This window comes from Agrococcus sp. BE272 (assembly GCF_031457935.1).
In the GTDB taxonomy this organism is placed as follows: domain Bacteria; phylum Actinomycetota; class Actinomycetes; order Actinomycetales; family Microbacteriaceae; genus Agrococcus; species Agrococcus sediminis.
The window spans coordinates 498,575-555,341 of sequence record NZ_JAVDXL010000002.1 but is presented as its reverse complement, the minus strand read 5'-3'; the positions used below and the strand labels follow the sequence as shown (position 1 = coordinate 555,341).

The window sequence follows — 56,767 nt, the reverse complement described above, 5'->3', positions numbered from 1 at the left end:
GTAGGGCACGCCGGTCGCGCCCTCGACGACGAGCCCGAGCAGCCCGAAGCCGACGTTGGAGTACTTGAACTCGACGGATGCGGGGATCCGCTCGACGCCGGACCTCGCGATCGCGAGCAGGCCGTCGTGGTCGGGGAACGGGCCCGCGAGGTGCCAGAAGCCCACGTCGTCGCCGTCGCGCACCGCTCCGCCGCCGTGCGAGAGCAGCTCCCGCACGAGCAGCCTGCCGGCGTCGGTGCCGCGGAGCGCCGGCGCGTGCTGCTGCGCCTCGTCGTCGAGGCGCAGGCGGCCCTCGTCGACGAGCCGCATCGCGACGATCGCGGCGAGCGCCTTCGAGTGGGAGGCGATGCGGAAGCGGTGCGCGCTCGTGAGCGCCTCGCCCGTCGCCTCGTCGGCGACGCCGTGCGCCGTGTCGAGCACGAGCTCGCCCCCGATGCGCACCGCCGCCTGCACGCCGGGGATGCGCAGCCGCCAGCGGCGGTAGGCGAGCCAGCGGTCGGCGTACTCGAGGGCGTGCGGGATCGCGTCGTCGGCGGGCATGCCTCCGATCCTGGCATGCCCCGCAACGCGGAGCGGGCCGCATCCCGGAGGATGCGGCCCGCTCGTGGTGCGATCGACTACTCGCTCGAGCCCGTGAGCTTCTCGCGGAGCGCGGCGAGGGCCTCGTCGTCGGCGAGCGTGCCGGCGCTGGACGACTCCTCGGAGCTGCCGCCGAACGACTGGGCGCCCGAGGGCACGTCGTTCGAGAGCACGGAGGCGTCGCGAGCAGCGGCGACCTGCGCCTTGTGCGCCTCCCAGCGCGTCTGCGCTGCGGCGTACTCGGCCTCCCAGGCCTCGCGCTGCGACTCGAAGCCTTCCTTCCACTCGTTCGTCTCGGGGTCGAAGCCCTCCGGGAACTTGTAGTTGCCCTGCTCGTCGTACTCGGCGAGCATGCCGTAGAGCGCCGGGTCGAAGTCGGTGCCCTCGGGGTCGACGCCCTCGTTCGCCTGCTTCAGCGAGAGCGAGATGCGGCGGCGCTCGAGGTCGATGTCGATGATCTTCACGAAGACCTCGTCGCCGACCGCGACGACCTGGTCAGCCGTCTCGACGTGGCGGGCAGACAGCTCGGAGATGTGCACGAGGCCCTCGATGCCGTCCGCGACGCGCACGAACGCGCCGAACGTGACGAGCTTCGTGACCTTGCCCGGTGCGACCTGGCCGATGGCGTGGGTGCGCGCGAAGATCTGCCACGGGTCCTCCTGCGTCGCCTTGAGCGACAGCGAGACGCGCTCGCGGTCGAGCTCGACGGTGAGGATCTCGACGGTGACCTCCTGGCCCACCTCGACGACCTCCGACGCGTGCTCGATGTGCTTCCACGAGAGCTCGGAGACGTGCACGAGGCCGTCGACGCCGCCGAGGTCGACGAAGGCGCCGAAGTTGACGATCGACGAGACGACGCCCTTGCGGACCTGGCCCTTCTGCAGCGACTGGAGGAACTGGCCGCGCGATGCGGACTGCGTCTCCTCGAGCAGCGCCCGGCGCGACAGGACCACGTTGTTGCGGTTCTTGTCGAGCTCGAGGATCTTGGCCTCGATCTCCTGGCCCAGGTACGGGGTGAGGTCGCGCACGCGGCGGAGCTCGATGAGCGAGGCCGGCAGGAAGCCGCGCAGGCCGATGTCGACGATGAGACCGCCCTTGACCACCTCGATGACGGTGCCGGTGACGACGCCGTCCTCGTCCTTGATGCGCTCGACGTCGCCCCAGGCGCGCTCGTACTGCGCGCGCTTCTTCGAGAGGATCAGGCGACCCTCCTTGTCCTCCTTCTGGAGGACGAGCGCCTCGACGGTGTCGCCGACCTCGACGACCTCCGTCGGGTCGACGTCGTGCTTGATGGAGAGCTCGCGCGAGGGGATGACACCCTCGGTCTTGTAGCCGACGTCGAGCAGGACCTCGTCGCGGTCGATCTTGACGACGGTGCCCTCGATGAGGTCGCCGTCGTTGAAGAACTTCAGGGTCTTCTCAACGGCGGCCATGAAGTCATCGGTCGAGCCGATGTCGTTCACAGCGACCTGCTTGGGAGCCTTGGTCGTTGCAGTGGTCATAGAGTTCAAGGTGCCTTATTGGGGGATCTCGGGCCGACGGGCATGCGGATGCTCGGCGGCGGTTCGGATGGGTGATGCGTCACACGCGTGACCCAGCGATCCTACACGGGCGCCGCCACCCCCGACAACCCGCTCCGCGGAGCCGGGATGGCTATCCTCGGCGGGTGCTCATCGCAGACGGCTCCTCGCTCCGCATCGTCGTCGACCCCGAGCGGCGCCGCCCGGTCGCGCGCGTCTACCGCGTGCTCGCGATCGGCGCCGGCGTCACGGCGGCCTGGGCCGCGCTCTGGTTCGGCGGCGCGCTCGTGGGCGGCCTGACGGGCGTCGATCCGCTGGGCCTCGGCCGCTTCGCGCTGCTCGCGCTCGGCGGTGTCGGCATGGTCTGCGCAGCGCTGATCGCTGCGCTCGCCGTCTGGTCGGCGGGCGTCGTGCGCCACGTCGAGCGCCGCTTCCCGCTCGGCGCCACGCTCCTCGCCGTCGGACCCGCAGGCGTCGAGGGGCCGGCCGGCCTCGTGCCCTACGAGGCGCTGCAGCGCGTCGCGGTGCGCTGGCACGGCGTGCGGCTGCGACCCACGCTCACCCTCGGCGACGTCGCCGGCCGGGAGGTGGGCCGCGCCATCGGCCGCCGGACCGGGCTCGACGCGCACCGGTCGGTGCTGCTGCTGCCCCACGGCGCTCCCGAGGTCGCGCTGCACGCGGGCCCCTTCGCCGACGACCGGGAGTTCGCCCGCGTGGTCGACGCGCTCCGCTTCGAGCTCGGGCGGCGCGGCATGCGCCTCGACGCCGACAAGGGCTGAGCCCGGCTCAGTCGTGCGCGAGCGCCGACCGCACCATCATGGTGCCGATCGGCTCGGCGGCCGTGCCCGCCGCGAGCTCGGCGTCGAACAGCCCGCGGTCGGCGAGCGAGCGGAACGCGGCGTCGCGGTCGGCGGTCGCCGCGGCCAGCAGCGCCGGGTCGGCGCTCGCGCGCCAGCGCGCCATCGCCGCCTCGGTCTCTGCCTCGAGGGCGTCGAGCGCCTCGTCCCAGGCGTCCATGCGCCGCTCGTGCTCGCGCTCGGCGCGGCCGCCGCCGAGCAGGCGGGCGAGCATGCCGCGCTCCGGGGCCGCAGGCTCCTCCGCCTGCAGCCGCAGCGAGGCGGCGCGGGCCGTCTCGCACACGCGCATCGGCTCACCCGCGTGCGGCCCGAGCGCGGCGCGCTCGAGCTGCGCGAGCTGGTCGAAGTGGTCGACCGGCTCGCGCAGCCCGGCTGCCGCGTCGCGTGCGCTCATGCGCCGCGCAGCACGGCCTCGCGCAGCGTGTCGAGCCCGACGCCGCCGATGTTCAGCACGCGCATGTGGAAGCGCTTCAGGTCGAACGCGTCGCCCTCGGCGTCCTTCGCGGCATCGCGGATCTGCTCGAAGATGCGCTGGCCGATCTTGTACGACGGCGCCTGCCCGGGCCAGCCGAAGTAGCGGTTCACCTCGAACCGCACGAAGGGCTCGTTCATGTTCACGTTCGAGCGCATGAACTCGAAGGCGTAGTCGAAGTCCCACTCGCCCGTGCCGTCGAGGCGCGGCTTGCCGAGGTGCACGCCGATGTCGAGCACGACGCGGGCCGCGCGCATCCGCTGCCCGTCGAGCATGCCGAGGCGATCGGCCGGGTCGTCGAGGTAGCCGAGCGACTCCATCAGCCGCTCGGCGTACAGCGCCCAGCCCTCGGCGTGGCCGGAGGTGCCGGCGAACGCGCGCCGCCAGAGGTTCAGCTGCTTGCGGTTGTAGGTCGCCTGCGCGATCTGCAGGTGGTGGCCCGGGACGCCCTCGTGGTAGACGGTCGTCAGCTCGCGCCAGGTGTCGAACTCCGTGACGCCCTCGGGCACCGACCACCACATGCGGCCGGGGCGCGAGAAGTCGTCGGAGGGGCCCGTGTAGTAGATGCCGCCGGTCTGGGTCGGCGCGATCATGCACTCGAGCGCCGTGATGGGCTCGGCGATGTCGAAGTGGCTGCGCCCGAGCTCCTCGATCGCGCGGTCGCTCGTCGCCTGCATCCACGCCTTGAGCGCGTCGGTGCCGTGCAGCTTGCGGCTCGCATCCTGGTCGAGGAACGCGATCGCCTCCTGCACGGAGGCGCCCGGCTTGATCTCGTGCGCGATCGCCTCCTGCTCGGTGCGCATGCGCTCGAGCTCCTCGATGCCCCACGCGTAGGTCTCGTCGAGGTCGACCTCGGCGCCGAGGAAGCGGCGCGACATGAGCGAGTAGAACTCGCGGCCCACGGCGTCGACGGGGTTGGCGGATGCGGCGAGCTCGGAGCGCAGGAACTCGGCGAGCCGCGCGTGCGCCTCGGTCGCCTCCCCTGCCGCGGCCGCGAGGTCGCTGCGGAGCGACTCGGGCAGCTCCGACTCCCCCGCCTTCGCGGAGCCGGCGAACTCGTGGAAGAAGCCCTTCCCGGGCGCGTAGTCGGTGAACTGCTCGAGCACGTTGTCGATCTGGCGCGCGGCGGGCGTGTTGCCCGTCGCGATGCCGTTGCGCAGCGACGCGATGTAGCCGTCGATCGCGGCCGGCACGTTGCGCATGCGCTCGGCGATCGTCGACCAGTCGTCCTCGGTCGCGGTCGACATGAGGTCGAAGATGTCGCGGATGCCCGAGGCCGGGCTCGCGAGGTTGTTCAGGTCGCGGTCGCCCCAGCCGGAGGCCTCGACGTCGAGCTCCAGCTGCAGCTCGCGGGACAGGTCGGTCTTGGTCACCCAGTCGACGTCGTCGGCGGGCTCGGCGGCCTGGAGCGCGGCGAGCGTCTCGCGCGCGAGCTCGGCGTCGGCCCTGCGGCCCTCGGGCGAGTAGTCGCCGTAGCCGGCCTTGTCGCCCTCGAGGCCGACGTACACGTTGATCTCGGGGTTCAGCGCCGCCGCCCTGTGCACGTAGGCCTCGGCGATGCGGTCGATCTCGGTCTGCGGGCGCGACGGAGCGCCGGCGGTCTCGTCAGTCATGGCGACAGCCTAGTCAGACGAGGCGCCCCATCACCTCGCGCTCGAACAGCTCGATGCCGTCCTGCTCGAACGCGATCTCCGGCATGTAGGCGATGAGCGTGCCGAGGCCCGCCTCGCGCAGCGCGCCCACGTGGTCGAGCACCTGCTGCGGCGTGCCGACGACCGCGCCCTTCGTCGAGAAGCCGGTGCCGGCGTGCTCGGCGGGCATCGCCGAGTCGGCGCGCGCGTTCACCTCGTCGACGACGCGTCGCGCCTCCGCCTCGGTCTCGCGCACGACGATGTTGAGGTTGGACGTCAGGCGCACCTCGGCGGGGTCGCGCCCCTCGCGCTCGAGGTGCCCCAGCAGCACGTCGCGCTTGCGGGCGAACTGCTCGGGGCTGCCGCCGAAGTTCGTCGCGTCGGCCCACTTCGCCGCGTAGCGCAGCGTGCGCTGCTCGCCGCCGCCGGCGATCCACGTGGGGATGCGCGGCCGCCCGTCGCGGCCGGTCTGCAGCGGCTGGGGGCGGCAGATCGCGCCGTCGACCGCGTACGTCTGCGACTCGATCGTCGCCTCGCCGTCGGCCCACAGGCGCTGGATGATCTGCACGCCGTCGCGGAGCGCCGAGATGCGGTCGCCGACGCCCGGGAAGCCGTAGCCGTACGCGCGCCACTCGTGCTCGTACCAGCCGGCGCCGATGCCGAACTCGAGCCGGCCGCCGGAGATGACGTCGACGGTCGCGGCGACCTTCGCGAGGTAGGCGGGGTTGCGGTAGCCCATGCTCGTGCACATCTGGCCGAGCCGCACGCGGCTCGTGGTGGCGGCGAGCGCGGCCATGAGCGTCCAGGCCTCGTGCGTGGCCTCGTCGGTCGGCTGCGGCGTCGTGTGGAAGTGGTCGTAGACCCAGATCGAGTCCCACGCGCCGGCGTCGGCGCGCTTCGCGACGTCGAGCATCCGCCCCCACTGGTCGGCGGGGTCGATGCCGACGAGGTCGAGCCGCCAGCCCTGCGGGACGAAGAGGCCGTACTGGAGTGCGTCGTGAGTCATGGCGCCAGCCTAGGCGCGTCGGCTGGGGCCTGCAGGAAGGCGGGACCGGCGGGATTGACAGCGCTCGTCCGGCGGAGGATCGTGCGAGCCGCAGGAGCACGCTCCGCGGAGCGCCGCGCAGCCGTTGGGAGCCGCCCATGCAGACGACCGATGGCGTCGACGCCGCGGCATCGACCGGGCGCAGGGGCTCGCACGGCGTCGCGCGCCCGCTCGGCGCGACGGCGGTCGGCGCGCTCGTCGGGCTCACCTGGGCAGCCTCGCTCCGGGCCTACATGGTCGAGCTCGTCGGCACGACCTCCGTCTTCACGTGGTGGACGGTCGGCGCGATCCTGCTGCCGGGGGCGATCGCCGGCGCGTGCATCGGGCTCGCGCATGCGCTCCACACCCGCCGTGCGGAGCGCGCGTGGCTGCTCGGGCTCGGGCCCCTCGCGTTCGCGGTGCTGCCCTTGCTCCAGCCCGGGGCGCTCGAGAGCCTGCTCACGCAGGGCCTGGGCGGCGGGGCGATCGGCGTCGCCGCCGCGCTCGTGCTCGGCGGCTTCGGGCTGGGCTCCATCGGCCCGCGCGCGGTGCGCGTCGCGTGCCTCGTGACCGCGCTGCTGCTCGTCGTCGGCATCGCGGCCACCGTGCCCCTCATCGGCGGCGGCAGCCACGCGCTCACGACGCCGCGCGGCGTGTGGACGACAGTGCTCGTCGCCGGCCTGCTGCTGTGCGGCATCATCGGCACCGCGACCGCCCTCCGGCCGCGCGGCCGACCTCCGCGCTAGTGCGCGGCCGCGTCCCAGTTCGGCCCGACCCCGACCTGCACCTCGAGCGGCACCGACAGCTCGGCGGCACCGCCCATCTCGGCCCGCACGATGGCCTCGAGCGCCTCGCGCTCCCCCGTCGCCACCTCGAACACGAGCTCGTCGTGCACCTGCAGCAGCATGCGCGAGCCGAGCCCCTCGTCGATGATGCGCCGGTCGATCGCGATCATGGCCCGCTTGATGATGTCGGCGGCGGAGCCCTGGATCGGCGAGTTGAGCGCCTGCCGCTCGGCGTTCTCGCGCAGCACGCGGTTGGAGGAGGTGAGGTCGGGGAACGGTCGGCGGCGGCCGAAGATCGTCGTCGTGTAGCCGTCGTCCTTCGCCTGCATGACCACGCCGCGCAGGTAGTCGCGGATGCCGCCGAAGCGCTGGAAGTAGTCGAGCATCAGCTGCTTCGCCTCGGCCTGCGAGATGCGCAGCTGCTTCGACAGCCCGAAGGCGCTCAGCCCGTAGGCGAGGCCGTAGCTCATCGCCTTGACCTTCACGCGCTGCAGCGCGGTCACCTCGCTGGGGTCGACGCCGAAGATGCGGCTGCCGACGAAGCGGTGCAGGTCCTCGCCCGACAGGAACGCCTCGATGAGCCCCTCGTCGCCGGAGAGATGCGCCATGATGCGCATCTCGATCTGCGAGTAGTCGGCGGTGAGCATCGTCTCGAACTCCGGCCCGTGCACGAAGGCCGAGCGGATCTCGCGGCTCACCTCGGTGCGCACCGGGATGTTCTGCAGGTTCGGGTCGTTCGAGGACAGGCGGCCGGATGCGGAGCCGGTCTGGTCGTACCGGGTGCGGATGCGCCCATCGTCCTGGATCGCCCGCAGCAGCGTCTCAATGATCTGCGCGAGCTTCGTCGTCTCGCGGTGCTGCAGGAGGAGCCCCAGGAACGGGTGCGGGTTGGTCTCCTGCAGGTCGGCGAGCGCCTGCGCGTCGGTCGAGTAGCCCGTCTTCGTCGCGCGCGTCTTGGGCATGTCGAGCTCCTCGAAGAGCACGGCCTGCAGCTGCTTCGGGCTGCCGAGGTTGACCTCGTGGCCGATCTCGGCGTAGGCGGCCTCGGCGTGGCCGGCCGCCTGCTCGCGCATGCTGTCGAGGATGCGCTGCAGCACCGCGCGGTCCATCTGCACGCCCTGCTGCTCCATGCGCACGAGGGCGGGCATGAGCGGCAGCTCGATGTCGTCGAGCACGCCGAGCGTGCCCGGGTCGAGCCGCGGCCGCTGCGCGCGCGCCACCTCGCCCGTGAGCCACGCGACGGTGCCGAGCTCCTCCGGCTCGATCTCGGGCACGAGCTGGTTCGGGTCGGGCGCCGGGAGCGTCGCCCCGAGCAGCGCCTCGGTCTGCCAGTCGAGCTCGAAGGTCTTCGGCGGGGCGTTCGGCGTCGCGAGCCAGGCGGCCACGCGCGTGTCGTGCGCGGCGCCGCCGAGCGACAGCCCGGCGCGCTCGAGGAGCTTGATCGAGGCCTTCACGTCGTGGAGCGCCTTCGGGGCGTCCGACGCGAGCCAGGCCGCGAATCCGTCGTAGTCGGCGGTGCCGGCCTTGTACGGGACGTATGCGCTCGCGCCCTCGCTCGCCACCCCGAAGCCGGCGATGCCGCCCGCGCCGTCGCCGGCGATCGACACGGCGACGGTGCCTGCCGCCCGCGAGAGCCACAGGTCGAGCTCCTCGTCGACGAGCTTCTGCACCGCGGGGGCCTGCACCTGCGGCTCGAGCGCCGCGGCCGACTCGCCGCTGCCCTCCTGCTTGAGCACGCGGTCGAGGAGCGTGCGGAACTGCAGGCGCTGGAAGACGTCGCGGAGCTTCGCCTCGTCGACCTGGCCGCGCGTGAGCTCGTCGAGGCTGACGCCCAGCTCGACGTCGGTGAGCAGCTGGTTGAGGCGGCGGTTGCGCTCGGCGCGCTCGCGCTGCTCGCGCAGGTTGTTGCCGACGACGCCCTTGATCTCGTCGGCGTGCGCGAGCAGGTTCTCGACCGTGCCGTACTGCGTGATCCACTTGACGGCCGTCTTCTCGCCGACCTTGTCGATCCCGATGAGGTTGTCGCTCGTCTCGCCCACGAGCGCCGCGATCTCGGGGTACTGCGCGGGCTCGATGCCGTAGCGCTCGCGCACCGACTCGGGCGTGTAGTGCTTCAGCTCGGAGACGCCGCGCACCGACGGGTAGAGCAGCGTCACGTCGTCGTTGACCAGCTGGATCGTGTCGCGGTCGCCCGAGACGACGAACACGCGCATGCCCGCCTGCGCGCCCTGCACCGAGAGCGTCGCGAGGATGTCGTCGGCCTCGTAGTCCTCCTTCGAGAGGGTGCGCACGCCCATCGCGTGCAGCGCCTCCTCGAGCAGCGGGACCTGGCCCTTGAACTCCTTCGGCGTCTCGTCGCGCGTGCCCTTGTACTCGGCGTACTCGCGGGTGCGGAACGAGAAGCGGGAGATGTCGAACGCGACCGCGAGGTGCGTCGGCCTGTGGTCCTGCAGCAGCTTGAGGAGCATCGACAGGAACCCGTGGATGGCGTTGGTGTGCTGCCCCTCCGAGTTGACGAAGTTCTCGAGCGGCAGGGCGAAGAACGCCCGGAACGCGAGCGAGTGGCCGTCGATGACCATGAGGGTAGGCTTCGTGTCCGACACGGCAGTCAGCCTAGCCCGCGTCACCGACACGGCCGCCGAGCACGGGAGACCCGCGTGACCCAGCCCATCCAGCCCGACGAGGCCGCGCAGCGACTGCTGCAGGAGCGCGAGGGCAGGCCGGGCGGCGAGCTCGCGGAGCGCATGGGCATCGAGTTCCTCGAGCTGTCGGCCGAGCGCTCGGTCGCGCGGATGCCGGCCGAGGGCAACCGCCAGCCGGTCGGCTTCGTGCACGGCGGCGCCTACTGCGTGATCGCCGAGACGCTCGGCTCCGTGAGCGCCAACATCCACGCCGGCCCCGGCCGGTACGCCGTCGGCGTCGACCTCAACGCGACGCACACCCGCTCGATCACGAGCGGCTGGGTGACGGCGGAGTGCACCGCGCTGCACCTCGGCCGGTCGATGACCGTGCACGAGATCGTCTGCCGCGACGAGGAGGGCAGGCGCGCCTCGACGATCCGCATCACGAACTTCGTGAAGGACCGCTGACCCTCCCCGCCCCTTGAGTGGCGCCGCCCGCGATCGAGTGGCGCCGCCCGCTAACGAGTGGCGCCTCCGGCGATCGAGTGGCGCCTCCCGCGCTCGAGTGGCAGGTCCGGCGATCGAGTGGCGCCTCCGGCGATCGAGTGGCGGCCCGCCGCGATCAGGCCGCCTCCCAGGAGGAGTACCGCCGGTGCGCAGCAACGATCGTGCGCAGCAGCGCCTCACCGCCGTCGGCGAGGTCGTCGCGAGTGACCGTGATGATGTGCCAGCCTTCCGCGCGCAGCTTGGCGAGCCGGACGGCATCGCGGGCTCGCTGCTCCGGATCCTCGTGGTGCTCCCCGTCGTACTCGACGCCGAGCCGCAGGTGCGGCCAGCTGAGGTCGAGGCGCGCCACGAAGCAGCCTGCAGCATCGAGGACCTCGTGCTGGAGCACCGGCTCCGGCAGCGCTCTGAGGATCAGCAGCCGCACCAGCGACTCCCGCGGCGACTCCGCGCCGACGCGCACGAGCGCGAGCGCGCGTCTTGCGCGGTTCAGGCCGCGCGCGCCGGCGTAGCGGCGCACCGCCTCCGTGAGCTCCTCGAGCGCTATCGGCTCGCGCCGCTTCGGCGACACCAGCCAGTCGCCGACGGCGACGAGCTCCTCGACGCTCAGGAGCGTCGCCAGGTGGACGAAGGCATCGGCCCGAGCCTCCACGCGCATCCCGTCGACCTCCGTCGTCGCCGACTTCAGCCGATGGCCGACCACGCCGGGCCGGTGCATCCGCGCGCGACCCGTCGGCGAGGCGAGGTGCACCCGCGCCTCCTGCTCGAAGCGAGCTGGCAGCGGCATCCCGTGGATGCGTGCGGCGGTGGTGTGCGAGAAGAACTGGTCGTCCTGTGCGAGCGCACGCACCGCCTCGAGCAGCGCGCGGCCCTCGTCCCCGATCGCCGCGGTGATGCGGACGCCGCGCGCGGGTGCGGTGAACGCCATCGAGCGGAGCTCTGCGGCCGAGTAGCCGCGCTCGAGTCCGGCACGGACGGTGAAGCCGTGAGGGGTGTCCATGGCACGCATGGTGACGCCGTCGAGCATCCGTTGCGGCCCCGGACGCTCCGGCTGTGGAGAACGGATGCGGTGGCCGGCGCCGGTCGGGGCACCGCGCGATCGCAGGCGGCGCCAGTCGATCGCGCAAGGCGCCAGTCGATCGCGCGGGGCGCCAGTCGATCGCGCAAGGCGCCAGTCGATCGCGCGGGGCGCCACTCAGTCGCGCGGGGCGCCACTCGATCGCGGGAGGCGCCACACAGGCGGAGGGCGGTCCCGGTGCGTGGGACCCGCAGGCGCCCCGCGGCTACTTCTTGGGGGTGCCGAGCTGCTCGATGACGGCCTGGGCGACCTCGGCCATCGTCAGGCGGCGGTCCATCGACGCCTTCTGGATCCAGCGGAAGGCCTCCGGCTCGGCCAGGCCCATGCGCTGGTTGAGCAGGCCCTTCGCGCGGTCGACGAGCTTGCGCGTCTCGAACCGGTCCGAGAGGTCGGTGACCTCGGCCTCGAGCGCGCGGATCTGGTCCCAGCGGGCGAGCGCGATCTCGATCGCCGGCAGCAGGTCGTTCTGCGTGAAGGGCTTCACGACGTAGGCGAGCGCCCCGGCCTCGCCGGCGCGCTCGACGAGCTCCTTCTGGCTGAAGGCGGTGAGCAGCACGACGGGCGCGATCTTCGCGGCGCCGATGCGCTCGGCGGCGGTGATGCCGTCCATCTTCGGCATCTTGACGTCCATGACGACGAGGTCGGGCTCGAGCTCGGTGGCGAGCTCGACGGCGCGCTCGCCGTCGCCGGCCTCGCCGACGACCTCGAAGCCGGCGGCCTGCAGCGTCTCGACGATGTCGAGGCGGATGAGCGACTCGTCCTCGGCGACGAGCACCCGGCGTGCGGAGGATGCGGTCGGTGCGGCAGCCGCGTCGATCTGGGGCTCGGCGAAGAGGTCGTCGGTCATGAGCACTAGCCTAGTGTTCGGCCGACCGGGCGGATGCCCCGGCTCTCGCCGGTGTGGCGGAACAGGCAGACGCGGCGCACTCAAACTGCGCTTCCGCGAGGAGTGTGGGTTCGAGTCCCACCACCGGCACGAAGCCCGGCAGGTCCACTGGACCGGCCGGGCTTCGCGAGGTGCTGGCGGCTACGCCTCCGCGGGGTGCGGCACCGACTGGTGCACGACCTCGATGCGGCGCTTGCCGTGGTACGCCGGCACGGCGTCGGCGTGCACGTCGCCGACCCGGTGGATGCGCAGGTCGTTCGTCGAGCCGGAGGTGCCGGGCGGCATGCCCGAGATCACCACGACCTTGTCGCCGACCTGCGCGAGGCGCTTGCCGATGAGCACGTCGTCGACCTGCGCGATCATCTCGTCGGTGTGCGTCACGCGGTCGACCAGGTGCGTCTGCATGCCCCAGATCATCTGCATGCGCGACTCGATCTCGGGGTCGGGCGTGAAGCCGAACATCGGGATCGAGGTGCGCAGGCGCGACATGCGGCGCGCCGAGTCGCCCGACTCGGTGAAGACGACGATCGCCTTCGCCTCGACGAACTCCGCGACCTCGAGCGCGGCGAGCGTGATCGCGCCGCCCTGCGTGCGCGGCTTCGTGCCGAGCGGGGGGATGCGGCCGAGGCCGTCCTCCTCGGTCGCCTCGATGATGCGCGCCATCGTCTTGATCGTGACGATCGGGTGCTTGCCGACGCTCGTCTCGCCCGACAGCATCACCGCATCCGCGCCGTCGAGGATCGCGTTGGCGCAGTCGCTCGCCTCGGCGCGCGTCGGGCGGGGGCTCTCGATCATCGACTCGAGCACCTGGGTCGCGACGATGACGGGCTTCGCCCAGCGGCGGGCCAGCTCGACCGCGCGCTTCTGCACGAGCGGCACCTGCTCGAGCGGCAGCTCGACGCCGAGGTCGCCGCGGGCGACCATGATCGCGTCGAACGCGTCGATGATGTCGGCGAGGTTCTCGACCGCCTGCGGCTTCTCGATCTTCGCGACGACGGGCAGCTTCCTGCCCTCCTCCGCCATGATCTCGTGCACGCGCTCGATGTCCTTCGCGTCGCGCACGAACGAGAGGGCGATGATGTCGGCGCCCAGCTGCAGCGCCCAGCGCAGGTCGTCCTCGTCCTTCTCGCTCAGCGCGGGCACGTTGACCGCGACGCCGGGCAGGTTGATGCCCTTGTTCGAGCTCACCGGGCCGCCGACGACGACCTCGGTGACGACGTCGGTGTCGGTGACCTCGACCGCGCGCAGCACGATGCGGCCGTCGTCGATCAGCAGCGGGTCGCCGGGCTGCACGTCGGCCGGGAGGCCCTTGAACGTGGTGCCGGCGCGCTGGCCGTCGCCCTCGACCTCGTCGGTGGTGATCGTGAACCGGTCGCCCTCGGCGAGGTCGTACGGGCCGCCGGGGATCTTGCCGAGGCGGATCTTCGGCCCCTGCAGGTCGACGAGGATGCCGACCGGGATGCCCAGCTCGTCGCTCGCCCTGCGGATGTCGGCGTACACCCCCTCGTGGACGGTGTGGTCTCCGTGGCTCAGGTTCATGCGCGCGACGTTGACGCCGGCCGCGATCGCGGCCTTCGTCTGCTCATAGCCGGCCAGTGCCGGGCCGAACGTCGCGACGATCTTGGCTCTTCTCATCGTCAGCTCGCTTTCATCGGCGCGCCGCCTGGGTGGGATCGGCGCGGACGTCTCCATACTCCCAGGTCGCCGCGCCGAGCGCGCCACACGGGCCGCTCGGCACGGCGCGGGTCACACTGCCGCGAAGGGGCGGTCGGTCGCGCGCACGGGCGACGGCAGCGCCGTCTCGCCCTCGAGGTAGGCGTCGACCGAGGCGGCCGCGGCGCGGCCCTCGGCGATCGCCCACACGATGAGCGAGGCGCCGCGGCCGGCGTCGCCGGCGACGAAGACGCCCGGCGTGCCGGTCGCGAAGTCGGCGCCGCGCTGCGGCACACCGCGCTCGAACGGGACCTCGAGCGCCTCGCCGATCGACGCATCCGCCCCCGTGAAGCCGAGCGCGAGCAGCACGAGGTCGGCGGGGATCTCGCGCTCGGTGCCGGGCTTCGGGCGGCGCACGCCGTCGACGATCTCGGTGTCGGCGACCTTGAGCGCGCGCACCTCGCCCGCGGCGTTCGCGAGGAACTCGACGGTCGAGACGAGGTAGCTGCGCTCGCCGCCCTCCTCGTGGCTCGACTGCTCCTCGAAGAGCGTCGGATGCACGGGCCACGGCTGGTGCTCGGGCCGCTCGCTCGGCGGCTGCACGCCGATCGCGAGGTTCGTCACCGACAGCGCGCCCTGCCGGTGCGCGGTGCCGATGCAGTCGGCCCCGGTGTCGCCGCCGCCGAGGACGACGACGTGCTTGCCGGATGCGGTGATCTGGTTGGCGGGGACGGTGCCGGCGACCGCGCGGTTCTGCTGCACCAGGTAGTCCATCGCGAGGTGCACGCCGTCGAGCTCGCGCCCGGGGATGGGCAGCTCGCGGGCGACGGGGGCACCCGTGGCGACGACGATCGCGTCGAAGCGGTCGCGCAGCTGCTCCCACGTGATGTCGCGGCCGATCTCGACGCCCGCGCGGAAGCGCGTGCCCTCGGCCTGCATCTGGGCGAGCCGCGCCTCGAGCGTGCGCTTCTCGAGCTTGAAGTCGGGGATGCCGTAGCGCAGCAGGCCGCCGATGCGGTCGTCGCGCTCGTACACGGCGACCGTGTGGCCGGCGCGCGTGAGCTGCTGCGCCGCCGCGAGGCCCGCGGGGCCGGAGCCGACCACCGCGACCGTCTTGCCCGTGAGGCGCGCGGGCGGGTGCGGCTCGGTCCAGCCGTTCGCGAACGCCTCGTCGGCGATCGTCTGCTCGATCGACTTGATCGTCACCGCGGGCTGGTTGATGCCGAGCACGCACGACGACTCGCACGGCGCCGGGCACAGGCGCCCGGTGAGCTCGGGGAAGTTGTTCGTCGCGTGGAGCCGGTCGCTCGCGGCGCGCCCCTCGCCTCGCCACGTGAGGTCGTTCCACTCTGGGATGAGGTTGCCGAGCGGGCAGCCCTGGTGGCAGAACGGCACGCCGCAGTCCATGCAGCGGCTCGCCTGGCGCCGCAGCACCGCCTTGTCGCCCGGCTCGCCGATCTCGCGCCAGTCGAGGATGCGCACGGGCACCGGCCGCTTCTTCGGGAGCTCGCGCTCCGTCACCTTCAGGAAGCCACGAGGGTCAGCCACCGGTCACCTCCAGGATCCGCCGCCAGATGTTGTCCGAGTCGGGGTCGACCCCCTGCGCCTGCGCGTCGAGGCGGATGGACTGCACCATCGCCCAGTCGCGCGGCACGATCTTCGAGATGCCCGCGAGGCCGGAGTCGAGCACCGCCTGCGCCACGGTCGAGCCGGTCAGCTCGACGTGCCGGGCCAGGATGGCGCGCAGCTCGATCTCGTCCTCCTCGCTCGGCTGCTCGACGCGCAGCTCGCCCTGGTGGAACGAGTCCTGGTTGAGCAGCCGCTCGTCGAGGTCGAGCACGTAGGCGACGCCGCCCGACATGCCGGCGCCGACGTTGCGGCCGGTGGAGCCCAGGATGACCGCGGTGCCGCCGGTCATGTACTCGAGGGCGTGGTCGCCCGCGCCCTCGCAGACCGCGGTGGCGCCGGAGTTGCGCACGAGGAACCGCTCGCCGACGATGCCGCGCAGGTACAGCTCGCCGCTCGTGGCGCCGTAGCCGATGACGTTGCCGGCGATCACGTTCTCCTCGGCGACGAGCGCCGCGTCCTCGGGCGGGCGCACGGTGATGAGGCCGCCGGAGAGGCCCTTCCCGACGTAGTCGTTGGCGTCGCCGATGAGGCGCAGCGCGATGCCGCGCGGCACGAAGGCGCCGAGCGACTGGCCGGCGGAGCCGCGGAGCGTCAGGTCGACGGTGCCGGGCTCGAGGCCCCGCGCGCCGGCCCGCAGCGTGACGGCGTTGCCGAGCATGGTGCCGACCGCGCGGTCGGTGTTGGCGATCTCGAGGTCGAGCTCGAGCCGCTCCCCCGCGTCGATCGCGCGCTCGAGCTGCGCGAGCAGCCGGCTGTCGAGCTGCTCGTCGAGCTCGTGGTCCTGCGCGGTCGTGCGCCGGGGCGCGCCGTGCGCGCCGTCGGGCTGCGCGAGCACGGGCGCGAGGTCGAGCCCGTCGGCCTTCCAGTGCGCCACCGCCCGGTCGACCTGCAGCAGGTCGCCGCGGCCGACCGCCTCGTCGAGGGTGCGCAGGCCCAGCGACGCGAGGATCTCGCGCACCTCCTGCGCGATGAACTCGAAGAACTGCACCACGAACTCCGGCTTGCCCGTGAAGCGCTGCCGCAGCACCGGGTTCTGCGTCGCGACGCCCACCGGGCACGTGTCGAGGTGGCAGACGCGCATCATGATGCAGCCCGAGACCACGAGCGGCGCGGTCGCGAAGCCGAACTCCTCGGCGCCGAGCAGCGCGCCGACGATGACGTCGCGGCCGGTCTTCAGCTGGCCGTCGACCTGCACGCTGACGCGCTCCCGCAGGCCGTTCACCATGAGCGTGTGCTGCGTCTCGGCGAGGCCGATCTCCCACGGGGTGCCCGCGTGCTTCAGCGAGTTGAGCGGGCTCGCGCCCGTGCCGCCGTCGTGGCCGGAGACGAGCACGACATCCGCCTTCGCCTTCGCCACGCCCGCCGCGACCGCGCCGATGCCCGACTGCGACACGAGCTTGACGTGCACGCGCGAGCGCGGGTTGGAGCGCTTCAGGTCGAAGATGAGCTGCTTGAGGTCCTCGATCGAGTAGATGTCGTGGTGCGGCGGCGGCGAGATGAGGCCCACGCCCGGCGTCGCGTGCCGCGTCGAGGCGACCCACGGGTACACCTTGCCCGGCGGCAGCTGGCCGCCCTCGCCGGGCTTCGCGCCCTGCGCCATCTTGATCTGGATGTCGTCGGCGTGCGTGAGGTACATGCTCGTCACGCCGAAGCGGCCGGAGGCGACCTGCTTGATGGCGCTCCGCCGCTCGGGGTCGAGCAGCCGCTCCTCGGTCTCGCCGCCCTCGCCGGTGTTCGACTTCGCGCCGAGCCGGTTCATCGCGATCGCGAGCGTCTCGTGCGCCTCCTGCGAGATGGAGCCGTAGCTCATCGCGCCGGTCGAGAAGCGCTTCACGATCTCGGAGACCGGCTCGACCTCGTCGATCGGGATGGGCTGGGCCGCGTCGGTGCGGAGGCCGATGAGGCCACGCAGCGTCTTGAGCTCGGCCGCCTGGTCGTCGACCATCCGCGTGTACTCGCGGAACACGTCGTAGCGCCCCGTGCGCGTCGAGTGCTGCAGCTTGAAGACCGTCTCGGGGTTGAACAGGTGCGGCGCGCCGTCGCGGCGCCACTGGTACTCGCCGCCGGTCGCGAGGCGCTCGTGGGCGAGCGGCGCGCGCTCGTCCGGGTAGGCGGAGCGGTGCCGCAGCCGGTTCTCCTCGGCGATGACGTCGAGGTCGACGCCGCCGAGCGGCGAGTGGGTGCCGGTGAAGTAGCGGTCGACGAGCTGCTGCGAGAGGCCGATCGCCTCGAACGCCTGCGCGCCGCCGTAGGAGCCGACGGTCGAGATGCCCATCTTCGACATGATCTTCGTGACGCCCTTGCCGAGCGCCTTGATGAGGTTGCGCACCGCGGTGTCGACGTCGGCGCCGAGCTGGCCGGTGAGGGCGAGCTGCTCGGCGGTCTCCATCGCGAGGTACGGGTTGACGGCGCTCGCGCCGTAGCCGATGAGCAGCGCCACGTGGTGCACCTCGCGCACGTCGCCGGCCTCGACGACGATGCCCGCGCGCATGCGGGTGGATGCGCGGATGAGGTGGTGGTGCACGGCGCTCGTCATGAGGAGCGTCGGGATGGGCGCGAGCTGGTCGGTCGAGTCGCGGTCGGAGAGCACGATGAACTGCGCGCCCTCGGCGATCGCCTCGTCGACCTCTCGGCACATCGCCTCGAGCCGCCGCTCCATCGCCTCGGGCCCGTCGTCGACGCGGTAGAGCCCCTTCACGACGACCGTGCGGCGGGAGCCCGGCGTGCGGTCGATCGAGCGGATCTTCGCCAGCTGGTCGTTGTCGATCACGGGGAAGTCGAGGATGATCTGGCTCGCGTGGGAGGGCGTGGCCGTGAGCAGGTTGCGCACGGGGCCGAGCCCCATCGACATGCTCGTCACGATCGACTCGCGCAGCGAGTCGAGCGGCGGGTTCGTCACCTGCGCGAACGCCTGCTTGAAGTAGTCGAACAGCAGCCGCGGCCGCTCGGCGAGCACCGCGATCGGGGTGTCGGAGCCCATCGCGCCGAGCGGCTCGGCGCCGGTCTTCGCCATCGGCGCGATGAGGATCCGCACCTCCTCCTCGGTGTAGCCGAAGGTGCGCTGGCGGCGGGTGACGGATGCGGCGGTGTGCGCGACGTGCTCGCGGTCGGGCAGGTCGGCGAGGTGGATGCGGCTCGACTCGAGCCACTCGCCCCACGGCTCCATCGCGGCGAGCTGCTGCTTGACCTCCTCGTCGGGCACGAAGCGGCCCGCCTCGGTGTCGATGAGGAACAGCCGGCCCGGCTGCAGGCGCCCGCGGCGCACGACGCGGCTCGGCTCGATCGGCAGCACGCCGGTCTCCGAGGCGAGCACGAACAGCCCGTCGGAGGTCTCGAGCCAGCGCCCGGGGCGCAGGCCGTTGCGGTCGAGGGTCGCACCGACGAGGCTGCCGTCGGTGAAGCTGATCGCCGCCGGCCCGTCCCACGGCTCCATGAGCAGCGAGTGGTACTCGGCGAAGTCGCGCAGCTCCTGCGGCATGTCGGGCTGGTTCTCCCACGCCTGCGGGACCATCATCATGATCGCGTGCGGGAGCGAGCGGCCGGCGAGCGTGAGCAGCTCGAGCACCTCGTCGAACGAGGCGGAGTCGCTCATGCCGGGCGTGACGATCGGCTTCAGCGGCCGCAGGTCGCCGAGCAGCTCGCTCGCGAGCTGCGACTCGCGCGCGCGCATCCAGTTGCGGTTGCCCTCGACCGTGTTGATCTCGCCGTTGTGCGCGATCATCCGCAGCGGCTGCGCGAGCGGCCACGACGGGAACGTGTTCGTGGAGTAGCGGGAGTGGACGATCGCGAGCTTCGTCTCGAAGCGCTCGTCGGAGAGGTCGGGGTAGAACGGCTCCAGCTGGAGCGTCGTCACCATGCCCTTGTACGTGATGGTGCGGCTCGAGAGCGACGGCAGGTACTCCCCCACCTCGCGCTCGACGCGCTTGCGCAGCCGCCACGCGAGCCGGTCGAGCTCGATGCCGGCCACGGGCGAGCCGGCCGACGCGACGAAGACCTGCTCGATCGCGGGCATCGCGCTGCGGGCGAGCTTGCCGAGCGCGTCGGGCACGGTCGGCACCTCGCGCCAGCCGAGCACCCGCAGGCGCTCCTGGCCTGCGATCTCCTGCAGCTGCTCCTTCACGCGCGCGCGGTGCGCGTCGTCGAGCGGCAGGAAGGCGAGCCCGGCGGCGTACGCCCCCGCCTCGGGCAGCGGGAACGGCACCGAGGCCCGCAGGAACGCATCCGGCATCTGCGTCAGGATGCCGGCGCCGTCGCCGGTGCCCGCGTCGGATCCGACCGCGCCGCGGTGCTCGAGGTTGCGCAGCGCGTCGAGCGCGAGCGCGACGATATCGTGGCCGGCGGTGCCGCGGGTGGTCGCGACCATGGCGAGGCCGCACGAGTCGCGCTCATGGCGCGGGTCGTACATGCCCGTCGCCGCGGGCGCGCCCATCCCCTGGAACCGGTCTCCCCCGAACGGGGGCTCGCTGGATGCTCGCATGGTGCTCCTTCAGCTGCTGCTGCGGTGGGAGCGGGACGCCGTCGGCCCGCGGCGCGCGAGGAGCGCGCAGGACTACCTGGTGACGACCGCGGGATCTGCGGCGGGCTCGGCCTCGTCCTGGGTGCGGGACTCGGGGAGCTCGGTGTAGACATCCGAGTCTACGCCCTCCTGCGTGCCCGGCTCGCGCCCTGGCTGCCACGGCGAGGGCTCGAGGCCCGGGTGGCGTCGCGTCTGCACGATCCAGACGACGAGTCCGACCGCGATCGCGAGGAACGCCATCCACACGTTGATGCGGATGCCGAGGATGAGCTCGGACGGGTCGACGCGGATCGTCTCGAACATCGAGCGGCCCACGCCATACCAGATGAGGTAGAGCGCCACGAGGCGGCCCCACTGCACGTCGCGCCTGCGGTCGATCCACAGCAGCAGCGCCGCGCCGAGCACGTTCCAGACGATCTCGTAGGCGAACGTCGGGTGGAACAGCGTGCCCTCGGGCAGGCCCACCGGGAACGCGGGGTTGGTCGCCTCGATCTCGAGGCCCCACGGCAGCGCGGTGGGCTGGCCGTACAGCTCGTGGTTGAACCAGTTGCCGAGCCGGCCGAAGGCCTGCGCGAGCAGCAGCCCGGGGGCGAGCGCGTCGACGAAGGTCGTGAACCGCAGGCCGGTCTGGCGGCAGCCGATCCAGATGCCGATCGCGCCACCGATGAGCGAGCCGAAGATCGCGATGCCGCCCTCCCAGATGTAGAGGGCGCTCAGCGGGTCGCGGCCGGGGCCGAAGTAGTCGTCGGGGTGCGAGACGACGTGGAACACCCGCGCGGCGACGATGCCGAGCAGCACGGCCCAGACGGCGATGTCGATGACGTACCCGGCCTCGACGCCGCGCTGGCGCAGGCGCCAGCCGGTGAGCACCGCGGCTACGACGATGCCCGCGAGGATGCACAGCGCGTAGGTCTGGATGCCCCAGCCGGCGGGCACGAACGTCAGGCCGATGCTGTGCAGCCACTGCCCGACCGGCACCTGCTGCCACTCGGGCGGCGGGCTCGGGATGCTCTGGAGGAGAGGTGTCACGCGGAAGCGCCCTTCTCTGTGCTGTGGGTCGGCGTGCCAGCGGCCGGCGCTGCGTCCGCGACCGCGGCGCCCGCGGCGGCCGGGCCGTCGTCGAGTGTACCGGCGGCGAGCGAGGCGGCGAGCTCGCGGACGGCGGGCACGCCGCCGGCGCCGAGCGCCCGCACGAGCGCCGAGCCGACGATCGCGCCGTCGGCGTAGGTGAGCACGTCGCGCACCTGCTCGGCGGTCGAGATGCCGAGGCCGACGCACCGCAGCGCCTCGGTGCCGACGGATGCGGCGCGGGCGGCGATGCGGTCGGCGAGCGCCCGCGCGGCGAGGTCGACGTCGTTCCGCGCACCGGTCGTGCCCATGGTCGAGACGGTGTAGACGAAGCCGCGCGAGCCAGCGACGGCCGCGTCGATGCGCGCGTCGGAGGAGGACGGCGCCGCGAGGAACACTCGGTCGAGGTCGTGCCGCTCGGCGGCCTCGAGCCAGTCGCGGCCGTTCTCGGGCGTGAGGTCGGGCGTGATGAGGCCCGCGCCGCCCGCGGCGGCGAGCCGCTCGGCGAAGCGGTCGACGCCGTAGCGCAGCACCGGGTTCCAGTAGGTCATCACGAGCACCGGCGCGCTCGTGCGGGCGGTGATCGCCGCGACGGCCTCGAAGAGCTCCTCGAGGCGGAAGCCGCGCTCGAGGGTCGACTGGGTCGCGGCCTGGATGACCGGGCCGTCCATGCCGGGGTCGGAGTAGGGCACGCCCAGCTCGATCGCCGTGCAGCCGGCCTCGGCGATCGCGACGGCCGCCTCGATGCTCGTGGCGAGGTCGGGGAAGCCGACCGGCAGGTAGCCGATCAGCGCGCGGCTGCCGCTCGCGCGGATGGCGTCCTCGGTGCGGCTCACAGCTGCTGCGCCCCTTCGTCGAGCAGGTGGAACCAGCGCCCGGCGGTCGCGACGTCCTTGTCGCCGCGGCCCGACAGCGACACCAGCAGCGTCGAGCCCGGCTGCTCCTTCGCGAGCCGCAGCGCGCCCGCGATGGCGTGCGCCGACTCGATGGCGGGGATGATGCCCTCGGCGCGCGTGAGCGCGAGGAACGCATCCATCGCCTCCGTGTCGCTCACCGGCTGGTACTCGGCGCGGCCGAGGTCGTGCAGCCACGCGTGCTCCGGGCCGACGCCCGGGTAGTCGAGGCCGGCCGAGATCGAGTGCGACTCGAGCGTCTGGCCCTCGTCGTCCTGCAGCAGGTACGTGCGCATGCCGTGCAGCAGCCCCGGCGCGCCGCGCTCGATCGAGAGCGCGTGGCGGGCGGTCTCGGCGCCGTCGCCGGCCGCCTCGAGGCCGATGAGGCGCACGTCGGCGTCGTCGAGGAAGGCGTGGAAGATGCCCATCGCGTTCGAGCCGCCGCCCACGCACGCGAGCACCGCATCCGGGAGCCCGCCGGTGAGGGCGATCGTCTGCTCGCGCGCCTCGTCGCCGATGGCGCGGTGGAAGTCGCGCACCATCTCGGGGAACGGGTGCGGGCCGGCGACGGTGCCCATGAGGTAGTGGGTGCTGTCGACGTTCGCGACCCAGTCGCGCAGGCCCTCGTTGATCGCGTCCTTCAGCGTGCGGGAGCCGCTCTTGACCGGCACCACCTCGGCGCCGAGCAGCCGCATGCGGGCGACGTTGAGCGCCTGGCGCTCTGTGTCGACCTCGCCCATGTAGACGACGCACTCCATGCCGAACAGCGCGGCCGCCGTCGCGGTCGCGACGCCGTGCTGGCCGGCGCCGGTCTCGGCGATCAGGCGCGTCTTGCCGAGCCGCTGCGCGACGAGCGCCTGCCCGAGCACGTTGTTGATCTTGTGGCTGCCGGTGTGGTTGAGGTCCTCGCGCTTCAGCAGGATGCGGGCGCCGGCCTGCTCGCTGAGCCGCGTCGCGTCGGTGAGGAGCGACGGGCGGCCGGTGTAGTCGCGCGACAGGCGCGCGAACTCGGCCTGGAAGGCGGGGTCGGCCTTGCACTCGGCGTAGCACTCGGCCAGCTCGTCGATCGCCGCCATGAGCGGCTCCGGCATGAAGACGCCGCCGTAGGCGCCGAACCACGGCCCGTGCTGCTCCCGCAGCGACGGGGACTGCTGCGATGCGCTCATGCTGCCCTCCCGAACTCCGCGACGCGCGACTCGGGGTCGCCGTCGGTGACCAGTGCCTCGCCGACGAGCACGGCGTCGGCGCCGTCCTGCCGGTAGCGCGCGACGTCGGCAGCGGTGCGCACGCCCGACTCCGCGACCGCGACGGTGCCCGCGGGGATGCGCGCACGCAGCTCGGCGAAGCGCTCCGGGTGCATCGCGAACGTCTTGAGGTCGCGGGTGTTGACGCCGAGGATGCGCGCCTCGGCACCGAGGGCCGCGTCGATCTCGTGCTCGTCGTGCACCTCGACGAGCACCGACAGGCCGAGGCCCTCGGCCTCGCGGTGCAGCTGCCGCAGCCGCGCGGGCTCGAGCGACGCGGCGATGAGCAGCACGAGGTCGGCGCCGAACGCGCGCGCCTCGAGCAGCTGGTACTCGTCGGCGATGAAGTCCTTGCGCAGCACCGGCACCGAGACCGCGGCGCGCACGGCGCGGAGGTCGTCGAGGGAGCCGAGGAAGCGGCGCTCCTCGGTGAGCACGCTGATGGCGCTCGCGCCGCCGGCGGCGTAGCGCGCGGCGAGCGATGCGGGCTCGGGGATGTCGGCGAGCGGGCCCTTCGAGGGGCTCGCCCGCTTCACCTCGGCGATGATGTGGGGACCCGGCGAGTCGGCCTTCGGCGTGCCGAGGATCCGGGCGGCGTCGAGGGGCGCGGGCGTGCGCTCGGCGATCGCCTGCAGCCGCTCGAGCGGCAGGCTCTCGCGGCGTCGCGCCGCGTCCTCGAGCGCGCCCGCGGTGAGCGCGTCGAGCACGCTCAGTGGGCCGTCGGCCCGTGGCCGGCCCGCGTCAGGATCGGCCACAGCACCGCGCCGATCACGAGCAGGCCCGCGCTCGCCCACACGAGCATCGGCATGTCGAGGAAGAAGAACAGCGTGCCGAGGGTGATCGCGACGAGCATGACGATGACGCTGATCCACGCGGCGCGCGAGTTGCCGTGGCCGGGGTCGACGAACGCGGGGTCGTAGTCGGCGATGTGCAGCTCGGCTGCGTGGTCGTCGGTGATGCCGGTGCGTGCGCTCACGGTGCTCCTCAGGTCGATCTGCTCGGCGCGCGCCGCGCGCCTGCCTCGAGTCTACCGAGTCGGGTCCTCGCCGTCGTCCATGGCGTCCCACGCGAGCCCGGAGCCCGTGCGCTCGTAGCGGGCGGTGCGGGGCGCCCGCGCGGGCCACCGGTGCGCGGTGAGCAGCACCCAGACGCCGGCGAGCGCGGCGAGCGCGCCGCCCGCGATCGCGGCGCTCGACCAGCCGGTCGTCGCGAGCTCGGCGACCTCCGCCTGCTGCGCCGTGCCTGCGAGGCCCGTCGCCTCGGCGACGAGCGCTTCGAGCGCGGGCCCGACCCCGGCGACCGCGCCCGCGGCGTGCACCGCCATCAGCACGCCGAGCGCGAGCGCGAGCGCTCCGAGCACCAGGCGCCAGACGCGGCCCGCGAGCGGCAGCACGAGCGCGAGCGCCACGGTCGCGAGCGACAGGATCGTCAGGCCGCCGGCGATCTCCTGCCCCGCGGTCGCGAGCATCCGCCCGTCGACGAGCGCGACGGTCGCCCACGGCTGCGTGGCGCCGAGCAGGCCGAGCGCGCCGGCCACGAGCAGCGCGAGCACCGCGACGACGCGGCCGCTCGGCGCGCGCCGGGGGCCCGCCTCGCTCACGGCCGGTGCCGCATGGTGGAGGCGACCGCCACCGCGCGCAGGGGCGCCGCGGCCTTCGCCCGCACCTCCTGCAGCTCGGCGTCGGGGTCGCTGTCGGCGACGAGCCCCGCGCCCGACTGCACGTGCGCGACGCCGTCGCGCATCGTGACGGTGCGGATCGCGATCGCGAGGTCGGCGTCGCCCGCGAGGTCGAGCCAGCCGACCACGCCGCCGTAGACGCCGCGCTGCGCGGGCTCGAGCTCGTCGATCAGCTCGAGCGCCCGCGGCTTCGGCGCGCCCGAGAGCGTGCCGGCCGGGAACGTCGCGCGGAAGGCGTCGACCGCGGTCGCGTCCTCGCGCATCCGGCCCTCGACGGTCGAGACGATGTGCATGATGTGGCTGAAGCGCTCGATCGCCATGAGCTCGGTCACCGCGACGGTGCCCGGCACGCAGACCTTCGCGAGGTCGTTGCGGGCGAGGTCGACGAGCATCACGTGCTCGCTGCGCTCCTTCGGGTCGGCGAGCAGCTCGTCGGCGAGCGCGCGGTCTGCGACCGCGTCGTCGCCGCGCGGGCGGCTGCCGGCGATCGGATGCATCGTGGCGCTGCCGTCGTGCACCGTCACGAGCGCCTCGGGGCTCGACCCGACGACGGCGTAGGCGCCGCCGTCGGCGTCCTCGAGCGAGAGCAGGTACAGGTACGGCGAGGGGTTCAGCATGCGCAGCACGCGGTACACCTCGAGCGGCTCGGCGTCGGTCTCGAGGTCGAAGCGCGCCGAGAGCACCACCTGGAAGACGTCGCCGTCGACGATGTGCCGCTTCGACGTCTCGACCATGGCGCGGAACGCGTCGGCGGCGACCCGTGCCCGCGCGTCGGGGGCGGCGCCGCGGTCGAGGGCCGCGACCGAACCGGGTGCGTCGCGCTGCAGGCCGGCCTCGAGCGCGTCGAGCCGGTCCTGCGCGTCGCGCCACAGCGCATCCGCGCCCTCGTGCCCGTCGTTCAGGACGTTCGCGACGAGGTGCGCGGCGCCCGTGCGGTGGTCGAGCACCACGAGCGAAGCGGCGAGCGACATCGCGATCGCCGGCACGTCGACCTCGCGCGCGGGCGGCTGCGGCAGGCGCTCGAGCTCGCGCACCGCCTCCCAGCCGATGTGGCCGATGAGGCCGCTCGTGAGCCGCGGGAGGCCCTCGATGCGCGGCGTCGCCCAGCGGCGCAGCACGTGCTCGACGGTCTCGAGGCCGGTGCGCGGCGCGTCATCCCCGAGCAGGCGCTCGCGGCTGACGCGGTCGGAGCGCCACTCGACGCGGTCGCCGTCGGCCGTGAGCGTGCCGAAGGACTCGACGCCCACGAACGAGTAGCGGTTCCACACGCCCTGCTGCGCCGACTCGAGCAGGAACGTGCCCGGTCGACCGGCGGCGAGCCGGCGATAGACGCCGACGGGCGTCTCGGCGTCGAGGAAGACCTCGCGCACGACCGGCACGACCCGGTGCGCCTCGAGCAGCGCCTCGAAGCCGGCCCGGTCGGTGGAGCCGGTCACGGCCGCTCCCCCAGCTCGATCGGCGTGAAGAAGCACGAGCGGGCGCCGGTGTGGCACGCGGGCCCCGTCTGGTCGACCCGGATGAGCAGGGCGTCGCCGTCGCAGTCGAGCGCGATCGAGCGCGGCACCTGGATGTTGCCGGAGGTGTCGCCCTTGCGCCAGTACTCCTGGCGCGAGCGCGACCAGAAGGTCACGCGGCCCTCGCTCGCCGTGCGGCGCAGCGCCTCGTCGTCCATGTAGCCGACCATCAGCACGTCGCCGGTGGCGTCGTCCTGGATGACCGCGGCCACGAGGCCGTCGGCGTCCTTCTTCAGCGGCGCGATGCGCATCCCATCCTCCGTCGGCGTCGCCGTCATCGCACCGTCACCCCCGCCGCGCGCATCGCGTCCTTGACCTCGCCGATCGTGCACTGGCCGCTGTGGAAGATGCTCGCGGCGAGCACCGCGTCGGCGCCCGCCTCGACCGCGGGCGCGAAGTGCGCCGGCTCCCCCGCGCCGCCCGAGGCGATCACCGGGGTCGTCGCCACCGCGCGCACCGCGCGCAGCAGCTCGAGGTCGAAGCCCTGCTTCGTGCCGTCCGCGTCGATCGAGTTCACGAGCAGCTCGCCGACGCCGCGCTCGACGCCCTCGCGCGCCCAGGCGAGCGCGTCGAGCCCCGCGCCGCGGGAGCCGCCGTGCGTCGTCACCTCGAAGCCCGAGGGCTGGTCGGCGGCGCGCCGCACGTCGAGCGACAGCACGAGCACCTGCGAGCCGAAGTCGGCCACGATGCGGTCGATGAGCCCCGGGTCGCGGATCGCCGCGGAGTTGACGCCCACCTTGTCGGCGCCGTGCGCGAGCAGGCGCGCGACGTCGTCGCGGCTGCGCACGCCGCCGCCGACGGTGAGCGGGATGAAGATCTGCTCGGCGCAGCGCTCGACCACCTCGAGCATCGTGCCGGCGTCCTCGACGGTCGCCTTCACGTCGAGGAAGGTCAGCTCGTCGGCGCCCTGCTCGGCGTAGCGCGCGGCGAGCTCGACCGGGTCGCCCTGGTCGGTGAGGCCCTGGAACTGCACGCCCTTGACCACCCGGCCGTGCGCGACGTCCAGGCAGGGGATGACGCGGGTCGCGAGCACGTCAGATCCGAGCCGCGTGGATGCGCGTCACGATGATCGCGCGCGCCCCGACGTCGGCGAGCGCGTCCATGATGTGGTTGGTCTCGTCGCGGCGCACCATGACGCGCACGGCCGCCCACTCGGGGTCGTGCAGCGGGCTCACGGTCGCGCTCTCGAAGCCCGAGGCGACGCCGATGGCCGCGTCGAGGCGCGAGCGCTCGATGTCGTAGTCGACGAGCACGTAGTCGCGCGCCACGATGACGCCGTCGAGGCGCCGCTTGAGGGTCGCCATGCCAGGCTTCTCGGCACCGCCGGCGCCGTTCGAGATGAGCACGGCCTCGCTCGAGAGGATCGGCTCGCCGAAGACCTCGAGGCCCTGGGCGCGCAGCGTCGCGCCGGTCTCGACGACGTCGGCCACGGCATCCGCCACCCCGAGCCGCACGGCTGACTCGACGGCGCCGTCGAGGCGCACGAGCTCGGCGCGCACCCCGTGCCCGGCGAGGTGCTGCTCGACGAGCCCGGTGTAGGAGGAGGCGATGCGCACGCCGGCGAGGTCGGCCGCCGAGCCGAAGCGGCCCGCGGGGCCCGCGAAGCGGAACGTCGAGTGCGCGAAGCCGAGGCCCTGCACCTCGACGGCGTCGGAGCCGGAGTCGAGCAGCAGGTCGCGGCCGGTGATGCCGACGTCGAGCGCGCCCGAGCCGACGTAGGTGGCGATGTCGCGCGGCCGGAGGTAGAAGAACTCCACCTCGTTGCGCGCGTCGACGACGATGAGCTCCTTGCCGTCGCGGCGGCCGCGGTAGCCGGCCTCCGCGAGCATCCAGGCGGCCGTCTCGGCCAGCGAGCCCTTGTTGGGCACGGCGATCTTGAGCATGGGTTCCTTCACGACTGACGTGTGCTGCTGCGAACGGGGTGCGACGCGTCAGAGATGTCGGTAGACGTCCTGGAGCGTGATGCCCTTCGCGAGCATGAGCACCTGCAGGTGGTACAGCAGCTGCGAGATCTCGATGGCGGCGTCCTCGTCGGTCTCGTGCTCGGCGGCCATCCAGACCTCGGCCGCCTCCTCGACGATCTTCTTGCCGATCGTGTGCACGCCCGCGTCGACGGCGGCGACGGTGCCGGAGCCCTCGCGGCGCTCGGCGAGCGTCTGCTCCAGCTCGGCGTACAGCTCGTCGAAGGTCTTCACCGGTCCAGGCTACCGGGCTGCGGGGCCGCGGCCAGGCGGAGGGCGTGGATGCGCTCGGCCGGGTCGGCGTGCCCGTAGACGGCGGAGCCGGCCACGAAGACGTCGGCGCCGGCGGCCGCGGCGATCGGCAGGGTGTCGGCGGTGATGCCGCCGTCGACCTGCAGCGCGAGCTCGATGCCGAGCTCGTCGGCGCGCCCGCGGAGCTCCTGGAGCTTCGGCATCATCTCGGGCATGAACGACTGCCCGCCGAAGCCGGGCTCGACCGTCATGACGAGCACCATGTCGAACTCGCGCAGGTGCTCGAGCACGTCGTCGACGGCGGTGCCGGGCTTCAGCGCGATGGCCGCCCGCGCGCCGCGCGCCCGCAGCTCCCGCGCGAGCGCGACCGCGTCGCGCGTGGCCTCGGCGTGGAAGGTGACCGAGTCGACGCCGTCGATCGCGTACTGCAGCGCCCACGTGTCGGGGTCGTCGATCATGAGGTGCACGTCGATGGGGAGGCTCGTCACCTCGGCGATGCGCTGCACCATGGGCAGGCCGAACGTCAGGTTGGGCACGAAGTGCGCGTCCATGACGTCGAGGTGCACGCCGTCGGCGCTCGCGATGCGCTCGAGGTCGCGCTCGAGGTTGACGAAGTCGGCCGAGAGGATGCTGGGGTGGATCCTGACCATGGGCTCCAGCCTATCGACCGGCCGGTGCCGCCTCGGCCACGGCCGCGTCGGGGGCGGTCGTCAGCAGCTGCACGAACATGGCGTCGGTGCCGTTGCGGTGCGGCCACAGCTGCACCGCGTCGCCCGTCTCGCCCAGCTCGATGCCCGGCGAGAGCTCGCGCACCACGGCGCGGGTGTCGACGGGCACGAGCCCGAGCGCCGCGGCCCGGTCGACGACCGCGCGCGTCTCGGCGAGGTGCGGCGAGCAGGTCACGTAGGCGATGAGGCCGCCGGGCGCGACGGCGCGCGCGGCCGCCTCGAGCAGCTCGCCCTGCAGCGCCGCGAGGCCGGGCACGTCGGAGGGCTGCTTGCGCCAGCGCGCCTCCGGGCGCCGGCGGAGCGCCCCGAGGCCCGTGCACGGCGCGTCGAGCAGGATCCGGTCGAAGGCGCCCTCGGTCTCGCCCCGGCCGTAGCGGCGGCCGTCGCCCGTGACGACCTGCGGCCGCGGCTCGATCGCGCGCACGGCCTCGCGGACGAGCCTCGCGCGGTGCGGCCCGACCTCGTTGGCCTCGAGGCGCGCGCCCGACGCCGCCGCCTCGGCGGCGAGCAGCGCCGCCTTGCCGCCGGGGCCCGCGCACAGGTCGAGCCACCGCTCCCCCGCCGCGACGGGGCGGGCGCGGCTGAGCGCGAGCGCCGCGAGCTGTGAGCCGGAGTCCTGCACCCGCCAGCTGCCGTCGGCGATCTGCGGCAGGCGCGCGGGGTCGCCCGGAGGCGCGACGCGGCCGATCGGGCTCGCGGTCGCCGGCAGGTCGAGGTCGGCGGGATCGGCGAGCCCCGGCAGCGCGACGAGCTGCACGGCGGGCGGGTCGTTGTCGGCGGCGAGCAGCGCGCCGAGCTCGTCGGCGGCGCCCTCGCGGTCGAGCGAGCGCCGGAGCGCCCGCAGCACCCAGGCGGGGTGGCCGGTCTCGAGCGCGAGCCGCTCGTCGTCGGCGAGCCCTGCCGTCAGCCGCGCGAGGCGCTCCTCGGCGGGCACCTCCGCGAGCCGGCGCAGCACCGCGTTCGCGAAGCCGGCCCTGCCGCGGTGGCGGCCGAGCAGCGCGACCGTCTCGTGCACGGCGGCGTGCGCCGGGGTGCGCATGCGGCTGAGCTGGTGCGACCCGATCCTGAGCGTCGCGAGCGTCGTCGGGTCGATCTGGTCGATCGGCCGGCCCGCCGCGTCGGCGATGAGCGCGTCGTGCTGCCCCTGCCAGCGGAGCGTGCCGTAGGCGAGCTCGGTCGCGAACGCCGCGTCGGCGGGCGTGAGCCGCGCCTCGCGGATGCGGGCGGGCAGCAGCAGGTTGGCGTAGGCGTCGTCCTGGTCGACCGCGAGCACCACGTCGCGCGCCACCTCGCGCGCGCCGGGCGCGTGCTGCCGCTCCTGGCTCACGACGCCACCTCGAAGTCGGCGCTGCCGCCGCGGCCGCGCAGCCAGTCGGCACCCGGCATCGGCCGCCGCCCGGCAGGCTGCACCTCGCGCAGCTCGAGCGGGGCGCTGCCGGTGCCGACGATCGCGGCGCGGCCCGCGAGCACCGCCCGGCCCGGCGGCATGGGCTCCGCGCCTGAGCGGGCGAGCGCCAGCAGCTTCACGCGCTCGCCGTCGACGACCGCGTGCGCGCCGGGCTCGGGCGTCACGCCGCGCCAGCGCGCGAGCACGGCGGGCGCGGTGGCGGCGAGGTCGAGCGCGCCGTCGGCGAGCGTGAGCTTCGGCGCGAAGCTCGGCGCCCCCGTCTGCTCCTCGAAGACGGCGGTGCCGGCCTCGATCGCGTCGACGGCCTCGACGAGCTCGTGGGCGCCGAGCTCGGCGAGCTGCTCGAGCAGGGCGCCCGCGGTCGCGCCCTCCGGGATCCCGGCCTCGCGCATCCGCACCACCGGTCCCGCGTCGAGCGCCTCGACGAGCCGGAAGACGCTCACGCCCGTGACACCGCGGCCGTCGATGAGCGCGCGCTGCACGGGCGCGGCGCCGCGGTAGTCGGGCAGCAGCGAGAAGTGCAGGTTGATCCAGCCGTGCGCCGGCGCCGACAGCAGCGGCTCGCGCACGAGCCCGCCGTACGCCACGATCACGCCGAGCTCGGCACCGAGCGCCTCGATCGCGGTCGTCGCCGCGGCGTCGAGGCGGTCGGCCTCGATCACCGGCAGCCCGAGCTCGGCGGCACGCGCCGCGACCGGCGTCGACGTCAGCACGCGCCTGCGGCCCTGCGGCGAGGCGGCGCGCGTGACGACGGCGGCCACCTCGTGGGCGCGCGCGAGCGCCTCGAGGCTGGGGACGGCGGCGGCGGGGCTGCCGGCGAAGACAATGCGCATGGGTTCCGTTCGCGTGGGGGTCAGAGGCCGTCGAAGGGCTCGGGATCATCCAACCGGATGCGGAGCCGGGGCGGCGCCCCGGGCTTCCTGGGCCGGGCAGCCGCGGCGAGCACCCGCCCGCGCGCGACGCCCGCGACGCGCGCGCCGTCGGCGTACGCGAAGCGCACGATGGCGCGCTCGAGCCGGTCGCCCGGCGCGCCCTCGGCCGGCACGGGCCCGAGCACGTCGAGGTGCTCGATGCCGGCCAGCGCCTCGAGCGCCTCGGCGACGGCGTCCGGGTGGCCCACGACGGATGCGGTGCGCACGGCGGGCGGGAACCGGAGGCTCCGGCGCTCGGCGAGCTCGGCCTTCGCGAACGGCACCGTCGTGTCGCCGGTCAGCGCGCCGACGGTCGGGCCGATGACGCCGGCGAGCACGACCGTCGCGCCCTCGGCGGCGAGCGCGCGCGCCGTCGCCCACTGGCGCACCGCCTCCTCGGCGACCCGGAGGCCCTCGCGGGCGAGCAGCGAGTCGCCGTCGAGCAGCAGCACGGCGCCGTAGCCGCCGTCGGCGATCGGCTCGGCGCCGCGCGTCGCCACGACGATGCGCGGCCGGGCGTCGATCGTGAGCCGCTCGTGCTCGCCGTCGGCGACGACGACGGGCACGCCGGGGATCGCGCGGCCGAGCTCCTCGGCGATGCGCGTCGAGCCGCGGCCGACCTCGACGAGCCGGGCGCCGTGGCAGGACGGGCAGCGCCAGGCCGCCGCGAGGCGTCCGCAGAGCCGGCAGCCGGGCTGGGCGCCGCGCGTGCGCTGGCCGAGCGGGCCGCCGCACGCGGCGCAGCGCGCCCGGGTGCCGCAGTCGCCGCAGCGCAGGCCCGGCGCGTGGCCGGGCCGGGCGACCTGCACGAGCACGGGGCGAGCGGCGAGCGCCTCCCTCGCGGCGTGGAAGGCCGCCGCGGGCACCCGCCGGCCGTCGTCGGCGAGCGCGGTCGGCAGCACGCGCACGCGGTGCGCGCCGACCCGCTCGTGCTCGAGGAACCCGACCTCGACGAGCCGCTCGGCGTCGGTCGAGCGCGCGTGCCCGGCGATCACGAGCGCGCAGCCCGTCTGCCCCTGCCGCACGAGGGCCGCGTCGCGCGCGTGCACCCACGGCGAGAGCGGCTCGGCGAGCAGCGGGTCGCCGTCCTCCCAGACGACGAGCAGGCCGAGGTCGGCGGCCGGCGCGTAGACGGCCGAGCGCGGCCCGATGATCGCGAGGCCGCCCCCGTCGACGCAGCGCAGGAAGCCCGCGTAGCGCTCGGGGTTGCGCTGCCGCGCATCGAGCTCGACGACGCGCTCCTCGCCGACCGCCGCCTCGAGCGCGAGCCGCAGCTGCCGCTGCTCGCGGTGGTCGGGCACGACGAGGATCGCCTGCTCGCCGCGCTCGACGGCCTGCCGGGCGAGCCCGGCGAGCGCGACCGCCCAGCGGCCCACCCACGCCGTGCCGCCGCCGGCGACCGGCACCTCGGCGACGCCCCCGGCGCACTCGAGCGCCACCTTGCGGCGCGCCTCGACGAGGCCCGGCAGCAGCGGGGCGGATGCGTCATCCGGCTCGGGCGGCGCGTCCGGCTCGGGCGGCTCGGGCGACGCGGTCGGCTCGGCGGCGCCCTCGGTCGCGGCCGGCTCGGCAGCCTCCGCCGCGGCGCCCTCCGCCGCTCGCGCGAGCCACGCCTTCTCGACCCGGGCCTGGCGGCCGGGGATCGCGACGCGCAGCACGTCGGCGGCGCCGCCCGCGGCGCGGTCGGCCACGGCGCGCGCGAGCGCCCAGACCTCGGGCCGCAGCACGGGGACGGGCGACACCACCGCCTCGACGTCGGCGACCTCGCCCTCCCAGGCGCGCGCATCCGCCACCTCGACGACGTAGCCCGCCGCCGTCCGGTCGCCGCGCAGCGGCACGCGCACGCGGACGCCGGGCGCGACGCCCTCGAGCGCGGGCGGGATGCGGTACTCGAACAGCCGGTCGAGCTGCGGCAGCCGCGAGTCGACGACGACCCGCGCGTACCGCGCCGTCACCGGAGTCAGAGCCCTGCGGCGGCGCGCAGGTCGTCGACGCGGTCGAGCCGCTCCCAGGTGAAGTCGGGCAGGTCGCGGCCGAAGTGCCCGTAGGCCGCCGTCTGGCGGTACTTGGGCTTGCGCAGGTCGAGGTCGCGCACGATCGCGCCCGGCCGCAGGTCGAACACCTGCTGGATGGCCTCACCGATCGCCGCGTCGTCGAGCACGCCGGTGCCGAACGACTCGACGTAGAGGCCGACGGGCTGCGCCATGCCGATCGCGTAGGCCGCCTGCACCTCGAGCCGCTTCGCGAGGCCTGCGGCGACCGCGTTCTTCGCCACCCAGCGCAGCGCGTAGGCGGCCGAGCGGTCGACCTTCGACGGGTCCTTGCCGCTGAACGCGCCGCCGCCGTGGCGAGCGGCGCCGCCGTAGGTGTCGACGATGATCTTGCGGCCCGTGAGCCCCGCGTCGCCCTTCGGGCCGCCGGTCAGGAACGAGCCCGAGGGGTTGACGATCGCGCGCATCGCGCTCGTGTCGAGGCCGAGCTCGCCCATGACGGGGTCGATGATGTGCTCGACCACGGCGGCGCGGATGTCGTCGTTCGTGACCCCGGGCGCGTGCTGCGTCGAGACGAGCACGGTGTCGACGCTGACCGGCCGGAAGCCGTCGTAGCCGATCGTGACCTGCGTCTTGCCGTCGGGCCGCAGGAAGTCGATCTCGCCCGAGCGCCGCACCGCGGCGAGGCGCTCGGCGAGCCGGTGCGCGGCCCACGCGGTCGCGGGCATGAACGAGGGCGTCTCGTCGGTGGCGAAGCCGAACATGATGCCCTGGTCGCCCGCGCCGTCGCGGTCGAGCGGGTCGACCGAGCCGTCGCGCGCCTCGACCGCGGTGTCGACGCCGGTCGCGATCTCGGGCGACTGCTCGCCGATGGACACGGTGACGCCGCACGAGTTGCCGTCGAACGACACCTCGCTCGAGTCGTAGCCGATGTCGACGATGACGCGCCGCGCGACGGAGGCGATGTCGACGTAGCCGGTCGTGCGCACCTCGCCGGCGACGTGCACGAGGCCGGTCGTGACGAGCGTCTCGACCGCGACGCGCGCCTCGGTGTCCTGCGCGAGCATCGCGTCGAGGACGGCGTCGGAGATCTGGTCGGAGATCTTGTCGGGGTGACCCTCGGTCACCGACTCCGACGTGAACAGCCTGAGGCTCACTGGGGCTCCTGTGCGGTGTCTGCGGCGCTCGGCGCGGGGAGGCGCTCGGCGATGGTGTCGATGATGGCGCGGGCCACCGACGCCTTGCTGCCCGAGGCGTCGGCGACGACGCCGGAGGCGTCGAGGACGCGGATGCGCGTCTCGACGTCGCCGAAGCCCGCGTCGTGGCCGACGCGGTTGACGACGAGGAGGTCGGCGCCCTTCCGGGCGAGCTTCTCGCGGCCGCGGCGCAGCAGCGCCTCGTCGTCGGGCTCGGTCTCGGCGCCGAAGCCGACGACGAGCCCGTCCCTCGGCGCACGGGCGAGCTCGGCGAGGATGTCGGGGTTGAGCGACAGGACAATCGTGGGGGCGTCGCCCCACGACTCCTTCGACCGCTTCTCGTCGGCGACGCCGTCGACGCGGTAGTCGGCGACCGCGGCGGCCATCACGACCACGTCGGCGTCGGCGCGGGCGAGCATCGCGTCGCGCAGCTGGGCGGTCGTCTCGACGGCGACGAGTTCGACGCCCGCGGGCGGCGCGACGTCGAGGTTGGCCCCGATGAGCACCACGTCGGCGCCGGCGGCGTGCGCGGCTGCGGCGAGGGCGACGCCCATCGCGCCGCTCGAGCGGTTGCCGAGGAAGCGCACGGGGTCGATGGGCTCACGGGTGCCGCCCGCCGAGATGACGACGCTGCGGCCCGCGAGCGGGCGCGGCTCGGCCGCCGCGGCTCGGGCGACCTCGAGGGCCGCGGCGACGACGTCGGCCGGCTCGGCCATGCGGCCGAGGCCGCGGTCGCCGCCGGTGAGCTCTCCCGCGACGGGCCCGACGACCGTCACGCCGCGCCCGGCGAGCGTGCGCACGTTGGCCTGCGTCGCCGGGTGCTCCCACATCTCGGTGTGCATCGCCGGGGCGATCACGAGCGGTGCGCGGGAGGCGAGCACGGTGGTGCCGAGCAGGTCGTCGGCGAGGCCGGTCGCGAGCTTCGCGATCGTGTTGGCGGTCGCCGGCAGCACCATGATGAGGTCGGCCGACTGGCCGAGCGCGACGTGCCGCACGGCGGCGACGTCGTCGAAGACCTCGTCGGAGACGGGGTTGCGGCTGAGCGCCTCGAGCGTCGGCCGCCCGATGAAGCGCAGCGCCGACGCGGTCGGCACGACGTGCACGTCGTGGCCCGCCTGCACGAGCTCGCGGATGGCGAGCGCGGCCTTGTACGCGGCGATCCCGCCGGAGACGCCGACGACGACGCGCATCAGGCCGAGGCCACCTCGTCCTTGGTCAGGACGAGCTTGTCCCGGTGGATCTCGTGCAGGGCGACCGAGAGCGGCTTGTCCTCGATCGTCGCGTCGACGAGCGGGCCGACGTTGTCGAACATCGAGCCCTCGTGGATGTCGGTGTAGTAGTCGTTGATCTGGCGCGCGCGCTTCGACGCGAAGATGACCAGCTGGTACTTCGAGTCGACCTTGTCGAGCAGCTCGTCGATCGGCGGGTTGATGATGCCCTTGGTGCGCATGGGTGCCTCCTGCGACTCGTGGTGGTGCGGGCGCCGCCCGCGAAGATCGTGCGCCGACACGGCGCAATCCACCATCCTATCGCGCGCTGGAGCTGGGAGCGACGGTCCTTTCGGACCGTCGCCGCGACGCCAGCGCCGGGGCCCGTCCCGGGCCCCGGGATCGCCTCACGCTCCGCTGTCCGCCTCCGCGGTGAGGATGCGCTCCACGACCTCGCGGGCGGCCTCGGCGACGTCGGTGTTCACGATGGTCGCGTCGAACTCCGGCTGGCTCGCGAGCTCGACCTTCGCGGTCTCGAGCCGGCGCTCGCGCTCCGACTCGGTCTCGGTGCCGCGGCCGACGAGCCGGCGCACGAGCTCGTCCCACGACGGCGGCGCGAGGAACAGCAGCACCGCATCCGGGAACGACTCGCGCACCTGGCGCGCGCCCTGCAGGTCGATCTCGAGCAGCACCGAGTCGCCGGCGTCGAGCGCAGCCTGCACGCTCGAGCGCGGCGTGCCGTAGCGCGACTGGTTGTGCACCGTCGCCCACTCCAGGAACTCCCGCTCGTCGACCATCCGGTCGAACTCGGCGTCGGAGACGAACGAGTAGTGCACGCCGTCGATCTCGCCGGGGCGCGGTGCGCGCGTCGTGGCGCTCACCGAGTGGCGGATCTGCGGGAAGTGCTCGCGCACGTACTGCGCGACCGTGCCCTTGCCGACCGCGGTCGGACCGGCGAGCACGATGAGACGGGGGCGACGCGAGGGATCCACGTCGGCAAGCCAACCGCGAACGCGCTCGCGCTGCAAACCGCCGAGCCCGCCGAGCCGCTTGCCCTCGGCGATCCCGAGCGTCGCGAGCAGCTGCTCGACGCGCTTCGGACCCATGCCGCGGAGCGCTCCGAGGTACTCCGGCACGCGCAGCCGGCCCTCGGGGCTCTCCGGCTCCTGCCACGCGCGCTCGGCGACGTCGCGCGGGCCGCGCTGGCCGGCGCGCAGCGCGCGCTTCACGGCCGCGCGGGCGCGCCGCGCCTCGACCGCCGCCCTGCCCGCGGCGGCGGGATCCGGCAGCGTCACCGCGGCAGCTCGGCGCGCGCCGCGTCGATCGCCCGGGCCAGGCCGCCCGGGCCCGCGGCGAGGATGCTGCGGCTGGCGCTCGCGAGCACGAGCGCGTCGGGCGGGAAGAGGGCGTCGAGGTCGGCGAGCCGTGCACCCTGCGCCCCGAAGCCGGGTGCGAGCACCGGCGTCGCGGCGATCGCGGCGTCGGTGAGCCCGAAGGCGGCGCGGTCGACGGTCGCGCCGATCACGAGGCCGTGGCCCGCGCCGCGGGCGGCGACCTCCTCGGCGACCGCCTGCGCGACCGTGCGGCCGTCCTCGAGCCGCGCGCGCTGCAGCGCCGCGCCCTCGGGGTTGGAGGTCGCCGCGAGCACGATGAGCCCCTTGCCGGCGCGCTCCGCCGCCTCGAACGCGCCCGTCAGGGCGCCGACGCCGAGGTAGGGGCTCACGGTGAGCGCGTCGGCCTCGAGCGGCGAGCCGGGCTCGAGCCAGGCCGCGGCGTAGCCGAGGTTCGTCGAGCCGATGTCGCCGCGCTTCGCGTCGGCGATCGTGAGCAGCCCCGCCGCGCGCGCGTCGGCGAGCACGCGCTCGAGCGCCGCCATGCCTGCGGCCCCGTGCGCCTCGAAGAGCGCCACCTGGGGCTTGACCACGCCCGCGCGCCCTGCCGCCGCCTCGACGACCGCGCGGCCCATCCGCTCGGCCCCCGACGCATCCGTCGGCAGGCCCCACGACGACAGCAGCGCCGGGTGCGGGTCGATGCCGATGCACAGGGCGCCGTGCTCGGCGACCGCCGCCCGCAGGCGCGCGGCGAGCGTCACGCCGACCGCCGCGCGTGGTACTCCTGCAGGCTCGTCACCTCGAAGGGCTCGCGCGCGGCCTCGATGGCCGCGACCGCCGCGCCCAGCTGCGACACCGTCGTGAACAGCGCCTTGTCGCCCGCCACCGTCGCGGCGCGGATCTCGTAGCCGTCGGCGCGGGCGGCGCCGCCGGTCGGCGTGTTGATGATGATGTCGACCTCGCCGGCGTCGATCAGGTCGACGATCGACGGCTCGTCGCCCGCCTCCGAGTGCTTGCGCACCGTCTGCACGCGGATGCCGTTGCGCGCGAGCACCTCTGCGGTGCCCGTCGTGGCGATGATCGTGAAGCCGAGCTGCTGCAGCCGGTGCATCGGCAGCACCGCCTGCCGCTTGTCGCGGTCGGAGAGCGAGACGAAGACCGTGCCGGAGGTCGGCAGCCCGCCGTACGCGGCGGCCTGGCTCTTCGCGAACGCGGTCGGGAAGTCGCGGTCGATGCCCATCACCTCGCCCGTCGAGCGCATCTCCGGGCCGAGCAGCGAGTCGACCATGCGGCCGTCGGCGGTGCGGAACCGGCGGAAGGGCAGCACGGCCTCCTTCACCGCCACCGGCGCGTCGATCGGCAGGATCGTGCCGTCCTGCTCGGGCAGCATGCCCTCGGCCCGCAGCTCGGCGATCGTCGCGCCGGCGAGCACGCGCGCGTTGGCCTTCGCGATCGGCGTGCCGAGCGCCTTCGCCACGAACGGCACCGTGCGGCTCGCGCGCGGGTTCGCCTCGATGACGTGCAGCACGCCGGTCGCATAGGCGAACTGCACGTTGATCGGCCCGCGCACGTCGAGGCCCTCGGCGATGCGCAGCGTGGCATCGCGGATCTCGAGCAGCTGCGCCCGGCCGAGGCCGACCGGCGGCAGCGTGCACGACGAGTCGCCCGAGTGGATGCCCGCCTCCTCGATGTGCTCGAGGATGCCGCCGACGTAGAGCTCCTCGCCGTCGTAGATCGCGTCGACGTCGATCTCCACGGCGTCGTCGAGGAAGTGGTCGACGAGCAGCGGCGCATCCGGCCCGACGATGCCGTGGGCGGCGATGCGGTCGAAGTAGCCGTGCAGGCTCGGGGTGTCGTAGACGATCTCCATGCCGCGCCCGCCGAGCACGAACGAGGGGCGCACGAGCACCGGGTAGCCGATGCGCTCGGCGATCTCGACCGCCTGCGCCTCGGTCGTGGCGGTGCCGTTCCGCGGCGCGACGAGGCCGGCCGCGTCGAGGATGCGCTGGAAGCGCCCGCGCTCCTCGGCCGCGTCGATCGCGTCGGGCGTGGTGCCGAGGATCGGCACGCCCGCGGCCTCGAGGCCCCGCGCGAGGCCGAGCGGCGTCTGCCCGCCGAGCTGCACGATGACCCCGACGAGCTCGCCCGCGCCGCGCTCGGCGTGGACGATCTCGAGCACGTCCTCGAGCGTGAGCGGCTCGAAGTAGAGCCGGTCGCTCGTGTCGTAGTCGGTCGAGACGGTCTCGGGGTTGCAGTTGACCATGATCGTCTCGAAGCCGGCGTCGGCGAGCGCGAAGGACGCGTGCACGCACGAGTAGTCGAACTCGATGCCCTGGCCGATGCGGTTCGGGCCGGAGCCGAGGATGATCACCTTGCGGCGGTCGGAGGGCACGACCTCCGTCTCGAGGTCGTAGCTCGAGTAGTGGTACGGCGTGACCGCCGGGAACTCCCCCGCGCACGTGTCGACCGTCTTGTAGACGGGGCGGAGGCCCATCGCCCAGCGCGCCTCGCGCACCTCGGCCTCCTCGAGGCCGCGCAGCTGCGCGATCTGCGCGTCCGAGAAGCCGTGCTCCTTCGCCAGCCGCAGCCGGCGCTCGTCGAGATCGCCCTCGCGCACCTCGTCGGCGACCTCGTTGATGAGCACCATCTGGTCGAGGAACCACGGGTCGATGCCCGTCGCCTCGTGCGCCTGCTCGACCGTCGCGCCGGCGCGCAGCGCCTGCTGCAGCGTGACGATGCGGCCGTCGGTGGGGATGCTCGCGGTCTCGAGCAGCGCCGCCGCGTCGCCGGGCTCGCCCTCCCAGTGGAACGAGGATCCCTTCTTCTCGAGCGACCGGAGCGCCTTCTGCAGCGCCTGCGCGTAGGTGCGGCCCATGGCCATCGCCTCGCCGACCGACTTCATGGTCGTCGTGAGCGTCGCATCCGCCGCCGGGAACTTCTCGAAGTTGAAGCGGGGCACCTTCACCACGACGTAGTCGAGCGCGGGCTCGAACGAGGCGGGCGTGACGCGCGTGATGTCGTTCTGGATCTCGTCGAGTCGGTAGCCGAGCGCGAGCTTCGCCGCGATCTTGGCGATCGGGAAGCCGGTCGCCTTCGACGCGAGCGCCGAGGAGCGCGAGACGCGCGGGTTCATCTCGATGACGATGACGCGGCCGGTGGCCGGGTCGACGGCGAACTGGATGTTGCAGCCGCCGGTGTCGACGCCGACGCGGCGGATGATGTCGATGCCGATGTCGCGCAGCCGCTGGTACTCGCGGTCGGTGAGGGTGAGCGCGGGCGCGACCGTGATCGAGTCGCCCGTGTGCACGCCGACGGCGTCGACGTTCTCGATCGAGCAGACGACCACCGTGTTGTCGGCCGTGTCGCGCATGAGCTCGAGCTCGTACTCCTTCCACCCGAGGATCGACTCCTCGAGCAGCACCTCGCCGATCGTCGACGAGTGGATGCCGTCGCCGACGAAGCGGCGCAGCTCGGCCTCGTCGTGCGCGAAGCCCGAGCCCAGGCCGCCCATCGTGAACGAGGGGCGGACGACGACCGGGTAGCCGTACTCCTCGGCGAACGCGAGCGCGTCGTCGACCGACTTCGCGATGGCGCTCGAGGCGACGTCGGCGCCCGAGTCGAGCACGAGCTGCTTGAACAGCATGCGGTCCTCGCCGCGCTGGATCGCGTCGACCTTCGCGCCGATGAGCTCGACGCCGTGGCGGGCGAGGATGCCCTGCTCGTGGAGCGCGATCGCCGCGTTGAGCGCCGTCTGGCCGCCGAGCGTCGGCAGGATCGCGTCGGGGCGCTCCTTGATGATGATCGTCTCGATCACCTCGGGCGTGATCGGCTCGATGTAGGTCGCGTCGGCGAAGTCGGGATCGGTCATGATCGTCGCCGGGTTGGAGTTGACGAGGATGACGCGCACGCCCTCCTCGCGCAGCACGCGGCAGGCCTGCGTGCCGGAGTAGTCGAACTCGGCGGCCTGCCCGATGACGATCGGGCCGGAGCCGATGACGAGGACGGAGCGGATGTCGTCGCGCTTGGGCATCAGGCGTCCTTCTGCTCGGAGTGGGTGGCGGTCGCGGCGCGGTGCTCGAGCACGAGCTCGCGGAACCGCGAGAAGAGGTGGCGGGCGTCGTTCGGGCCCGCGGCCGACTCGGGGTGGTACTGCACGCTGAAGGCGGGGATGTCGAGCGCGCGCAGGCCCTCGACCACCTCGTCGTTGAGCGACCAGTGGCTCACCTCGACGCGGCCGAAGCCCGCCGGGCTCGCGAGCTCCTCGTGGAGCGGCGCGTCGACCGCGAAGCCGTGGTTCTGGCTCGTGATCTCGACGCGGCCGGTCGCCTTGTCGACCACCGGCTGGTTGATGCCGCGGTGGCCGAAGGGCAGCTTGTAGGTGCCGAAGCCGAGCGCGCGCCCGAGCAGCTGGTTGCCGAAGCAGATGCCGAAGAACGGCAGGTCCTCCCGCAGCAGCCCCTGCAGCAGCTCGACCTGGCTGTCGCTCGCGGCGGGGTCGCCGGGGCCGTTCGAGTAGAACGCGGCGATCGGCTCGTGGGCGAGCACCTCCTCGAGCGTGGCGCTCTGCGGCAGCACGACGAGGTCGAAGCCCTGCTCCTGCAGGAAGCGGAGGGTGGATGCCTTGACGCCGAGGTCGAGCACGGCGAGCGTGCCGATCGGGTCGCCGGTCGCGGGCAGCCGGTAAGCCTCCGGCGTCGTCACGACGTCGGCGAGGCTGCGGCCGGCCATCTGCGGGCTCTCGCGCACGGCCGCGAGCATCGTGGCGTCGTCGGCGAGCGCGTCGCCCGAGAAGACGCCCGCGCGCATCGAGCCGGCGTCGCGGAGGCGGCGGGTGATCGCGCGGGTGTCGACGCCGGCGATGCCGACGATGCCGTCGCGCTCGAGCTGCGCGTCGAGGCTGCCCTCGGCGCGCCAGTTCGAGACGGTGCGGCTCGCGGCGCGCACGGCGTAGCCGGCGGGCCACATGCGGCGCGACTCGGCGTCCTCGGCGTTCACGCCGGTGTTGCCGATGTGCGGCGCGGTCTGCACGACGATCTGGCCCGCGTACGACGGGTCGGTGAGCGTCTCCTGGTAGCCGGTCATGCCGGTCGCGAAGACGGCCTCGCCGAGCGCGACGCCGGTCGCGCCGTAGGCGGTGCCGCGGTGGATCGTGCCGTCCTCGAGGACGAGGGCCGCGGGAGCGGGTGCGGTCATGGGGTGGCTCCTTCCCCGGTTGCCTGCTGGGTGGACTGGGTCTGCTGGGTGCGCGGGGCGGTCGGCGTCGCGGGCGAGGCCTTCGCGGCGAGCGCGTGCAGCGCTGCGAAGGCCGCGCTGTCGTCGCCGATGACGCGGAGGTAGGTGTCGACGTCGGCGCCGAGCGCGTGGGCGATGACGATGATGCCGCCGGGCTCGACGACGCGGTCGATGGTCCAGGTGGCGCGCTCGACGGCGCGGATGCGGTCGGCGGGGATGCGCATCTCGGTGCGGTCGGCGAGCAGCTGCACGCCGGCGGCGTCGATCGCGAGGCGCGTGCGGCCGCGGAAGCCGAGTCCGTGGGCGAGGATGCGCTGGTACGGGTCGCCGGCGCGCGTCGTGGCCACGTAGAGCGCGTCGACGACGAGCCGCGGCGCGGCGTCGATCCAGCCGGCCGGCGCCTCGATGTCGCGCTGGCGGCGCCGGTGGGCGAGCACGCCGAGCACGGCGGCGATCGCGAGCAGCGCGACGAACGCGGCGCTCAGCAGCGCGAAGAGCTCCTTCGTCATGCGGACCCGCCCGTCACGACCTCGCCGTCGGCGACCGTCCGGCGGCCGCCGTGCCACACGTGCAGCACGCGGCCGGGCAGCTCGACGCCGAGGAACGGCGAGTTCGCCGACCGGCCCTTGAGGCTCGACGCCTCGACGACGGCGCGGGCGCCGGGGTCGACGAGCACGACGTGCGCGGGCGAGCCGATCTCGAGCGGCGCGTCGTAGCCGGGCTCCCGGCCGATCGCGGCGGGCGCGGTCGACATGACACGGGCGACGCCGGCCCAGTCGAGCAGGCCGGTCTCGACCATCGACTGCTGCACCACCCCGAGCGCCGTCTCGAGCCCGACCATGCCGAAGGCGGCATCTGCGAACGCCGTCTGCTTGGCCTCGGGCGCGTGCGGCGCGTGGTCGGTGGCGACGATGTCGATCGTGCCGTCGGCGAGGGCCTCGCGCAGCGCCTGCACGTCGCGGTCGGCGCGCAGCGGCGGGTTGACCTTGAAGCGGCCGTCGTAGCCGCGCACGAGCTCCTCGGTGAGCAGCAGGTGGTGCGGCGTGACCTCGGCGGTGATGGCGATGCCGCGCGCCTTCGCCTGGCGCACGACCTCGACCGTCTCGACCGTGGAGACGTGGCAGACGTGGAGGCGGGCGCCGGCGGCCTCGGCGAGCATCGCGTCGCGCGCGACGATCGACGCCTCGGCGACCGAGGGCCAGCCGGTGAGCCCGAGCTCGGCGGCGAGCGGGCTCTCGTGCATGACGGCGCCGCGGGTGAGCGCGGGGTCCTGCGCGTGCTGGGCGATCACCGCGTCGAGCGCGGCGGCGTGCTCGAGCGCGCGCCGCATGAGCTCGGCGTCGGCGACGCAGTGGCCGTCGTCGCTGAAGACGGTGACGCGCGCGGCGCTGCCGGCGAGCATGCCGAGGTCGGCGAGCCGCTCCCCCGCGAGGCCGACCGAGACGGCGCCGATCGGCCGCACCGCGGCGAGGCCCGCCTCGAGCCCGAGGCGGTGCACCTGCTCCACGACCGCGGGCGTGTCGGCGACCGGGCTCGTGTTCGCCATCGCGAACACGCACGTGTAGCCGCCCGCGGCCGCGGCGCGCACGCCGGTGGCGACGGTCTCGGCCTGCTCGCCGCCGGGCTGGCGCAGGTGGGTATGCAGGTCGACGAGCCCCGGCAGGGCGACGAGGCCGGATGCGTCGATCGTCTCGGCCGCGTCGCGGTCGACGGTCGCCGGGTCGACGAGCGCGCCGCCCTCGATGGCGAGGTCGCGGACCTCGCCGCCGAGCACTCGGGCGCCGGTGAGCAGCGTGGTCATCGGGTGCCTCCGTCGACGGAAGATGGGTGGTCGGATGCGAGGAGCGAGTAGAGCACGGCCATGCGCACGGAGACGCCGGCGGTGACCTGCTCGAGGATGGTGGAGGCGTCGCTGTCGGCGGCGCGGCTCGAGAGCTCGAGCCCGCGGTTCATCGGGCCCGGGTGCATGATGTGCGCGTCGCCGAGGCGCGCGAGGCGCTCGTCGGTCAGCGACCAGCCGGTGATGTACTCCCCCGCGCTCGGCGTGATGCGACCGGCCTGCCGCTCGAGCTGCACGCGCAGCAGCATGAGCGCGTCGGGCCGCTCGGCGATGACGCGGTCGAGGCTCGTCTCGGCGCGCACGCCCAGCCGCGTGCCGTCGGCGGCGGCGACGGGCAGCAGCGAGGGCGGGCCGACGAGCGTGACCTCGGCGCCGAGTGCCGGCAGCAGCAGCGCGTTGGAGCGGGCGACGCGGGAGTGGGCGATGTCGCCGACGATCGCGATGCGCACGCCGTCGAGGCCGAGGCCGCGGGCGGCTCCGCCGTGGATGCGGCGGCGCAGCGCGAAGGCGTCGAGCAGCGCCTGCGTGGGGTGCTCGTGCGTGCCGTCGCCCGCGTTGACCACGGGGCGGCCGATCCAGTCGGCGAGCTGCGCGGGCGCGCCCGAGGAGCCGGAGCGCACCACGACGCCGTCGACGCCCATCGCCGCGATCGTGAGGCCGGTGTCGCGCAGCGACTCCCCCTTCGAGACGCTCGAGCCCTTGCCGGAGACGTTGATCACGTCGGCCGAGAGCCACTTGCCGGCGATCTCGAACGACGAGCGCGTGCGGGTGGAGTCCTCGAAGAACAGGTTCACGACGGTGCGGCCGCGCAGCGCCGGCAGCTTCTTCACCTCGCGGTCCTGGATCTGGTGCATGTCCTCGGCGAGGTCGAGCAGCGCGACCGCCTCGTCGCGCGGCATCGCGGCCGTCAGCAGGTGCTTCATGCGGCACCGCCCTCGATGGTCACGGCGTCGCGGCCGTCGACCTCGTCGAGCAGGATCGAGACGTGCTCGCTGCGCGCGCTCGGCAGGTTCTTGCCGACCGAGTCGGCGCGGATAGGCAGCTCGCGGTGGCCGCGGTCGACGAGCACCGCGAGCCGCACGGCGCGCGGCCGGCCGAGGTCGGCGAGCGCGTCGAGCGCCGCGCGGATCGTGCGCCCGGAGTAGAGCACGTCGTCGACGAGCACGACGACGCGGTCGTCGATGCCGGCGCCGGGGATGCGCGTGGGGTGGGATGCGCGCGTGGGCGTCGCGCGCAGGTCGTCCCGGTGCATCGTGACGTCGAGGGCGCCGACGCGACCGGAGAAGTCGTCACCGGTGATCTCGGCGAGCCGGTCGGCGAGGCGCTGCGCGAGGTGCGCGCCGCGGGTGGGGATGCCCAGCAGCACGAGGCCGTCGGGGCCGTGGTTCGCCTCGAGGATCTCGTGGGCGATGCGCGTGAGGGCCCTGGCGATCTCGTCGGGTCCGAGCACGGTGCGCGCTGAAGTCATGCTGACTCCCTTCTCCGCCTCACAGGACGGGCTTCAAGGTTGTCTGATGCCTCCACCCTACCGGGTCGGCGATGCGCGCCCGGCTCCCGTCACACGCAGGGCGCCCATTCGAGCACCGCACCGCGCAGCGACGGGAAGCCGCCGAGCAGCACGACCGGCGGCGCTCCGAGCCTCACGTGCTCCGCCTGCACCTCGGGCACGACGCACGACGCGCCGGTGAGGTAGAGCGGCACCCGCTGGGCGCCGGCGACGGCGCTCGCGGCGAGCGCATCCGGGAACCGCTCGCCGCTCGCGAGGTACATCCGGCCGGGCGTGGCGCCGAACGCGGCGTTCACGAGAGCGGCCGTCTGGTAGCGGTTGGCGCCGGCGATCCGCTCGACGGTGCGGGTGGCGCGCAGCGAGTCGACGAGCGCCTCCGAGACCGACGGCTCGCCGCCGATCACGGTCACGCGCCTGACGCCGAGCCGCTGCATGACCGCGAGCCCGGAGGCGTGCACGGACCCGCTCATGCCGTCGACGAGCAGCACGGGCGCGCCGCGGAGCGCCGCGACGGGTCCGGCCGCGAGCGCGTCGGGGAAGTTGCGGCCGGTGGCGATGAACGCGTTGGACGTCGAGCCAGCGGGGAAGGCGAACTGCGCGATCATCGCGCTCGTCTCGAAGCGGTTGGCGCCGCCGAGCCGGGTGACCGGCGCGATGTCCTCGAGCTGCCGCTCGACCGCGGCCGAGACCGACGGGGTCGATCCGACGACGACGATCTGCGTCGGGCGCAGCCGCACGAGCTCGGCCCGCACGGTCGTCGGCAGCGCGTCGCGCTGCGTCAGCAGCAGCGGAGCGCGCAGCCGCGCGGCCGCGGCGCCGGCGCTCAGCGCGTCGGCGAAGCCCTCGCCGCCGGCGATGAAGACGCGCCCCGCGCCGTTCGGGTAGCCGGCGCGCGCGATCTCGGCGGAGGTCGCGTAGCGGTCGTCGCCTGAGATGCGGCTCGTGTCGGCGACCGTGCTCGGCGTGCGGGTCATCATCGACGCGCCGGTCGCCCAGAGGGCGGTCGCGACGTCGGTGTAGCTGCAGCGGTTGATGCCGATGGGTGCGCCGGTGGCGGTGATGAGGCCGACCGCGCGCACGGTGCCGTCGCCGCGGTGCTGGAAGACGGGGCCGCCGCTGTCGCCGGGCTCGCACACGTAGTCGGGGCTCGCCGACATGGAGCGGTAGACGGCGCAGGCCAGGAAGCCGAAGTCGTAGCAGCCGACCGGCTCGTTCGTGCGGGTCGCGTACCGCTCGCCGTGGCGCACGCCCGAGAAGCCGACCGAGCCGCTGCCGGCGATGACGCCGATGCCCTCGACGGCGACCTCGCGCGAGCCGGTGCAGCCGGCGCCGAGCCACATCGTGGGCGTCGCGAACTGCGTGCGCACGACCATCGAGTCGACGTAGCTCCACTGCAGCTGGTTGTGCGAGATGGTGCCGATGCGCGCGCCGTTGCCGGCGTAGCCGCCGCAGAGCGACGCGGCGAAGCCGTGCGTGACCGACTGGCCGTTGGCGCCGTCGGGCGCGGCGCAGTGGCCGGCGCTCATGATCGCGGGGCTGCCGTCGTCGAGCCGCACGCCGAATCCGCTCGAGCACGCGACGTTGCCGCCCACGAGGATGCCGATGCCGCCGCCGTGGCCGTCGCGGTCGTCGAGGCGCGATGCCGCGGCCTCGTCGGCGACGTCGGCGACCACGTCGACAGGCACGCCGAGGTCGGCGAGGCCCATGGTCTCGAGGAGGCCCGTCTCGGCCCGTGCCGGCTCGTCGCCGGAGGCCGCCGTGGGCAGGCCGTCGAGCTCGCGCGCGGCGGTCGGCGCGATCGCGGATGCGTCGAGGCGGTCGACGCCGAGCCGCAGCGCGGCGCGCTCGTGGTCGATCGCGGCCGACACGATGGCGTCGCCCGAGCCCGTCGCGGCGGCGAGCGCGCGGTCGAAGCCCTCGCACAGGGCGCGGAGGCTGCGGTCCACGGTGCCGACGGCGGTCACGTCGGCGCTCGACACGAGCGCCTGCGCCTCGGCCGGCAGCCCGGCGATCACGGCGGGCACGAGGGCGGCAGCGCTGCCGGCGACCGCCTCGAGCACGTCGATGCCGACGACGTCGCCCTCGGCGTCCTGGCGCAGCTGCGCCGAGGCGAGCGCGTCGGGGTCGGCGGCGAGCAGGGCCTGCTGCAGGCTGCGGAGCGCCGCGGTGCGACCGACCTCCGGCGTGGTCTCCGGGTCGACCGCGACGGGCACGATCGCCGAGCGCGCGAGGCACTGGACGACGGATGCGTCGGGTGCGGCCGCGGGGTCAGCCGTGGGTGCGGCCGAGGCCGTGGTGGGTGCGACGAGGAGGCCGCCGACGAGCGCGAGCGCGCCGACGATCGAGGCGAGGGGACGGAAGGGCACGAGGATCCTCTCGAGGTGCTGGGGACCTCCAGTCTGACACGCAGATGCAGGATCTGCAATCTTGCCGTTTCGTCAGCCGCAGAGCTCGTATCGGGAGACGTCGAGGGCGAGCGTGGGCGTGCCGCCGAGGAGCACGACCCCGGGCCGGCCGAGCCTGGTGTGCTCCGCGGACAGTCCGGCGTGGAGGCACGAGCCGGGCGTGAGGTAGAGCGGAGCCCCGCGCGCTCCGGCCACCGCAGCCGTCGCGAGGGCGTCCGGGAACCGCTCGCCGCTCGCGACGTACATCGCGGGCGGGCGGGCGCCGAACCCGGCGTTCACGCGGATCGCCGTCTGATAGCGGTCGGCGCCGGCGATGCGGCTCACCGTCCGACCGTCCCGCAGCGACGCGGCGACGGCGTCGCTCACCGATGGCGTGCCGCCCACGACGATCACCTCCGTCGTGCCCAGGGTCGAGAGCGCATCGAGCGTGCCCGCTCCCGCGGTGGGCGTCCGGCCGTCGACGAGCAACACGGGCGCGTGGCTGCGGGCGGCAGCGGGCCCCGCCGCCAGTGCGTCCGGGAAGGATCGGCCCGTGGCGACGAACGCGTGGTCCGCTCCCTCGGGGAACGCGTGCGCCGCCAGCAGGGCGCTCGTCTCGTAGCGGTCAGCGCCGCCGATCCGCGTGACGGGCGCGATCGCCGCGAGCTCGGCCTCGACCTCGGCAGACACCGACGGCTCGCCTCCGATCAGCACGATCGCATCCGGCGCGAGCCTGGCGAGCTCTCGCCGCACGGAGGACGGCAGCAGGTCTCGCGCGGTGAGCAGCAGCGGCGCGCGCACGTGGGCCGCGGCCGCCCCGGCGCTCAGCGCATCGGCGAAGCGCGATCCGCTGGCGATGTAGACCTGCGCGGCGCCGTCCGGGTAGCCGTGCTGCGCGATGAGGGCTGCGGTCTGGTAGCGGTCGGCGCCTGCGATGCGGGCCGGCGGCGCCATGGTGAGCGAGGCGTGCGTCATGATCGCCGCGCCGCTGAGGTGCAGCGCCGTGCCCATGTCGACCCAGCTGCACCGGTTGATGCCGAGGTCGTAGCCGGAGGCGGTGATGAGACCGAGCGCGATGACGCCGCCGCCGGCACGGTGACGGAACGCGGGCCCGCCGGAGTCGCCGGGCAGGCAGGCGTAGGTCGAGCGCGACGACATCGCGCGCTGCACCGAGCACGCCCAGTAGCCGAAGTCGTAGCAGCCGGTCGGCTCGGAGGTGCGGGTCGCGTACTGCTCGCCCTGCCGCGCGCCCGAGAAGCCGACCTGCTGGCCCGCGCCCACCTGGCCGGCCCCGTGGACCGCCGTCTCGCCGGACCCGGCGCACGCGCTCCCGAGCCACATGGTGGGCCTGGCCGATCCCGTGCGGACCACCATCGAGTCGACCTTGGAGCCGGTCGACAGCAGGTTCTGCGAGACCCGGCCGATGCCTGCACCGCTCCCCCACCCGCACAGCTGGCTCGCGTGGCCGCTGACGACGGATGCGCCGTTCGAGCCGATCGGCGACGGGCAGTGGCCCGCGCTCATCACCGCGGGGGCGCCGTCGGCCGTCCGCACCGCGAAGCCGGTCGTGCAGGCGAGCCCGCCGACGCGGATCGCGTTGCCGCCGCCGTAGCCGTCCGCGTCGTGCAGCCGGCTGACCGGCTCGTCGGCGACGTCCGCGACCATCTCGACCGGCACCCCGAGCCCCGAGAGCCCGAGGGCCGAGAGCAGGTCGGCTGCCGCGGGCTCCGCGCCCTCGCCCGCCGACGCATCCGGAAGCGCCTCGATCGCGCCCGCGCGCGCCGGGGCGGCGCGGAGCGCCCCGGACCGGTCGACGCCGAGGCGCAGCACGGCGCTCCGGTGGTCGACCGCTGCCGAGACGAGGGCGTCGGCAGTCGCCCCGTCCGCACCGACGGCGCGGTCGAGAGCGCCGCACAGCGCGCGGAGCGGCTGGGCTGCGACGCCGATGACGTCGACGTCGTCGTCGGTGACAGCCGAGCGCAGGTGCGACGGCAGGGCGGCGATCTCCTCGGCGACGAGCTCGCCGGCGAAGGGAGTCGCCGCGAGCAGCGCGATGCCCGCGCCCTCGCCGTCGGGGGCGCGGAGCAGGTCGGCTGCGCCGAGCGCATCGGGGTGGCGCGACAGCAGCGCGTGCTGCAGCGTGCGCAGCGCCGCCTCGCGCACCTGCGCGGGCTCCTCCGAGGGCTCGGCGTCGACCGGCACGATGGCCGAGCGCACCAGGCACTCCTCGATGCTGCCGGGCGCCGGCGCAGCCGAGTCGACGGCGACGGCAGGCGAGGAGGGTGCGACCAGCAGCGCGGACGCGAGCGCCACGAGGCCGACGACCGGTGTCAGCACGCGGAACGGTGAGCGGCGCATGGGATCCTCTCGACGGCCCGACATGTCCGCCGGCCGCCCGAGGTCACACTACGACGGCGCCCGGCCTCGCCCGCTCAGCCGCGCTGCGCCGCGATCCGCCCCAGCACGCCGTTGATGAACGCGCCCGAGCGCTCTGTCGAGAGCTCGTTCGCCAGGTGCACCGCCTCCGAGACGACGACGCTCGCGGGCGCCGTCTCGTGCTCGAGCTCCCATGCGCCGACGCGCAGGATCGCGAGGTCGGTGCGCGGCATGCGGTCGATCGGCCAGTGCTCGCTCGAGGAGGCGATCAGCTCGTCGATGCCCGCCTGCTCGTCGGCGACGCCCGCGACGATCTCGCGCGCGAACGCGAACCACGGGTGCTTCGCCCAGCCGAGCCGGGCCGCGGTGTCGCGCAGCACGGCCTCCGGCGACTCGTCGCGCGCCTGCGCCGAGTAGAGCACCTCGACCGCGTGCTTGCGGGCCTTGCGGCGGGAGGGGTAGGTCTCGTCGCCCACGTCAGTCGGTGACGCGGCCGAGGTAGCTGCCGTCGCGGGTGTCGACCTTGACGCGGGTGCCCTGCTCGACGAAGAGCGGCACCTGGATCTCGGCGCCCGTCTCGACCGTCGCGGGCTTCGTGCCCGCGCTCGAGCGGTCGCCCTGCAGGCCGGGCTCCGTGTACGTGATCTCGAGCACGACCGACGCGGGCAGCTCGACCTGCAGCGCCTCGCCCTCGTGCATCGAGATGGCGGCGGTGCCGTTCTCGAGCAGGTACTTCGCGGCGTCGCCGACGGTCGCGGCCGGGATGGGCAGCTGCTCGTACGTGTCGTTGTCCATGAACACGAAGTCCTGGCCGTCGTTGTACAGGAACTGGTAGTCGCGGCGGTCGACGGTCGCGAACTCCATCTTCGTGCCGGCGTTGAAGGTCTTGTCGACGACCTTCTGGCTGCGCACGTTGCGCAGCTTGGTGCGCACGAACGCGCCGCCCTTGCCGGGCTTCACGTGCTGGAACTCGATGACGCTCCAGAGCTGGCCGTCGAGGTTCAGCACCGCGCCGTTCTTGATGTCGTTCGTGGTTGCCATGGGGTTCCGTTCCGTGGGGGTGAGTGGGGCCCTCAGCGGACCGACAGACGATTCTAGCGGGCGGCGATCGCGAGGGCGGCCAGGCGGTAGCCGTCGAGGCCGAAGCCGGCGATGACGCCCGTCGCGACGGCCGACACGACCGACGTGTGGCGGAAGGCTTCGCGCGCGTGCGGGTTCGAGATGTGCACCTCGACGAGCGGCGCGACGCCCTGCAGCTGCGCGCACGCGTCGCGGAGCGCGTAGGAGTAGTGCGTGAACGCGGCGGGGTTCAGGATCACGGGCGTCGCGGTGTCGACGGCCTCGTGGATCCACCCGACGAGCTCGGCTTCGTCGTCCGTCTGCCGCACCTCCGCCTCGACCGGCCGCTCGAGGGTGCCGGCGGCCTCGACGAGCGGTGCGACGTCGGCGAGCGTCGCGGTGCCGTAGACGTCGGGCTCGCGGGTGCCGAGCCGGCCGAGGTTCGGCCCGTTCAGGACGAGGATGCGCATGCGGCCAGTCTGCCGCACGTCAGTCGGCGAGGGACTGGTAGGCCATGAACAGCAGACTGTCGTCGGGGCCCTCGAGGATCCGCGGCTTCGCGACGTCGTCGAGCACGACGAACCGCAGCATCGACCCGCGCGTCTTCTTGTCCTTGCGCATCGTGCCGAGCAGCGTCTGCCAGCGCCCGACCGGGTAGGTGGTCGGGAGCGCGAGGGACTCGAGGATGGCCCGGTGCCGGTCGACCACGGATTCCGGCAGTCGTCCGGCGAGCCGCGAGAGCTCTGCCGCGAACACCATGCCGATGGAGACCGCCGCGCCGTGCCGCCAGCGGTAGCGCTCGGTGTGCTCGATCGCGTGCCCGAGCGTGTGCCCGTAGTTCAGGAACTCGCGCTCGCCGTGCTCGCGGAAGTCGTTCGCCACGACTCGCGCCTTCACCGCGATCGAGCGCGCCACGACCTCCTGGAACTCCGGCGCGGCGGGGTCGGTCGCGGCCTCGAGCGAGCCCTCGAGCAGCTCGAGGATGCGCGGGTCGGCGATGAAGCCGGCCTTCACGATCTCGGCGAACCCGGTGAGCAGCTCGTTGCGCGGCAGCGAGTCGACCAGCTCGAGGTCGGCGACGACGGCGGCCGGGTGGTGGAACGCGCCGACGAGGTTCTTGCCCTGCTCGGTGTTGATGCCGGTCTTGCCGCCGACGGCGGCGTCGACGATGCCGAGCACGCTCGTGGGCGCCTGGAGGACTCGCACGCCGCGCAGCCACGTGGCCGCGACGAAGCCGGCCAGGTCGGTGACGGCGCCGCCGCCGAGGCCCAGCACCGCATCCGTCCTGGTGAACTCGGCCTGGCCGAGGATCTGCCACAGGAACTGCGCGACCTCGATGCGCTTGGCGGCCTCGGCGTCGGGCACCTCCGCGAGGAGCACCTCGATGCCGAGCTCCGACTTCAGGTGGTCGGCGATGCGGCTCATCGCCGGCTGGTGCACCACGAGCAGCCGCTGCGCGTCGCCGAGCGACGCGCGCACCTGCTCGACGAGGATGCCCCGCCCGACGTGCACGTCGTACGGCGCCTCGGTCTCGACGCGGATGGTGGTCATCGGCTCCCCCTCATGTGCGTTCACAGCCCGCGCTCGGCGAGCCAGGCCTCGAGCCGGTCGACGAGCTGGGCCATCGGTGTCCTGGACGTGTCGAGCTCGACGTCGGCGAGCTCGCGGTAGAGCGGCGCGCGCTCCTCGGCGATGCGCCGCCACGCCGCCATGCCGTCGGCGAGCAGCGGGCGTCCGCCGCCGGCGATGCGCCGCTCGGCGGCGCGCTCGTCGACGGTCACGAGCACGACCGTCGCGTGCTCGAGGAGCGCCCGGGTGCCGGCGTCGAGCACGGCGCCGCCGCCGAGCGCCACCACGGCGCCCGGCGTGAGCGCGTGCCGCACGGCCTCGGCCTCCCACCGGCGGAAGGCGGGCTCGCCGTGCTCGGCGAAGATCTCGGGGATCGGGCCGTGCTCGAGCGCGACCAGCCGGTCGGTGTCGACGAAGGTGCGCCCGATCCGGGTCGCGAGCTTGCGCCCGAGCGACGACTTGCCGGCGGCCATCGGCCCGATGAGCACGAGCGGCGGCGTCGTGCCGGCCTCGTCGCCCGGCCGCGGCCCGTCGGCCGTCACGGCGTCGTGCGCAGCTGCTCGGGGATGGCGGCGAGGTAGGCGTCGAGGTTGCGGCGCGTCTCGGCGACCGAGTCGCCGCCGAACTTCTCGACGACCGCGTCGGCGAGCACGAGCGCGACCATCGCCTCGGCGACGACGCCCGCGGCGGGCACCGCGCAGACGTCGCTGCGCTGGTGGTGCGCCTGCGCGGCCTCGCCGGTCGCGACGTCGACGGTGCGCAGGGCCCGCGGCACGGTGGCGATGGGCTTCATCCCCGCGCGCACGCGCAGCACGCCGCCGGTGGACATGCCGCCCTCGATGCCGCCGGCGCGCACGGTCTCGCGCGTGACGCCGTCCTCGCCGACGAGCAGCTCGTCGTGCGCGACGCTCCCGCGCCGCCGGGTGGTCTCGAAGCCGTCGCCGACCTCGACGCCCTTGATGGCCTGGATGCTCATGAGCGCCTGCGCGAGCCGGCCGTCGAGGCGGCGGTCCCAGTGCACGTAGGAGCCGAGGCCCGGCGGCAGCCCGTAGGCGAGCACCTCGACGATGCCGCCGAGCGTGTCGCCCGAGCGCCGGGCGTCCTCGACCTCGGCGAGCATCGCGGCGCTCGTGGCCGGGTGGAGGCAGCGCAGCTCGTCGCCGTCGAGCCGGTCGACGTCGTCGGCGGTCGGCAGCGGCGCGTCGTCCGGTACGCGCACGGGGCCGATCGAGAGGGTGTGGCTGACGAGCCGCACGCCGAGCTCGCCGAGGAACGCGCGCGCGACGGCGCCGAGCGCCACGCGGGCGGCGGTCTCGCGGGCGCTCGCCCGCTCGAGCACGGGGCGCGCCTCATCGAAGCCGTGCTTCTGCATGCCCACGAGGTCGGCGTGGCCGGGCCGGGGCCGGGTCAGCTTCGCGGCGCGCGCGCCCGTGAGCTCGCCCTCGAGCGGCGCGGCGCCCATGACCTCGGTCCACTTCGGCCACTCGGTGTTGCCGATGCGGAGCGCCACGGGGCCGCCCTGCGAGCGACCGTGGCGGATGCCGCCCGAGATCGACAGCTCGTCCTGCTCGAACTTCATGCGCGCGCCGCGGCCCGCGCCGAGCTTGCGCCGCTGCAGGTCGGCCTGGATCTGCTCGGCGGTGATCGGCACCCCTGCGGGGAGCCCCTCGAGGAGGGCGATGAGTTCGGGGCCGTGGGATTCCCCGGCGGTGAGCCAGCGCAGCATGGTCACGATTCTTCCAGACCCGCGGATGCCTCCAGTGCCGCGCGCATGGCCCTCACGACGCGCGCCTCCTCGGGCAGGGGCGCCTCCACCTCGCCGAGCGCGAAGATGCGGGCCTGCAGCACCGCCTGCTGGAGCAGCATCTCGCGGCCGTCGAGCAGCTGCCCGGCGGGGACCGCGCCGCGGTAGCGGGAGCCGTCGGCGCGCGCGTAGTCGGCGTCGAGCAGCAGCGCCGGCGGCGCGTCGAACGCCGGCGCGGCCGGCGCCGCGGCGGGCAGCGTCGAGACGGCGGCGTCGACGGCGGGCAGGGGCTCCTCGAGGCCCTGGGGCGCGACGAGCACGCCGAGCCGCTCCCCCAGCGCCACGAGCGCCTCGGCCTTGTGCGGGCTCCGCAGGGCCACGACCACGCGCTCGGCGCCGAGCTCGGCGAGCGCGACGAGCGCCGACTGGGCCGTGGCGCCCGCGCCCACGATCGCGCCCGTCCGCACGGAGCCGAGCCCCGCATCCGCGAACGCCCGGACGATGCCGCCGACGTCGGTGTTCCAGCCCCGCACGCGCGCGCCGAGCAGCAGCGTGTTCGCGGCTCCCGTGAGCGTCGCGCGCTCGTCGAGCGCCGATGCGAGCGCCGCCGCCTCGCCCTTCAGCGGCGCGGTGACCGAGAGCCCGAGCCACGCGGCATCCAGCCCGGCGATGAAGCCCGCGAGCGCGCCGGGCGCGACCTCGCGCCGCTCGTACGCCCAGTCGAGGCCGAGCGCCCGCGCGGCCGCGCCCTGCAGCACCGGCGAGAGCGAGTGCGCGACCGGCTGTCCGACGACGGCGAGGCGGCGGGTGCCGCCCGCGCCGCCGACGGCCGCCACGTCAGCCGCCCCAGCCCGGGTTGTCGCGCAGGAACTGCTGGAACTGCTCGACGGCGGCCAGGTGCTCGCCGTAGGTCTCCGAGAAGACCGTCTCGCCCGTCTCCGGGTTGACCGTGACGAAGTAGAGCCAGTCCCCCTCGGTCGGCGCGAGCGCCGCCTGGAGCGCGGTGTCGCCGGGCGCGCCGATCGGGCCGACCGGCAGCCCGGGACGCGCGTACGTGTTGTACGGGTTCTCGGTGTCGGCCCGCTCCTCGGCGGTCGTCGTCACGACGTGCAGGTTGCCCGTGCCGTAGGCGACGGTCGCATCCGACTGCAGCGGCATGTTGATGTCGAGCCGGTTCTGGAACACGCGGGCGACGCGGCCGAAGTCGTCGGGCAGCCTGGCCTCGCGCTGCACGAGCGACGCGAAGGTCAGCACCCGCTGGCGGTCGGCCTCGGCGACGCCGGCGGCGTCGAGCGCCTGCGCCTGGCGCGCGATCATGGCCTGCAGCACGGCCGGCGCGGTGACGCCGTCGTCAAAGGTGTACGTGGCCGGGAACAGCCAGCCCTCGAGCGTCGTCGCGTCGTCGGGCAGGTCGAACTGCGCGAGGTCGCCGCTCGCCTGCACGAACTCGGCCTGCGGGATCCCGAGGTCGCGCTCCAGCCGCTCGAAGACCTGCGGCAGCGTGTAGCCCTCGGGCACGGTCACGCGCAGCTCGACCTTGTTCGCGGGGTCGAGGATCGCGTCGAGCGCGCCCTGCGCCGACATCTGCTGCTGCACGCGGTACGCGCCCGGGTGCAGCTGGATCGAGGGGTCGGCGACCAGGATGTCGGTGAACGCCTCCGCGCTCGCGATGACGTCCTGCTCGGCGAGCTCCGCCGCGACGTCGTAGCCGTTCTGGCCCGACTGCACCTGCACGATCACCTCGCCGGTGCCGGGGCCCGCGTAGTCCTCGGGGCCGCTGAAGCGGTCGACGAGGCGCGGCACCACGACGACCGCGGCGATGATCGCGCCGACGACCACCACGAGCGCGACGCTCCAGCCGATGAGCCTGCGGCGGCCTCGGGCCTTGCGCTCCCTCGCGCGACGTCCAGCCATCTCA

General features: G+C 74.2%; 51 protein-coding genes and 1 tRNA gene (2 of these 52 cut by a window edge). 4 read left to right on the top strand and 48 right to left on the bottom strand.

Annotated features, from left to right (window positions below; genetic code table 11):
- Positions 1-540: the beginning of a serine hydrolase domain-containing protein gene (locus tag J2X49_RS09080; RefSeq protein WP_310125180.1), read on the bottom strand. The gene continues 810 nt to the left of window position 1, outside the view; 540 of the gene's 1,350 nt are visible here — the first part of the coding sequence; it begins with the start codon at positions 538-540; the stop codon falls past the left edge of the window.
- 77 nt (positions 541-617) lie between these two features.
- Positions 618-2,081: a 30S ribosomal protein S1 gene (gene rpsA / locus J2X49_RS09075; RefSeq protein ID WP_128190114.1), complete on the bottom strand. Its 1,464-nt coding sequence runs from the start codon at positions 2,079-2,081 to the stop codon at positions 618-620.
- Between the two features lie 164 nt (positions 2,082-2,245).
- On the opposite strand from rpsA, the gene J2X49_RS09070 reads away from it, so the two are divergent.
- Positions 2,246-2,878 carry a hypothetical protein gene (locus tag J2X49_RS09070; RefSeq protein WP_310125178.1) on the top strand — a complete coding sequence of 211 codons (633 nt, stop codon included), beginning with the start codon at positions 2,246-2,248 and terminating at the stop codon, positions 2,876-2,878.
- Between the two features lie 7 nt (positions 2,879-2,885).
- Here J2X49_RS09070 and J2X49_RS09065 read toward each other — a convergent pair whose 3' ends face one another.
- From J2X49_RS09065 to J2X49_RS09055, 3 genes are read right to left on the bottom strand one after another with little or no spacing between them, the layout of a single operon-like run.
- Positions 2,886-3,350 carry a hypothetical protein gene (locus J2X49_RS09065; protein WP_128190112.1) on the bottom strand — a complete coding sequence of 155 codons (465 nt, stop codon included), beginning with the start codon at positions 3,348-3,350 and terminating at the stop codon, positions 2,886-2,888.
- Positions 3,347-5,041 carry a DUF885 domain-containing protein gene (locus J2X49_RS09060; protein WP_310125174.1) on the bottom strand — a complete coding sequence of 565 codons (1,695 nt, stop codon included), beginning with the start codon at positions 5,039-5,041 and terminating at the stop codon, positions 3,347-3,349. The genes J2X49_RS09065 and J2X49_RS09060 overlap by 4 nt, the downstream gene beginning before the upstream one ends.
- Before the next feature lie 13 nt (positions 5,042-5,054).
- Complete coding sequence (locus J2X49_RS09055) at positions 5,055-6,065, bottom strand: LLM class F420-dependent oxidoreductase (protein WP_310125171.1); 1,011 nt, start codon at positions 6,063-6,065, stop codon at positions 5,055-5,057.
- 137 nt (positions 6,066-6,202) lie between these two features.
- Between J2X49_RS09055 and J2X49_RS09050 the strand changes: the two genes are divergently transcribed.
- Positions 6,203-6,829, top strand: a complete 627-nt coding sequence (locus J2X49_RS09050) for a hypothetical protein (RefSeq protein ID WP_310125168.1) — start codon at positions 6,203-6,205, stop codon at positions 6,827-6,829.
- On the opposite strand, the gene polA is transcribed toward J2X49_RS09050, so the two are convergent.
- Positions 6,826-9,447 (bottom strand): DNA polymerase I, encoded by a 2,622-nt coding sequence (gene polA, locus J2X49_RS09045; protein ID WP_310126023.1) that lies wholly within the window; start codon positions 9,445-9,447, stop codon positions 6,826-6,828. The two genes, J2X49_RS09050 and polA, sit on opposite strands and share 4 nt — an antisense overlap.
- A gap of 90 nt (positions 9,448-9,537) precedes the next feature.
- Between polA and J2X49_RS09040 the strand changes: the two genes are divergently transcribed.
- Positions 9,538-9,957 carry a PaaI family thioesterase gene (locus tag J2X49_RS09040; RefSeq protein WP_246993543.1) on the top strand — a complete coding sequence of 140 codons (420 nt, stop codon included), beginning with the start codon at positions 9,538-9,540 and terminating at the stop codon, positions 9,955-9,957.
- Positions 9,958-10,111: 154 nt separating this feature from the next.
- On the opposite strand, the gene J2X49_RS09035 is transcribed toward J2X49_RS09040, so the two are convergent.
- Together J2X49_RS09035 and J2X49_RS09030 are read right to left on the bottom strand one after the other, a co-directional pair.
- A complete protein-coding gene (locus tag J2X49_RS09035; RefSeq protein ID WP_310125165.1) occupies positions 10,112-10,993 on the bottom strand; it encodes a hypothetical protein in 882 nt (293 codons plus the stop codon).
- Between the two features lie 283 nt (positions 10,994-11,276).
- Positions 11,277-11,918, bottom strand: a complete 642-nt coding sequence (locus tag J2X49_RS09030) for an ANTAR domain-containing response regulator (protein ID WP_128189714.1) — start codon at positions 11,916-11,918, stop codon at positions 11,277-11,279.
- 47 nt (positions 11,919-11,965) lie between these two features.
- Here J2X49_RS09030 and J2X49_RS09025 point away from each other — a divergent pair.
- Positions 11,966-12,047, top strand: a tRNA-Leu gene (locus J2X49_RS09025).
- A gap of 51 nt (positions 12,048-12,098) precedes the next feature.
- Here J2X49_RS09025 and pyk read toward each other — a convergent pair.
- The 40 genes from pyk to ruvX form a co-directional block, all read right to left on the bottom strand.
- Positions 12,099-13,592, bottom strand: a complete 1,494-nt coding sequence (gene pyk / locus J2X49_RS09020; protein WP_310125162.1) for a pyruvate kinase — start codon at positions 13,590-13,592, stop codon at positions 12,099-12,101.
- 111 nt (positions 13,593-13,703) lie between these two features.
- Positions 13,704-15,158 (bottom strand): glutamate synthase subunit beta, encoded by a 1,455-nt coding sequence (locus J2X49_RS09015; protein WP_310125160.1) that lies wholly within the window; start codon positions 15,156-15,158, stop codon positions 13,704-13,706.
- On the bottom strand, positions 15,151-19,716 hold the full coding sequence (gltB, locus tag J2X49_RS09010) for a glutamate synthase large subunit (RefSeq protein WP_396131158.1): 4,566 nt from the start codon (positions 19,714-19,716) through the stop codon (positions 15,151-15,153). Before gltB ends, J2X49_RS09015 begins: the two co-directional genes overlap by 8 nt.
- 72 nt (positions 19,717-19,788) lie before the next feature.
- Positions 19,789-20,784 (bottom strand): prolipoprotein diacylglyceryl transferase, encoded by a 996-nt coding sequence (gene lgt, locus J2X49_RS09005; RefSeq protein ID WP_310125157.1) that lies wholly within the window; start codon positions 20,782-20,784, stop codon positions 19,789-19,791.
- Complete coding sequence (trpA, locus tag J2X49_RS09000) at positions 20,781-21,659, bottom strand: tryptophan synthase subunit alpha (RefSeq protein WP_310125154.1); 879 nt, start codon at positions 21,657-21,659, stop codon at positions 20,781-20,783. Before trpA ends, lgt begins: the two co-directional genes overlap by 4 nt.
- Positions 21,656-22,882: a tryptophan synthase subunit beta gene (gene trpB, locus J2X49_RS08995; protein ID WP_146356176.1), complete on the bottom strand. Its 1,227-nt coding sequence runs from the start codon at positions 22,880-22,882 to the stop codon at positions 21,656-21,658. The genes trpA and trpB overlap by 4 nt, the downstream gene beginning before the upstream one ends.
- Entirely contained in the window at positions 22,879-23,667 is a 789-nt protein-coding gene (gene trpC / locus J2X49_RS08990) for an indole-3-glycerol phosphate synthase TrpC (RefSeq protein WP_310125151.1), read from the bottom strand. The genes trpB and trpC overlap by 4 nt, the downstream gene beginning before the upstream one ends.
- A 2-nt stretch (positions 23,668-23,669) precedes the next feature.
- On the bottom strand, positions 23,670-23,888 hold the full coding sequence (locus tag J2X49_RS08985; RefSeq protein WP_128189717.1) for a DUF6704 family protein: 219 nt from the start codon (positions 23,886-23,888) through the stop codon (positions 23,670-23,672).
- Between the two features lie 99 nt (positions 23,889-23,987).
- Positions 23,988-24,560, bottom strand: a complete 573-nt coding sequence (locus J2X49_RS08980) for a Trp biosynthesis-associated membrane protein (protein ID WP_310125148.1) — start codon at positions 24,558-24,560, stop codon at positions 23,988-23,990.
- Complete coding sequence (locus J2X49_RS08975) at positions 24,557-26,074, bottom strand: anthranilate synthase component I (protein ID WP_310125146.1); 1,518 nt, start codon at positions 26,072-26,074, stop codon at positions 24,557-24,559. Before J2X49_RS08975 ends, J2X49_RS08980 begins: the two co-directional genes overlap by 4 nt.
- Positions 26,071-26,403 carry a phosphoribosyl-AMP cyclohydrolase gene (gene hisI / locus J2X49_RS08970; protein ID WP_310125144.1) on the bottom strand — a complete coding sequence of 111 codons (333 nt, stop codon included), beginning with the start codon at positions 26,401-26,403 and terminating at the stop codon, positions 26,071-26,073. The genes J2X49_RS08975 and hisI overlap by 4 nt, the downstream gene beginning before the upstream one ends.
- A gap of 23 nt (positions 26,404-26,426) precedes the next feature.
- Complete coding sequence (hisF, locus tag J2X49_RS08965; protein ID WP_128189704.1) at positions 26,427-27,185, bottom strand: imidazole glycerol phosphate synthase subunit HisF; 759 nt, start codon at positions 27,183-27,185, stop codon at positions 26,427-26,429.
- 1 nt (position 27,186) lies between these two features.
- Entirely contained in the window at positions 27,187-28,035 is an 849-nt protein-coding gene (gene hisG / locus J2X49_RS08960) for an ATP phosphoribosyltransferase (RefSeq protein ID WP_128189703.1), read from the bottom strand.
- A gap of 48 nt (positions 28,036-28,083) precedes the next feature.
- Positions 28,084-28,347: a phosphoribosyl-ATP diphosphatase gene (locus J2X49_RS08955; protein WP_128189702.1), complete on the bottom strand. Its 264-nt coding sequence runs from the start codon at positions 28,345-28,347 to the stop codon at positions 28,084-28,086.
- Positions 28,344-29,015: a ribulose-phosphate 3-epimerase gene (gene rpe / locus J2X49_RS08950; RefSeq protein WP_128189701.1), complete on the bottom strand. Its 672-nt coding sequence runs from the start codon at positions 29,013-29,015 to the stop codon at positions 28,344-28,346. The genes J2X49_RS08955 and rpe overlap by 4 nt, the downstream gene beginning before the upstream one ends.
- A 10-nt stretch (positions 29,016-29,025) precedes the next feature.
- Complete coding sequence (locus J2X49_RS08945) at positions 29,026-30,420, bottom strand: transcription antitermination factor NusB (RefSeq protein WP_310125135.1); 1,395 nt, start codon at positions 30,418-30,420, stop codon at positions 29,026-29,028.
- The gene (locus J2X49_RS08940; RefSeq protein WP_310125133.1) at positions 30,417-31,334 is read right to left on the bottom strand and encodes a methionyl-tRNA formyltransferase; all 918 of its coding nucleotides are present in this window, start codon (positions 31,332-31,334) and stop codon (positions 30,417-30,419) included. Before J2X49_RS08940 ends, J2X49_RS08945 begins: the two co-directional genes overlap by 4 nt.
- Before the next feature lie 20 nt (positions 31,335-31,354).
- On the bottom strand, positions 31,355-33,367 hold the full coding sequence (locus J2X49_RS08935) for a primosomal protein N' (protein ID WP_310125130.1): 2,013 nt from the start codon (positions 33,365-33,367) through the stop codon (positions 31,355-31,357).
- 5 nt (positions 33,368-33,372) lie between these two features.
- Complete coding sequence (metK, locus tag J2X49_RS08930) at positions 33,373-34,560, bottom strand: methionine adenosyltransferase (protein ID WP_310125126.1); 1,188 nt, start codon at positions 34,558-34,560, stop codon at positions 33,373-33,375.
- On the bottom strand, positions 34,557-35,789 hold the full coding sequence (coaBC, locus tag J2X49_RS08925) for a bifunctional phosphopantothenoylcysteine decarboxylase/phosphopantothenate--cysteine ligase CoaBC (RefSeq protein WP_310125124.1): 1,233 nt from the start codon (positions 35,787-35,789) through the stop codon (positions 34,557-34,559). Before coaBC ends, metK begins: the two co-directional genes overlap by 4 nt.
- Complete coding sequence (gene rpoZ / locus J2X49_RS08920) at positions 35,789-36,049, bottom strand: DNA-directed RNA polymerase subunit omega (protein WP_128190043.1); 261 nt, start codon at positions 36,047-36,049, stop codon at positions 35,789-35,791. The genes coaBC and rpoZ overlap by 1 nt, the downstream gene beginning before the upstream one ends.
- A gap of 165 nt (positions 36,050-36,214) precedes the next feature.
- The gene (gene gmk, locus J2X49_RS08915; protein WP_146356198.1) at positions 36,215-37,102 is read right to left on the bottom strand and encodes a guanylate kinase; all 888 of its coding nucleotides are present in this window, start codon (positions 37,100-37,102) and stop codon (positions 36,215-36,217) included.
- Complete coding sequence (pyrF, locus tag J2X49_RS08910) at positions 37,099-37,899, bottom strand: orotidine-5'-phosphate decarboxylase (RefSeq protein WP_310125121.1); 801 nt, start codon at positions 37,897-37,899, stop codon at positions 37,099-37,101. The genes gmk and pyrF overlap by 4 nt, the downstream gene beginning before the upstream one ends.
- On the bottom strand, positions 37,896-41,168 hold the full coding sequence (gene carB, locus J2X49_RS08905) for a carbamoyl-phosphate synthase large subunit (RefSeq protein ID WP_310125117.1): 3,273 nt from the start codon (positions 41,166-41,168) through the stop codon (positions 37,896-37,898). Before carB ends, pyrF begins: the two co-directional genes overlap by 4 nt.
- A complete protein-coding gene (gene carA, locus J2X49_RS08900) occupies positions 41,168-42,331 on the bottom strand; it encodes a glutamine-hydrolyzing carbamoyl-phosphate synthase small subunit (RefSeq protein WP_310125113.1) in 1,164 nt (387 codons plus the stop codon). Before carA ends, carB begins: the two co-directional genes overlap by 1 nt.
- Positions 42,328-42,879 carry a hypothetical protein gene (locus J2X49_RS08895; RefSeq protein ID WP_310125110.1) on the bottom strand — a complete coding sequence of 184 codons (552 nt, stop codon included), beginning with the start codon at positions 42,877-42,879 and terminating at the stop codon, positions 42,328-42,330. The genes carA and J2X49_RS08895 overlap by 4 nt, the downstream gene beginning before the upstream one ends.
- Positions 42,876-44,171, bottom strand: coding sequence for a dihydroorotase (locus J2X49_RS08890; RefSeq protein ID WP_310125108.1), 1,296 nt, complete (start codon positions 44,169-44,171; stop codon positions 42,876-42,878). Before J2X49_RS08890 ends, J2X49_RS08895 begins: the two co-directional genes overlap by 4 nt.
- Complete coding sequence (locus J2X49_RS08885; protein WP_310125106.1) at positions 44,168-45,133, bottom strand: aspartate carbamoyltransferase catalytic subunit; 966 nt, start codon at positions 45,131-45,133, stop codon at positions 44,168-44,170. Before J2X49_RS08885 ends, J2X49_RS08890 begins: the two co-directional genes overlap by 4 nt.
- Positions 45,130-45,678 carry a bifunctional pyr operon transcriptional regulator/uracil phosphoribosyltransferase PyrR gene (pyrR, locus tag J2X49_RS08880; RefSeq protein WP_310125103.1) on the bottom strand — a complete coding sequence of 183 codons (549 nt, stop codon included), beginning with the start codon at positions 45,676-45,678 and terminating at the stop codon, positions 45,130-45,132. The genes J2X49_RS08885 and pyrR overlap by 4 nt, the downstream gene beginning before the upstream one ends.
- Positions 45,679-45,767: 89 nt before the next feature.
- Entirely contained in the window at positions 45,768-48,083 is a 2,316-nt protein-coding gene (locus J2X49_RS08875) for a cell wall-binding repeat-containing protein (RefSeq protein ID WP_310125101.1), read from the bottom strand.
- Positions 48,084-48,155: 72 nt separating this feature from the next.
- Complete coding sequence (locus J2X49_RS08870; RefSeq protein WP_310125098.1) at positions 48,156-50,459, bottom strand: cell wall-binding repeat-containing protein; 2,304 nt, start codon at positions 50,457-50,459, stop codon at positions 48,156-48,158.
- Between the two features lie 74 nt (positions 50,460-50,533).
- The gene (nusB, locus tag J2X49_RS08865; RefSeq protein WP_128190032.1) at positions 50,534-50,953 is read right to left on the bottom strand and encodes a transcription antitermination factor NusB; all 420 of its coding nucleotides are present in this window, start codon (positions 50,951-50,953) and stop codon (positions 50,534-50,536) included.
- A 1-nt stretch (position 50,954) separates the two neighbouring features.
- Positions 50,955-51,518, bottom strand: coding sequence for an elongation factor P (gene efp, locus J2X49_RS08860; RefSeq protein ID WP_128190031.1), 564 nt, complete (start codon positions 51,516-51,518; stop codon positions 50,955-50,957).
- Between the two features lie 53 nt (positions 51,519-51,571).
- A complete protein-coding gene (gene aroQ, locus J2X49_RS08855) occupies positions 51,572-52,006 on the bottom strand; it encodes a type II 3-dehydroquinate dehydratase (RefSeq protein ID WP_128190030.1) in 435 nt (144 codons plus the stop codon).
- A 19-nt stretch (positions 52,007-52,025) separates the two neighbouring features.
- A complete protein-coding gene (gene aroB / locus J2X49_RS08850; RefSeq protein ID WP_310125093.1) occupies positions 52,026-53,087 on the bottom strand; it encodes a 3-dehydroquinate synthase in 1,062 nt (353 codons plus the stop codon).
- A 20-nt stretch (positions 53,088-53,107) separates the two neighbouring features.
- Positions 53,108-53,647, bottom strand: a complete 540-nt coding sequence (locus J2X49_RS08845; RefSeq protein ID WP_310125090.1) for a shikimate kinase — start codon at positions 53,645-53,647, stop codon at positions 53,108-53,110.
- The gene (aroC, locus tag J2X49_RS08840; protein WP_246991132.1) at positions 53,644-54,831 is read right to left on the bottom strand and encodes a chorismate synthase; all 1,188 of its coding nucleotides are present in this window, start codon (positions 54,829-54,831) and stop codon (positions 53,644-53,646) included. Before aroC ends, J2X49_RS08845 begins: the two co-directional genes overlap by 4 nt.
- A 2-nt stretch (positions 54,832-54,833) precedes the next feature.
- Positions 54,834-55,685, bottom strand: a complete 852-nt coding sequence (locus tag J2X49_RS08835) for a shikimate dehydrogenase (protein ID WP_310125084.1) — start codon at positions 55,683-55,685, stop codon at positions 54,834-54,836.
- Between the two features lies 1 nt (position 55,686).
- On the bottom strand, positions 55,687-56,763 hold the full coding sequence (mltG, locus tag J2X49_RS08830) for an endolytic transglycosylase MltG (RefSeq protein WP_310125081.1): 1,077 nt from the start codon (positions 56,761-56,763) through the stop codon (positions 55,687-55,689).
- 1 nt (position 56,764) lies between these two features.
- Positions 56,765-56,767, bottom strand: the 3' portion of a protein-coding gene (ruvX, locus tag J2X49_RS08825; protein ID WP_310125079.1) for a Holliday junction resolvase RuvX. Its footprint extends 471 nt past the window's final position; 3 of the gene's 474 nt are visible here — the last part of the coding sequence; its start codon lies beyond the right edge, outside the window; it ends in the stop codon at positions 56,765-56,767.

Bases quoted from the DNA above. Each gene is read 5' to 3' on its own strand.
- rpsA (WP_128190114.1), bottom strand. From the start codon at position 2,081: ATGACCACTGCAACGACCAAGGCTCCCAAGCAGGTCGCTGTGAACGAC.
- J2X49_RS09065 (WP_128190112.1), bottom strand. From the start codon at position 3,350: ATGAGCGCACGCGACGCGGCAGCCGGGCTGCGCGAGCCGGTCGACCAC.
- J2X49_RS09060 (WP_310125174.1), bottom strand. From the start codon at position 5,041: ATGACTGACGAGACCGCCGGCGCTCCGTCGCGCCCGCAGACCGAGATC.
- J2X49_RS09055 (WP_310125171.1), bottom strand. From the start codon at position 6,065: ATGACTCACGACGCACTCCAGTACGGCCTCTTCGTCCCGCAGGGCTGG.
- J2X49_RS09050 (WP_310125168.1), top strand. From the start codon at position 6,203: ATGCAGACGACCGATGGCGTCGACGCCGCGGCATCGACCGGGCGCAGG.
- polA (WP_310126023.1), bottom strand. From the start codon at position 9,447: ATGGTCATCGACGGCCACTCGCTCGCGTTCCGGGCGTTCTTCGCCCTG.
- J2X49_RS09035 (WP_310125165.1), bottom strand. From the start codon at position 10,993: ATGGACACCCCTCACGGCTTCACCGTCCGTGCCGGACTCGAGCGCGGC.
- J2X49_RS09030 (WP_128189714.1), bottom strand. From the start codon at position 11,918: ATGACCGACGACCTCTTCGCCGAGCCCCAGATCGACGCGGCTGCCGCA.
- pyk (WP_310125162.1), bottom strand. From the start codon at position 13,592: ATGAGAAGAGCCAAGATCGTCGCGACGTTCGGCCCGGCACTGGCCGGC.
- gltB (WP_396131158.1), bottom strand. From the start codon at position 19,716: ATGCGAGCATCCAGCGAGCCCCCGTTCGGGGGAGACCGGTTCCAGGGG.
- trpB (WP_146356176.1), bottom strand. From the start codon at position 22,882: ATGAGCGCATCGCAGCAGTCCCCGTCGCTGCGGGAGCAGCACGGGCCG.
- hisI (WP_310125144.1), bottom strand. From the start codon at position 26,403: ATGCGCATCGCGCCGCTGAAGAAGGACGCCGACGGCCTCGTGGCCGCG.
- hisG (WP_128189703.1), bottom strand. From the start codon at position 28,035: ATGCTCAAGATCGCCGTGCCCAACAAGGGCTCGCTGGCCGAGACGGCC.
- rpe (WP_128189701.1), bottom strand. From the start codon at position 29,015: ATGGTCAGGATCCACCCCAGCATCCTCTCGGCCGACTTCGTCAACCTC.
- J2X49_RS08940 (WP_310125133.1), bottom strand. From the start codon at position 31,334: ATGCGCATTGTCTTCGCCGGCAGCCCCGCCGCCGCCGTCCCCAGCCTC.
- coaBC (WP_310125124.1), bottom strand. From the start codon at position 35,789: ATGCGCGTCGTCGTCGGCGTCTCCGGCGGGATCGCCGCGTACAAGGCC.
- rpoZ (WP_128190043.1), bottom strand. From the start codon at position 36,049: ATGCGCACCAAGGGCATCATCAACCCGCCGATCGACGAGCTGCTCGAC.
- carB (WP_310125117.1), bottom strand. From the start codon at position 41,168: ATGCCCAAGCGCGACGACATCCGCTCCGTCCTCGTCATCGGCTCCGGC.
- carA (WP_310125113.1), bottom strand. From the start codon at position 42,331: ATGACCGCACCCGCTCCCGCGGCCCTCGTCCTCGAGGACGGCACGATC.
- J2X49_RS08895 (WP_310125110.1), bottom strand. From the start codon at position 42,879: ATGACGAAGGAGCTCTTCGCGCTGCTGAGCGCCGCGTTCGTCGCGCTG.
- J2X49_RS08890 (WP_310125108.1), bottom strand. From the start codon at position 44,171: ATGACCACGCTGCTCACCGGCGCCCGAGTGCTCGGCGGCGAGGTCCGC.
- J2X49_RS08885 (WP_310125106.1), bottom strand. From the start codon at position 45,133: ATGAAGCACCTGCTGACGGCCGCGATGCCGCGCGACGAGGCGGTCGCG.
- pyrR (WP_310125103.1), bottom strand. From the start codon at position 45,678: ATGACTTCAGCGCGCACCGTGCTCGGACCCGACGAGATCGCCAGGGCC.
- J2X49_RS08870 (WP_310125098.1), bottom strand. From the start codon at position 50,459: ATGCGCCGCTCACCGTTCCGCGTGCTGACACCGGTCGTCGGCCTCGTG.
- efp (WP_128190031.1), bottom strand. From the start codon at position 51,518: ATGGCAACCACGAACGACATCAAGAACGGCGCGGTGCTGAACCTCGAC.
- aroQ (WP_128190030.1), bottom strand. From the start codon at position 52,006: ATGCGCATCCTCGTCCTGAACGGGCCGAACCTCGGCCGGCTCGGCACC.
- aroB (WP_310125093.1), bottom strand. From the start codon at position 53,087: ATGACCACCATCCGCGTCGAGACCGAGGCGCCGTACGACGTGCACGTC.
- aroC (WP_246991132.1), bottom strand. From the start codon at position 54,831: ATGCTGCGCTGGCTCACCGCCGGGGAATCCCACGGCCCCGAACTCATC.
- mltG (WP_310125081.1), bottom strand. From the start codon at position 56,763: ATGGCTGGACGTCGCGCGAGGGAGCGCAAGGCCCGAGGCCGCCGCAGG.